This is a genomic window from Staphylococcus sp. HMSC34G04 (assembly GCF_001838765.1).
Taxonomy (GTDB): domain Bacteria; phylum Bacillota; class Bacilli; order Staphylococcales; family Staphylococcaceae; genus Staphylococcus; species Staphylococcus epidermidis.
In genome coordinates this window covers 2,173-59,843 of the sequence record NZ_KV838762.1, presented here as the reverse complement: position 1 = coordinate 59,843, position 57,671 = coordinate 2,173, and the positions used below count along the sequence as shown (strand labels likewise).

Here is a 57,671-nt window from a genome sequence, read left to right as displayed (position 1 = left end):
GGACATGGTGCCATCGCTGCAATCGTGAAGGCTGCATTTTCACGTGCAAATGCATTGAAGTACATGTGTTTAATATAATGATCACCACTTGGTGGCCATACTTTTTCTTTTACTATTTCTTCATATGGTTCATTAATGAAATCAGCTAGAACCTCATGCGCTTCAACTTCTCCTTCTAACATAAATTCAATTTGTTCTACTAGAAATTTAACATCATCCATGGAACTCATTTTGGGTATGAGCATTGCATAAATATTTGTAAACTCTTTTAAATAAGAAGCGTCTGCTCTTAAGTATTGTCTTACAGCTTGATTAGATAACTTACCTGCTAGTAAATCTTGAATAAAACCATCATTGTAAATGTCATCAATAATAGGTTTTGATGCTTCCCTCAACTCTTTTGAAAATGTCATAATTAGCCTCCTCAAAAAATAAAACTACTTCCCAACGAGGAAAGTAGTTAGACCAAGACATCTTAATGACGAATAGTTAATAACTACTTTCCTACGTTGGTATTAACCAAATCAGGTTATAAGGGTCTGAATACATTCATCTCAGCCTTTTGGCTCCCCTAGTAGTAAATAATATATGATTCATTATCAACCATAGCAAACGATTACATGTAAATCAAATAAGTCGTATAATAAAAAACCATCTTCTCAAATTCGAGAAGATGGTACATACTTCATATTTTAATTAAGCAGTTACCCAATGACCTGGGCCACCAGTATTATATAATTTTACTGCTGCTTTGTCTTGTACGCTTTCTGGAGCTTTTGCAGGTGATACACCTTTATATTGACTTGGAGCAACAGAATCCCAAGTTGATTGTAAGAATTGATATTTACCTGCTGCACCTGAAGATGGGTTTATTGCATGAATATCGCCACCTGATTCACGTTGAGCAATTTGTTGTAAATGTGAATTTACATTTACTGATGAACCACTTGAAGCTTTACTTGAAGAAGTTTGACTTGCAGATGTTGATTTTGTTTGTGGTTGCGCTGTTTGCTCATTTTGTGGTGCTGATACTTGTACAGGTTGTTGTTGTGTTGCTACTTGAGATTGGCTTGGTTGAACAGGTTGCGTAGCATTGTTTGTTGATTCATAACTCCAACTCCAAGTAGAACCATCAGATTCAAAATGATAAGAATTGCCATTGTAATCAAAATTAATGTTATAAGCACCTTCTTGAACAGGGCTTTCATTTAGTGATTGATCATTAGTTAACGCTTTTTGAGCTAATTCTGCTTTATCAACATTTGTAGTCTCACTTGCATGTGCGTCATGTCCTGCGTTGCCTGCTACAACGCCTAGTCCTATAGCTAATGATGATGCAACTAATGTTTTTTTCATTATTAAAAATCCTCCTAAAAGTGATTTGTTTTCTTAATTTGTTTACGTAACTTACTGTAACATCTATAAAAATCGTGCAGGTTACACTGAAATAAAAATAAACGCCAGTTTTTTACACTGCAATTACATTAAATAGTATACTAATTCTAATGAATAGCCGTAATGATTCCTATCATGATAGTTTTTTCGAGTCACATTATCACAATATCGTTGTAATATAAATGAAATTTATCAGATAATTATCAAAATTATAGGCCTTTGATATGTATTTAAAGCGACCTTTAATTAATGTTTTATGATTAACAAAGGCCGCTCGAGTATAATTGAAAGAAAGGATAAATTAATTTATTAAATATAGGATGGAGTTTTAAAGGAAAAGTTAGTTGTTTAAATATGAATTATTTCTAAATCATCAGGTTGATAAGTGTTGTTTTCAAATTGATTATCAGAGGGAGTTTCATTGTTTTTATTTTTTGGGGACATGAATTTAATTGTTTCAACGTATAATTCTGTAACAAAATGTGTTTGGCATTCTTTTTCATATTTTCTTGAACGCATTTGCCCAGTTATACCTACTAAAGTACCTTGACTAGTGTACTTTTCAATATTAGTGGCAGTTTTACCGAAAGCTTTACAAAGCAAATAATCTGAAGAAATTTCGTTATTATCATCTTTGTAGTTTCTTTCTGTAGCAACGCAAAATGTTGCTATTTTGTTATCCTCCTTTTCATATATTTGAGCATCTTTCGTCATTCTACCAACAATGACTATTTTATTTAACATGTGTCACCTCCTTCTTATGCTCTAATCATAACTGAGCTTAGTTCACTGGTCAAAACCACAATTTTATTGAAATTGTTAGTAAATGATGATGAGATTTTGATATATTTAAAGAAAATATTGAAGTATTATATCTAAATCTGACATAAATTTATATTTTTGTATGAATAAAAAAATTTGGAGAAGTGATATTATGAAAACTTTTAAGGCAGTAAGATTTCAAATTGTGAATGAACATGGTGCTATATCCGAATACGCCATTGAAGATGGTGTGATTATAAATAAAGAGGGAAGTGGCACTGGGTGGTTACTAGAAATAGTTATTTCAAATGAACACTATGAAACATTTAATCAATATAAGGAAAACAAACAACTTTTAGATATTAGAGTAGTTATTACAAGACCTGCTAACGATCCAGCGTTATTTAATGCAACAGTTAAAAGCGTTAAAAATTTTAAATATTCAATGTCAGTCGTTTTAGAATGTCACATCTACACTTTGAGACAAGAATACGCTGAGAGTTTATTAGAAGAATTAGTTGATGAAGGACTTACTGGTGAAAAGTTAAAAAAAACATTTAATCGTATGATGCAATCAAAACCTAAGTTGAAAGATGAGAAAATCGAAAGATAAACACATAGGGTAATTATAAAACATTTAATTTTCATATATTTAAATCATATACAAATTTAAATGTTGAACATAAATAAAGCCTAGAACATGAATTAACCATTGTTCCAGGCTCTATACGAACACTAATTACTATATTAAAAAGCACTACTATTGATACTTATATTTTCAGACGAGACCTGACTTAGAGCATTTCAACCAGAAATTCAATAGACATGAAAAGTTAGGTCAATAATCTGTGCAACTTTCTTTAAATATGTTTTTACTATTTTATTATCACAATACGAATTATTTTACCTTAAGAGTTTAATTATCTAAGGTTAAGCATCTTGAATAGCAAAAGTAAGTTCACAGCTACAAGCAAGTTGGCCATCAACAGTCGCTTTAGCCGAACCTTTACCTATAGGGCCTTTTATTTTAGTTATTTCAACTTCCAACATTAATGTATCTCCAGGTACGACTTGTTTTTTGAAGCGACACTTATCAATGCCTGCAAATAATGCTATTTTTCCTTTATTTTCTTCGCTATTTAACATAGCTACTGCACCAGTTTGCGCTAAAGCCTCCGTTATGAGAACACCAGGCATCACAGCGTAATTAGGGAAATGTCCCTGGAAAAATGGTTCATTACCCGATACTTGCTTTAGTCCTACACATCTTTTACCTTCATCATATTCTACAATTTTATCTATTAGTAAAAAAGGTTGTCTGTGTGGGATAATTTGTTTAATTTGATTATAATCAAAAATCGTTTCCATTTTTAAAACCTCCGTGCTTAAGCTGTAATAATATTATTGATTAACTCGTTCTATGTTTGCACCTAGACTTTTTAGTTTTCCATGCAAATTGACGTATCCTCTATCAAGATGCTTTAACTCAGTCACTTGCGTAGTTCCCTCGGCAACTAAACCAGCTAAGATTAAGGCTGCAGCAGCTCTTAAATCCGTGGCTTTAACTTGAGCACCTTGTAAATGGCTTTTTCCTTCAATTTTAGCACTTCTTCCTTCAACACTTATATTCGCATTCATTCTTCTAAATTCTGCAACATGCATAAATCTATTTTCAAAAACTGTCTCAGTAATCACTTTGTGTCCATTTGCTGTTAATAATAAAGCCATCATTTGAGATTGCATATCAGTTGGGAAACCTGGGTGAGGTAAAGTTTTTACATCTACTGGATTTAAATCTCCATTTGCTGTAACTCTTATACCTTCTTCATTATATTCAAGATCTATCCCCATCTCTTCAAGCTTATATATTAAACTAGCCATATGTTCTTTAATTGCACCACGTACAAATATGTCACCACGAGTTATTGCACCTGCGATAAGTAGCGTTCCAGCTTCAATTCTATCTGGTATAATTGCATGTTCAACACCGTAAAGTTTTTCAACACCATGTATCGTAATGGTATCAGTACCAGCACCTGTGATTTTACCGCCCATTTCATTAATATAATTAGCTAAATCAACAATTTCAGGTTCTTTAGCGACATTCTCAATGATAGATTTTCCTGATGCCAAGGACGCTGCCATAATAATATTTTGAGTTGCACCTACACTCGGAAAATCTAAATGGATATGTGCTCCCTTTAATCCATCTTTAGCATTTGCATAAATATTTCCATTTTCTAAATGAATGTCTGCACCTAAAGCTTCAAATCCTTTAATGTGCTGCTCAATAGGACGTGTTCCAATCGCACATCCTCCTGGCAAAGCAACAATAGCATGCCCTAATCGAGCGAGTAATGGTCCCATAACCAAGATGCTTGCTCGCATTTTACTCACATATTCATAAGGGGCTTCTTCATTTAAAGTTTTAGTTGCATCAACTTTAACTGCATTTTTATCTTTATCATACTCTACATTTGCATTGAGTGTAGATAATACATTATTGATTGTTTCAACATCACTTAACTCTGGGACATTAACTAGTTTACTTTGTCCTTCTGAAGCAAGTAATGACGCTGTAAGTACAGGTAATACAGCATTTTTAGCTCCTTCAACATTTACTTCACCTGTTAAACGATTTCCACCATTTATTACTATTTTATCCATCTTTAATCCTCCACTTAAAACTCTAATCAGTTATTCATTTCCCAACATTATAATTAAATATTCGTCATATGATCACATTTAACCTATAAATTAAATAACAATTACAAAGTTATTTTATCAAGTATTTCACTTGAGTTGAATATTGCAATAAATCAACTATAAAGTTACTGACTGCCGTACCCAGTAAAATAGAAATAAAAATCATACAAACTTGAACTTGTAATGGGTAGCCCTTTTTAAAAAGTTGATCTAATTTTATGGAATTTAAAGCCCAATAAGCTACGCAAATACAAACAACATGTAAGATTAAATGTACAATTGCGAACTGACCAAGATAATCCATATTAAGCTCCTTCGTAAGATTACTGTATAACATTGTACACGAAAAGAGGCAATAAAGATACTTATAAAAATGGATATTAGTTTTTAATATTTTAGAATTTAAAAAAAGGTTCGATAGTCATTAAAATATACTATCGAACCTTTTTTAATTATTGTAATTCTGCAACACGTAAACGATTATTTGCTCGTTCAAGTGCTCTTTTAGCTCTATTTATGTCTGTATTATCATCATCATCTTCTAAATGTGATTCTGCTCTCGACTTAGCTAATTTAGCTCTTTCAACATCGATTTCACTAGCAGGTTCGGCCGTTTGGACGATAATTGATAATTGATGTTGTCTTGCTTCAATAAAGCCATCACTTACTGCAATAAATTCATTTCCGTTGTGAAAATTAACTTTCACATGACCTGTTTTTAATGCAGCAACAGTTGGAATGTGACCATACATAATCCCCATTTCTCCAGCTGTTGTTTGTAAGACAGCCATCTCAACGTCTTCACGTTCATAGACAGAACCATTAGGAGTGACAATATTTAGTCTAAGTGTATTCATTATCCATACCTCCTAATTATTAGACTTCAACACCCATATCTTTTGCTTTCTCAATTACGTCTTCCATGCTACCTACTAAACGGAATGCGTCTTCAGGGATATGGTCATACTTACCATCTAAAATATCTCTGAAGTCTGCAACTGTTGTTTTAACAGGTACATATGAACCTTTTTGTCCAGTGAATTGTTCTGCAACGTGGAAGTTTTGTGATAAGAAGAATTGAATTCTACGTGCTCGTTCCACAGTTTGCTTATCTTCATCAGATAATTCATCCATACCAAGAATCGCAATGATATCTTGTAACTCTCTATATTTTTGTAAAGTAGATTGAACTTCACGTGCCACATCATAATGCTCTTGACCTACTACTGAAGGTTCCAAAGCTCTAGATGTAGAAGCAAGCGGGTCTACAGCTGGATAAATACCCATTTCTGTTAATTTACGCTCTAAGTTTGTTGTTGAATCTAAGTGCGCGAACGTTGTTGCTGGCGCAGGGTCAGTATAGTCATCGGCTGGTACGAAAACAGCTTGAATTGATGTAACTGAACCTTTATTTGTTGAACTTATACGTTCTTGTAATTGACCCATTTCTGTAGCAAGTGTAGGTTGATAACCAACAGCTGATGGCATACGACCTAATAACGCAGAAACTTCTGAACCAGCTTGAGTGAATCTGAAAATGTTATCAATGAATAATAACACATCTTGACCTTCTTCATCTCGGAAATATTCAGCCATTGTTAATCCGGATAATGCTACACGCATACGTGCACCAGGTGGCTCGTTCATTTGACCAAAGACCATTGCAGTTTTCTTGATAACACCACTGTCGCTCATTTCATAGTAAAGATCATTACCTTCACGTGTACGTTCACCAACACCAGCGAATACTGAAATACCACCGTGTTCTTGAGCGATGTTATTAATAAGTTCTTGGATTAGTACGGTTTTACCTACACCGGCACCACCAAATAATCCAATTTTACCACCTTTTATGTAAGGTGCTAATAAGTCTACTACTTTAATACCAGTTTCTAAGATTTCTACTTTTGTTGATAATTCGTCGAATCCTGGAGCTTGTCTATGGATAGGGTCACGTCGTACTGAATCATCAATTTTTTCATCTAAGTCAATAGTTTCTCCTAGTACGTTAAACACTCTTCCTAGAGTTACGTCACCGACAGGTACACTAATGTCTCTACCTGTATCTTTAACTTCCATTCCTCTTTGAACGCCGTCAGTTGAGTCCATTGCAATTGTACGAACTACATCGTCACCTAATTGAAGTGCAACTTCTAACGTTAATTGAAGCGTTCCATCTTCTTTAGGAACTTCGATGTGTAATGCATTATTTATCTCAGGTACTTCGTTATGTTCAAAACGAACATCTATTACTGGACCCATAACTTGAGTTACACGGCCAATTCCCATGTTGATTTCCTCCTTTTATTATTACTCAAGAGCTGATGATCCACCCACAATTTCAGTAATTTGTTGAGTAATCGCAGCTTGTCTCGCTCTATTGTATTCTAATGATAAATCATCGATTAGTTCTGTCGCATTATCTGAAGCATTTCTCATTGCTGTCATACGTGAAGCGTGTTCACTAGCTTTTGCATCTAAGATTGTACCGTAGATTAAGCTTTCAACGTATTGTGGCAAAATAACGCTTAAAATAGATTCTTTATCTGGTTCAAATTCGTATGAAGACATTTGACCATGTCCTTGACCTGAATCTTCTTGAGATAATGGTAAAACTTGTTTAGTTGCAGGTTTATTTTCTAAGACACTAACATAATGACTGTAATAAATAGTCAATTCATCTATGTTTTCCTCGCTAAATAAATCAATAGCATGTTTAGCTATAGATTGAATAGACTTAAATGAAGGTTGATCTGGAACTTCAACTAAAGAACTTTCAATTTCATATCCTCTATGATTGAAGAAATCTACACCTTGCTGACCTAAAACGATTAGGCTATATTCACTACTGTCGTTGTGTTTAGATCTGATATCGTTTACTAATGTTTTTAAAACATTTGTACTATAGGCACCGGCTAAGCCTTTATCACTAGTAATTACTAAGTAACCACTTCTTTTAATATCTCTAGATTTAAGCATTGGATGATTAGAGGTACTATTTGAACCAGCTACAGCTGTAATAGCATCTTGCATCTTTTCCATATAAGGTCTAAATGATTTAGTATTTTTCTCAGCTCTACGTAATTTTGAACTAGAAACCATGTTCATCGCCTTAGTGATTTGCTTCATCTTACTTGTCGATTTAATACGACTGTCTATCTCTTTAAGAGAGGCCATTATCTCACCACCTTTGGAGTATTAATCTTAATTTAACGATTTATAAGATTTAGAATGTACTCTCTATATTACGATTAAATTAGATTTTATTCTTCTGATTTATTAAAGCCTTTTTTAAATTCTGTGATAGCAGAATCAAATTTATCAGCATCTGGTAAAGCACCAGTTTCTCTAATTTCATTTAATAACTCAGTTGCATTTGAATCAGCCCAGTGGTTAAATTCCTCTTCAAAACGAGTGATATCTTGTACAGGAATATCATCTAAGTAACCTTTAGTTAATGCAAAAATGATAAGTACTTGATGTTCTACAGGCAGTGGGTTGTTTTGACCTTGTTTTAAGACTTCAACAGTACGTTCACCACGCGCCAACTTTTTAGCTGTGAATTCATCTAAATCAGAACCAAATTGCGCAAATGATTCTAACTCACGATATGAAGCCAAGTCTAAACGTAATGTTCCTGCAACTTTTTTCATCGCTTTAATTTGAGCTGAACCACCAACACGAGATACTGATTGTCCAGCATTAATCGCTGGTCTAACACCTGAGAAGAATAAATCAGATTGCAAGAATATTTGTCCGTCAGTAATTGAGATAACATTTGTTGGAACGTAAGCTGAGATATCGCCAGCTTGAGTTTCAATGATTGGTAAAGCAGTAATTGAACCGCCTCCAAGATCATCGTTAAGTTTTGCAGCTCTTTCTAATAATCTACTGTGTAGGTAGAAGACGTCCCCAGGATATGCTTCACGACCTGGTGGTCTACGTAGTAATAATGATAACTCACGGTATGCTGCCGCTTGCTTAGTTAAATCATCGTAAACGATAAGAACATGTTTTCCATTAAACATGAACTCTTCACCCATAGTTACACCAGAATATGGCGCAATATAAAGTAATGGTGCTGGATCAGCTGCGGATGCAGATACAACGATTGTGTAGTCTAAAGCACCTGCTTGTCTTAATTTTTCAACATTTGCACGAACAGTTGAATCTTTTTGACCTATTGCAACATAAATACAAATTGTATCTTGATCTTTTTGGTTTAAGATAGAATCAATTGCAACTGTTGTTTTACCAGTTTGACGGTCACCAATGATTAATTCACGTTGACCTCGACCAATAGGTACTAAAGCATCAATTGCTTTGATACCTGTTTGTAATGGTTCATCTACAGATTTACGATCCATTACGCCAGTTGCTTTTTTCTCCACAGGACGGGTTTTAGTCGCATTGATTGGACCTTGCCCGTCAATAGGTTGTCCAAGAGGATTAACAACTCTTCCTATCATTTCCTCTCCGACTGGTACTTCCATAATTCGGCCAGTACGTTTAACTTCGTCACCTTCACTAATTTCTTCATATGGTCCTAAAATAACCACACCCACATTAGATTCTTCAAGGTTTTGTGCTAAACCAAGAACACCGTTATGGAATTCTACTAGCTCACCAGCCATAACGTCGTTAAGTCCGTGAATTAATGCGATACCGTCACCAATTTGGAGTACTGTACCAACATCTGTAACGGACATTTCTGACTCATAATTTTCAATTTGTGAGCGAAGCAATGCACTGATTTCTTCAGCTTTTATGGCCATCTATGTCACTCCTCTTTAAATATTAGTTAGCTCTTTCAAATTTTCTTTGTAATTGAACAAGGTCATTTCTAACACTACCATCCATAACTGTAGTTCCAACCTTAACTCTAAATCCACCAATTAGATCTTGATTGATTTTAGTGTTAACAATTACATTTGACAATTCAGTTTGCTTTTTTATAAGTTCTACAATTCTTGATATTTCATCTTCGCTTAACTCGTAAGTCGATTCAATAATAGCAAAATCTTGTTTGTAGTGTTTGTTAAATAAATTTTGAAATGATTTAAAAACATTCTCTACAATTGAAATATGTCGGTTATCTGCTAATACTTTTAAAGTATTTACCACATATGGATTTGCTTCGTTGTAAACTCTTTCTACAAATTCTTTACGTTGATTTGCAGTTAAACTTGGATTACTATCAATTGCTTTAAGTTGTTTTATGAAATCAAACGATGAATGGCTAATTGTTTCTAAATCTTCATAGACAACATCTAGTTGATTTGTATCTAGAGCGACATCAAATAATGCTTTGGCATATTTTTTTGCTACCTTTGCCATTATTTATCCCCTGCCTCTTTTAAATACTTTTCAACTAATTCTTTTTGATCTTGCTCTGAAATTTCTTTTCTAAGAACTTTAGATGCAATAAGTACTGATAGTTCAGAAACTTGATTATTAATATCAGAAATTGCACGTTCTTTTTGACTATTAATTTCACTTTGAGCAGTTTCAATCATACCATTAGCTTTTTCGTTAGCTTCATGAATAATTTCTTCATGTTGCTTACGTGCTTGAATCTTAGCATCATCTAAGATTTTTTGAACTTCATCTTGAGTTTCTTTAAGTGTCTTTCTATTTTCTTCTTCAAGTTTTTGAGCATTTATCTTAGCTTGTTCTGCGTCGTCAATATCTTTATTGATATCACGTTCACGTTTATCCATTACTTCTTTTAATGGACCCCAAGCAAATTTCTTCAAAAGTATGATGAGGATTACAAATGTTGCGAGTGTTACAATTGTTGTCCCCCATTCAACTCCTGCACCGAGAATAAATGTATTAGCTGTTGCAGTCACGGGCTCATGACACTCCTTTCGTCAAAATAATCACTAAGCTATAAAAAACAAAACGAACGGCGATAGTCTCTCGTTAGACTTCGCCTTATAAAATGTCTTATCCAGCAAATGTCATGAATGCAATTACAACACCGATGATTGGTAATGCCTCAACTAAACCAACACCAATGAACATGATACCCATTAATTGACCACGTGCTTCTGGTTGACGTGCTACACCTTCAACTGTTCTAGATACGATAAGACCGTTACCAATACCTGCACCTAATGCTGATAAACCAATTGCGATTGCCGCTGCGATTAAATTCATAATAAAATTTCCTCCTAATATTTATATAGTTACTAAATTATATTAATGTCCGTCTGCCACTTTATGTGACATGTAAACCATTGAAAGCATTACAAAGATATATGCTTGAATCGTTCCCACGAATATAGAGAACGCTTGCCAAACTATTAATCCAGGAATACTAATTATCCAACCCCATGCAGGTTGTTCAAAGAACAATGATGCAAGTAAACCGAGTAATAATTCACCTGCAAAAATATTACCGTACAAACGTAGACCTAAAGTTAATGTAGAAGTGAATTCTTCGAATACATTAATAATAGCCAATGGCCAGAAAGGTTTAAAATATCCAGCTGCATAAGCTTTTGTTCCACGCATTTTAATACCGTAATAGTGCGTTAACAAAATCATAGTTGTAGATAACGTTAGAGTTACCGTAGCGTCTGCTGTTGGTGATTTCCACCATAGCGTATGGTCATGAGTGACAATTGCGAACGGTAAACCAAGCATGTTGGCTACAAAAATGAAAAGAATTAATGTCACTGCTAAGAAGTGGAAATTCCCACCTTTTTTCCAGGCCATATTACTTTCAATAATACCTCTAACAAAATCAAATACCCATTCAATGAAGTTTTGTTTTCCAGTTGGTCGTTTCTTTAAGTTTCGAGTGCAAACTATAGCTAAAATAAAAACTAAAATTGCTGTAATCACTACCATTAAAACACTGGCCAGATTAAAAACAATATCGAAACCAAAGACGTTCCAACTAACGAGTGGGGATTTGTGATCCATAAACTCACCTCTTTCTATTAAATTTTTACTCCCTTTGTAGTAGAGGGCGCAATATGATTACAATATAAGAAATCATTAACCCAATTAAAACTCCGATAATATTAATGTGTTCTTTAAAGAATAACCATAATACACATGCAATAATTGCCACTAAATACCTCCAAGTACTACCAGTAGACATTTGTGTCGATTCTTTATGCATGGATTTAGCTAAATAAATCTCAAAGATGTATGTATTTACTAAAGAACCACATGTACCTATCATAAGACCCAAAAAAAATGGGCGGGGTGAAATTGAGTACAATATTCCAACTATTACCAATAAATAAAGATAATATTGCAAATATTGTTTGAAAATGATGTTGAAACGACGCATTTTATAGCCTCCGAGTGTCCTATACCAATCATGTAAACCGTTCCACTCATACAATCTAAATGATAATATAGCCGGTTGTATGGTGTCAATTCTATTCAAATTCTTGTTAAATTTTCACTGGTTTTTGTCACAAAAAATTCACATTTGTCATTTTATAAATCTTTTGTATATTCAAAATGATTGGGTCTGTCATTTGTCAAATTAAAATAATATTTTATATGTTGCACAATTCTCTCACTAGCTTGTCCATCGCCATATGGATTAACAGCTTGACTCATTTTTTGATAAAGGTCTGGTTTTTCTAATAATTTTTTAGTTTCATTATAGACATCTTCTTCATTCGTACCAATGACTCTCAAAGTTCCAGCATCTACACCCTCCGGTCTTTCAGTACTATCTCTCAATACTAAAACAGGTTTATGTAATGATGGTGCCTCCTCTTGTATTCCACCAGAGTCAGTCATAATGAGATATGCTTGTTTAGCAAAATTATGAAAATCAACCACATCAAGTGGTTCTATCAATTCAATCCTAGGATGATTTCCTAAATATTTTTGCGCTATATCTCTTACTTTGGGATTCATATGCATAGGATAGACCAACGCTAAATCATGATATTCATCAATCAACTTTCTAATCGCTTTAAACACGTTTATCATAGGTTTACCTATGTTTTCACGTCTATGTGCTGTGAGTAAAATAAAGTTTTTATTTTTATGTTTTTGTATAATAGATGATGAATATTGGTAATCGATTGTATATTTCATTGCGTCAATAGCTGTATTACCAGTGATAGCTATATGTTTGGCTAATTTACCCTCTTTTACTAAATTCTGTGCAGCATTATAGGTTGGGGCAAAGTGCAAATCTGCCATTACCCCAACCATTTGTCTATTTATTTCTTCTGGATAAGGTGAATATTTATTATAACTCCTTAATCCAGCTTCAACATGTCCTATAGGTGTTTGACTATAAAATGCAGCTAATGCTCCAGAAAAGGTTGTCACTGTATCACCATGAACAAGTACCATATCAGGCACTTCCTTTTGTATGATATCTTCTAACTTTTTCATTGCTTCAGATGTTACTTCAGACAGTGTTTGACCAGCTTTCATAATATTCAAATCATAATCTGCACTTATATTAAAAGTATTCAACACTGAATCAAGCATCTCCCTATGTTGGGCGGTGACTACAACAACGGGTTCCAGGTTAGAATCTTTTTCTAACGTTTTAATCAACGGAGCCATTTTTATAGCTTCAGGCCTAGTTCCAAATATGGTCATAACTTTTTTCTTCAAAAATATCTATCTCCGAATCTATTATTTAGTACCGAATAATCTATCCCCTGCATCACCTAAACCAGGTGTAATATACGCTTTGTCATTTAATTTTTCATCTAATGCTGCAATGTATATATCTACATCTGGGTGTGCTTCTTGCATTTTTTCAACGCCTTCAGGGGCAGCTATTAAACACATAAAACGTATACTTTTAGCTCCTCGTTTTTTTAATGAAGAAATTGCTTCAATAGCTGAAGCACCAGTAGCAAGCATAGGATCAACCACAATAATTTGACGTTCATCGATATCTTGAGGCATTTTCGCAAAGTACTCTACCGCTTCAAGAGTCTCTGGATCTCTATAAAGTCCTATATGTCCTACCCTAGCAGCAGGAACAAGACTTAACACACCATCTGTCATGCCTAAACCAGCTCTTAAAATAGGTACAATTGCTAACTTTTTACCTGCCAAACGTTTAGCTGTCATTTTAGTCACAGGCGTTTGTATTTCAACATCTTGTAGTTCTAAGTCTCTAGTTACTTCATAGGCCATTAACATACCGACTTCATCTACAAGTTCTCTAAACTCTTTTGTTCCAGTGTGAGCGTCTCTAATATAACTTAGTTTGTGTTGTATTAATGGGTGATCAAAAACATGTACTTTACTCATAATCATTTTCCTCCAATGTGTATATCTATTAATTATATAATGGATATTTAGATGTGAGTGCGTGAACCCTCTCTTTAGCTTCATTTAGTTTAGTATCATTATCATAGTTATTTAATGCTAAACTAATAATTTTTGCTACTTCCACAAATGCAGATTCATCAAAACCACGAGTTGTAGCTGCAGGTGTTCCTAGTCTAACACCACTTGTTACAAACGGTTTTTCTTTATCAAATGGAATAGTATTCTTATTACATGTAATTCCTACTTTATCAAGTGTCTCTTCAGCTAATTTACCAGTCATATTGATAGAACCTTTAACATCAACTGCAACTAAATGATTGTCTGTTCCGCCAGATACAACTCTGAACCCTTCTTCAATTAATGTTTGAGCTAAAGCTTGTGCATTTTTAATGACTTGATTTTGATAATCTTTAAAATCGTCGTTCAAAGCTTCTCCAAATGCAACAGCTTTTGCAGCGATGACATGTTCTAGTGGACCACCTTGAATACCTGGGAAGATTGTTTTATCTATATCTTTTTTATATTCTTCTTTACATAAAATCATACCACCACGTGGACCACGTAAAGTTTTATGAGTTGTAGTAGTCACAAAATCAGCATATTCTACAGGATTAGGATGTAAACCAGCAGCTACTAAACCAGCAATATGTGCCATATCTACCATCAATTTAGCTCCTACTTCGTCTGCAATTTCTTTAAATTTTTTAAAGTCAATAGTTCTTGAATATGCTGAAGCACCAGCTACAATTAATTTAGGTTGATGCTCAATTGCTAAACGTCTCACTTCATCATAGTTAATTAATTCATTTTCTTGGTCCACACCATATTCAACAAAATGATAAAATTTACCACTAAAATTGACAGGTGCCCCATGAGTTAAATGCCCACCATGACTCAAATTCATACCTAACACAGTATCGCCCATTTCTAAAGCAACCAAATACACAGCCATATTAGCTTGAGAACCTGAATGGGGTTGGACATTAACATGTTCTGCTCCAAATAAAGCTTTTGCTCTATCAATGGCAATGGCCTCAGTTACATCTACGTGCTCACACCCGCCATAATAACGACGTCCAGGATAACCCTCAGCATATTTATTCGTTAATACTGAACCTTGAGCTTCCATAACTGCTTGTGATACGAAATTTTCTGATGCAATAAGTTCAATATTACTATTTTGTCGTTGAAAATCCTTTTGAATAGCATCGTAAACAACTTTATCCTTCTTCTCGATATAAGACATTTGAATCCCCTTCTTCCACAATATTTATTGATATTTAGCTCGTTCGCCACCAATTTTCTTAGGTCTAGATGTCGCTATGGTAACGATAGCTTCTCCAATTTGTTTAACACTTGTTCTTACAGGAACACACACATGTTTAATATGCATTCCAATTAAGGTCTGACCTATATCTATACCTTTTGAAACAGTAATATGCTCAACAACAATAGGATCTTCCATTTGTTGATAAGCGTAAGTGGATAAACTACCACCTGCATGAACGTCTGGAATGACAGTAACTTCTTCCATAGTCAATGGGTTGAAATTTGCTCTATCTATCGTTACTGCCCGGTTAATATGTTCACATCCTTGAAAAGCAAATGTCACGCCTGTATCAATCTCTAGTTGTTTCAAATTTTCATAAATTTCTTTAGCTACGTCCATCGATCCAACAGAACCAATACGTTTACCTATAACTTCAGAAGTTGAACAACCAATGATACACATTTCGCCTGGGTTAAAGAATGACATATCTTTCAATTCATCAAGCAGTTGTTGTAAATCACGCATTTGAACCCACCCCTTTGTAAAAAATAAAAAGGAACATAGCAAACTTGCTATACTCCTTAATTATAACTTATTTAAAGCTTAACATATACTAATTATATATATTTTACTTTACTCGTGTTTAAATTTTATTTTGTCGACTAAATCATAAATTTTGATATAAGTTTGTTCATAAACATCGAATGAGCCACCAAATGGGTCATCAATTTCCTGTGTGTCACCTACATACTCATTTAATGTAAAGACATTAGATTGTCGTCCATACATAGAAAATATCAAGTCTTTATGATCTTGCGTCATGGTAAGTATAATATCAGCATCAAGATCATCTATACGAAAAGTTTGTGCTAGCGATGGTTCAGGTAAACCGTACTTATGAATTAATTCTAACGATTCCTTAGATATGGCCTGTCCCTCAACTGCGAATAGTCCTCTTGAAGCTATGCTATCGTTTGGTAAAAGGGACTTGGCTATACTTTCAGCCAGTGGGCTTCGACAAGTGTTGCCACTACATACAAAAATTATTTTCATAGCTTTTCACCTTTAACTAGTTTATAACTTGCTGCTTTTAACATTCGATTCATGATAGCTTCAGTATGATGATTATCTTCAAATCCATAAATATATGCCTCTTCTATTTCTTCATTCTGGTCAAGTTCATGTAAAATTTCATATAAATTATGGCCTGCTGATTTAAAATCTTCCTTATTTTCACATAATGATATAAAAATGCTATTTTCGGGAATCAAACTTCTTTGACTCTGTGGAAATACAAATGCTACTTTTGACCATTTATCATCATTAGCTATTTTTTTATTTAAATCTTTAACAATTGTTAATGGGGTTTCTGGAGAATAATGTTTATATTTCATCCCAGGTGCGATAGGCTTTTCATTTTCCTCATATATTTGACGATTTATCGAATGCGGTAGTTTAGTTTCTATCATATCTTGTGTAATTGAACCTGGTCGCGCGATACGAAACGGAAACTGTGTGCAATCAATCACAGTACTTTCAAGCCCCTCTTCACATTGATCACCATTAACTATACCGTTGACTTTGCCATTTAAATCTCTATTCACATGTTCAAAGGTTGTTGGTGACGGACGACCACTAATATTAGCACTAGGAGCTGCTATGGGTTCATCTACAATTTGAAGTAATGCTCTCCCTATTTTATGACTAGGCATTCTAACAGCGATAGATTCTAATCCACCAGTCACTTTACTGCAAAGATAACCCTGTTTAAGTGGTAATATAAAAGAAATAGGTCCCGGCCAAAATTCATCCATTAATACTTTAACCTTATCATCGATATGCTCTACAAAATCATCGAGTTGTTCAATACTGTGAATATGGACGATTAACGGATTATCTGACGGACGTCCTTTTGCAACATAGATATTTTCGACTGCTTCTTCGTTTCTAGCATTCGCCCCAAGACCATATACTGTTTCAGTAGGTATCGCTACTAAACCTCCATCTAGGAAAGTTTGTTTTATCTCATCAATATGTGGATATTGACTAACATTATTTTTATACATTCTTAAATCCCATATTTGTGTGTGCATGTTTTCACCTCTTCTGTGATTGTATGCTGTAAAGAAATAAGGGCAGAATTTAATTCATTTTCAAAAAGTTGAATTAAAATTCCACCCGTGCTATGTTGCTGATCGAAAGTCATGTTTTTCATAAACAAAACAACTATAAAAACAATATCGTATAAATTGTTTAACTACCAAATAATAGATAAAATTCGCTGATTTCCATTGATATCTTTGAAAATCTCTACTTCTTTTTCAGGATATAAATCTTGAACCATTCTTTTTAAGATATCTCCTTGTTGATAACCAATTTCAAAAACAACATGTCCACCTTGTTTCATTACAAATGGTAAATCTTCTAATATTGACTCATAAATAGCAAATCCGTTTTTCTCAGCGAATAGAGCATGATGCGGCTCATAATTTAGTACTGTTGACTCCATATCTATTATTTCGCTATGACCTATGTATGGTGGATTAGATATTAACCCATCCAATTTTATATCTTTTTCAATTAGCGGTTTTAAAGCATTTCCACGCAAAAACTGAATATTTTGGTGATAGTGACTTGCATTTTGCTTAGCTACACTTAAAGCATCTTCATACAAATCTGTTGCAATAACATTTAATTCAGGTTGCAGTAACTTAAGCGTAATTGCTATAGCACCACTTCCAGTTCCAATATCTGCTATGGTATCAGTCTTTTTACACAATTCTAAAAAATGCAGCATAACTTCCTCAGTTTCAGGCCTTGGTATAAGACAGTGTTGATTCACTTTAAATTGATAACCATAAAATGACTGAAATCCAACAATGTATTGGATAGGTTCTCCAGTGACCATCCTATCCAACGCTTTATCCAATTTGTTAATCGATGTCAAAGACATTTGTTCATCTTTATGAATTAAATAATCTGTTTTTGACCAACCAAAAACATCTAAAAACAACCATTCGGCACGAGTTGATTCAAACCCTTCATTTATAGCAATTGTCTTGGCTTCTGCAAACTTTTCTTTATAATTCACCATTGTTTAATTCTTTCAGTTTCTCAGTTTGTTCTGAAAGTGTGAGTGCCTCCACAATCTCGTCTAAATGTCCTTCCATAATTTGATTTAACTTTTGAAGCGTTAAACCAATCCGATGATCTGTCACACGACTTTGAGGATAATTATAAGTTCTTATTCTTTCAGAGCGATCGCCTGTACCAACAGCTGATTTTCTTTGAGAAGCATATTTTTGTTGTTCTTCTTGCAATTTCATATCATATAATCGAGCTTTTAAAACTTTCATTGCTTTTTCTCGGTTTTGAATTTGAGACTTTTCAGAAGAAGTTGCTATAACACCCGTCGGCAAGTGTGTAATACGTACTGCAGAGTCAGTCGTATTAACGTGCTGACCACCAGCACCACTAGAACGATAAGTATCAATTTTTAAATCTTCATTACGTATCTCAATTTCGACATCTTCAGCTTCAGGTAATACAGCAACAGTTGCAGTGGAAGTGTGAATTCGCCCTCCTGATTCTGTTTCAGGCACACGTTGGACTCTATGTGCACCATTTTCAAATTTTAATTTACTGTAAGCACCTGTACCAGATACTGAGAAACTCACTTCTTTATATCCACCATGATCACTTTCTGAAGCTTCTACTATTTCTGTTTTAAATCCGTTTGCCTCGGCGTATTTTGAATACATTCTCATTAAGTCCCCAGCAAATATTGCAGCTTCATCTCCTCCTGCAGCTGCACGAATTTCGACAATAACATCTTTATCATCATTAGGATCTTTAGGTATAAGTAAGATTTTTAATTCTTCTTCCATATCAGGTAATTCTGTTTTTAAAGCGCTACTTTCTTCTTTTAGCATTTCAACTTCTTCTTTATCAGATGTTTCACTTAACATATCCTCAATATCTTGTAATTCTTCTTTTTTGGTCTTATAACTTCTATACACATCAACAGTCTTTTGTAAGTCAGCTTGTTCTTTTGAATATTTTCTTAATTTATCAGCGTCATTCACTACATCAGGATCACTCAGTAATTCATTTAATTGTTCATATCGTTCTTCTACTATATCTAATTGATCAAACACTACATTTCCTCCTTCTCATTTTCACTAGGCGCAACTATATGATGTGCTCTACAACGTGGCTCGTAACTTTCATTTGCACCAACCAATATGATGGGATCATCTTCTTTTGCCGGTTCACCATTTATTAACCGCTGTGTACGACTCGAGGGTGAACCACAGACAGAACATACTGCTTGCAACTTTGTAATATGTTCACTAACTGCGAGCAACTTGGGCATAGGTTTAAACGGTTCTCCTCTAAAGTCCATATCTAAACCTGCTACAATAACACGATGCCCGTTTTCGGCTAATTTTTCAACTATGTTGACAATATCATCTTCAAAAAATTGCACTTCATCAATTCCGATGACGTTTACTTCTTCTAGCTTATGATTTAAAATTTCTTGAGCTGTAGATATATTAATCGCTTCTATCTCATTACCATTATGTGAGACGACCTTTTCTTTATGGTAACGATCATCAATTGCTGGTTTGAAAACAACCACCTTTTGTTTAGCGTAGATTCCACGTCTTAAGCGACGTATAAGTTCTTCAGATTTTCCACTAAACATACTTCCTGTTATGGTTTCAATCCAACCTGAATGGTACGTTTCATACATTGATAGTTCCACCTTTTTCAAAACATAATCGCTTAATTATATCATATTTTTTATGTATATAAATGTATTTTCAAAGTAAGAATCATAATTTACAAGTGTATTATGAAATTTAATAATTAAACGAATAATCTATAAAAGATTTTACACATCTCTATAAATGTTTATACTTATCGATAGATTTTATAGATATAAAGAGCTTTGATATAGCGTTGATGATTCAACGAAACTCTATAATAAAAAACTGTCTACAATACCCAAACGGGAAAGTAGACAGTTGAAATCCAAAATTAGTTGTTGTTTGATTTGAGTCCAAACTTTTTGTTGAAACGTTCCACACGACCATCCGCTGCTGCGAATTTTTGACGTCCAGTATAGAATGGATGAGAATCTGATGATACATCTAAACGAATAACTGGGTATTCATTTCCATCTTCCCATTCCATAGTTTCTGAAGATGTTTTTGTAGAACCACTTAAAAATTTAAAGTTTGTTGTTGTATCTAAAAAGATAACTTTGTGATATTCAGGATGAATTCCTTGTTTCATTTTTTTCAGCTCCTTTGCCCTGAACCATCTGGAACAGAGTTATTTGTGAGTTTTTTACCCAATACTGTGTAATTATAATAGTAATATATGGAAAACGCAACCCTTAATCTACGAGTTTAAATAATTGGTCTTCCTGTTTTAGTACTCTCTTCAGCTGCTTTTTGCAATTGCTTAAAGAATTCCTTATTATTTTTCGAACGCTTAAGTTTTCTAATAAAACGTTCTGTAAAGTCTGTTGAATCGGTAAATAAATTTCGTAATTGCCATAATGAATCTAATTCCTCTTTAGTGATTAATAGCTCTTCTTTTCGTGTTGAACTACGACCTATGTCTATCGCTGGGAATATTCTACGTTCTGATAACTTGCGATCAAGATGTAATTCCATATTACCTGTACCCTTGAACTCTTCATAAATCATATCATCCATACGAGATCCTGTCTCAACTAAAGCAGTAGCTAAAATTGTCAAACTTCCCCCAGCTTCAATGTTACGTGCTGCACCAAAAAACGCTTTAGGTTTGTGTAATGAAGCGGGATCAAGCCCGCCTGACAATGTACGTCCACTAGGAGGTATGACTAAATTATACGCTCGAGCCAAACGTGTTATGGAGTCCATAAGTATAATTACATCTTCTCCAATTTCAACTAATCGCTTTGCACGCTCTAATAATAATTCAGCAACTTTAACATGATGTTCTGGTGGTTCATCGAAAGTCGAATGAACGACTTCTGCAGATTCAACCGATCTTTCAATATCCGTCACTTCTTCTGGACGCTCACCTACTAGTAAGATAAATAAATTCGCTTCAGGTTTATTACTCGCTATTGCATTAGCGATTTCTTTTAATAAACTTGTCTTACCAGCTTTAGGTGGTGCAACTATAAGACCACGTTGACCAAGACCTATTGGTGTGACTAAATCCATAATACGAGTGGAATAATTTGTAGATTGCGTTTCTAATAGGATTCTTTCTTCAGGATAAAGAGGTGTTAAAGCTTGGAAGTGAGGACGTTTTTTGACTTCTTCTGCATTATGATCGTTCACAAAATCAACTTGAAGTAGACCATAATATTTTTCATTATCTTTTGGTTTACGAACTTTACCCGTTACTTTATCACCACGTTTTATTTCAAAACGTCGAATTTGGCTTGCAGAAATATAAATATCCTTCTCACCTTTAGAATAGTTAACGGTTCTTAAGAAACCATATCCATCTTGTTGAATATCATCTAATATTCCTTCCATATAGTAATTACCATCTTTTTCCATTTGTGCTTCCATAATGGCAAGTACCAATTCTTTTTTATTTAATTTACTGTAATTAGTTAATTTTAAAGATTTGGCTTTTTGAGTGAGCTCTTTAGTAGTATTGTTTTTATATAATTCGTGGAAAGATTCATACTGCGGAGATGTTCGTTCTCTACCAGGCATAGACTTGCACCCATTTCATTAATTATTTATTTTACGAAGTTCAAAAATAATAAACGTATAGTTAGCTTAACCAAATAATAGATGTTTATCTTGATACTTATGTGACTGTCAATAATAAAAAGTCACATTATAGCTATATTTATACGTTTATATATTTCTCAACCTTCTAATTACTAGACTAACTATAGCAAATTTTCATTTTAATTACAAAATGATTTTAGGAATTTTAACATAAAAAACAAAACACAGAACAAAATTAGTTCCGTGTTTTGTTTAATTGCAACTTTTAATTTAATTTACTAATTATTTAAAATATCCAGCTATTGATTTTACTTCTAAGAATTCTTCGATACCATAATCGCCCCATTCACGACCTAAGCCAGATTCTTTATAACCACCGAATGGTAAGTCTGGTTTTCTACCAGCTTCATTAATTTCAATTGTACCAGCTTCAATTGAACGAGCGACATGTCTCAATGTATCTTTATCTTTACCAATAACATAGCCAGCAAGACCATATTTCGTATCATTAGCAATTTCAATAGCTTCGTCAAGATTATTATAAGTGATTACAGACATAACAGGTCCGAAAATTTCTTCTTGTGCAATCGTCATGTGATTATCTACATTAATAAATATAGTTGGACGCGCAAAATAACCTTTATCTAATCCTTCTGGTTTGCCAGGACCGCCGTAGAATAACTCTGCTCCTTCATTGATACCTTTATCAATGTAATCCTGAACTTGATCGAATTGTTTTTTACTAATAATAGGACCTACTTGAGTTCCTTCTTCTCTTGGTTGACCTACTTTAACTTTACTAAATGCTTCTTTAACTGCTGTTAAGTAGTCTTCTTTAATACTTTCAGGAATAAGTACACGTGTTCCTGCAGTACAAACTTGCCCTGTATTGTTAACAACTTTTTTCGTTGTTGCATTAGCAGCTTCTTCAACATCAACGTCATCTAATACGATATAAGGTGATTTCCCACCCAATTCAAGAGACACTTTTTTGAAGTCTTTTGCAGCTTTTTCCATAATTTTTGAACCTGTAGGACCAGAACCTGTAAATGACATCATTCTTACTTTAGGATGTTCACTTAAAGGATTTCCTACTCCAGATCCATCACCATTAACTAAGTTAAACACACCTTTAGGTACGCCTGCTTTATCAAAAATTTCTGCTAAAATAATTGCAGCAAATGGTGTTTCTTCAGATGGTTTTAGAACAACAGGACTTCCAGCAGCAAACGCAGCAGCTAATTTAAGTGAAGTTTGGTTTGTAGGGAAATTCCAAGGTGTAACAAGTCCAGCAACTCCAATGGCTTCTTTAACAACCAAATCATCGCCACGTTGTTCTTCAAATTGGAAGCTATCTAAAGCATCTCTTGCAGCTGTAAAGTGATTCAATCCCATTTGATAATGAACGTTCTCGGAAACTGATAAAGGCGCTCCTAGTTCATCGGTAATTGCTTCAATTAAATCATTTTTTCTATTTTGATATTCTTTTACAATCTTATCTAAAAGTTCTCTTCTTTCATCAACAGAACTATGTCTAAATTCTAAATATACTTTATCTGCAGCATCTACAGCTTTATTAACATCTTCTTCGTTACCGTTAGCAATTTTACCCATTACTTCTTCAGTTGCAGGATTAATAACATCAATAGTTTCGCCGCTTGCACTATCAACCCATTCACCGTTTATATATTGTTTAGTGAAATTTCTCATCTTATTATATTCACTCCTTAGAAAACTTATATACATATACTATCCTATTTTTACAGATAATAAACATAACTTGCTCACAGGTTGATTTAAATAAATACTAGTTACTAAAATGCGCTTACTATAATTGAAATATGAAATTACATTTCTCAAATTTGATTTCGAATCAAAAAGAGCCTGAGACAATAATGTCCCAGACTTTCTTAACTTATAAGTAAGTCAATCACTAAATTTAAATTGCGCTTAAATCAATCTTTATTGTACTCTATTTAAACATCCTAAATTAGATTAATTCATCAGATCATTTTACAAACATTATAAGTTTGGGATTTGTTGCAGAGAAACAACGTATTTAACTTGAATTCTGATACACTCACTATTTCATATCACTCAAATATAAATGTTGTTAATTTAAAAATTGTGTTAAGAATTAAACCGTTTCCGTCCAAATATCAGCACCAAGTGCTTTAAGATGTTCAACGATGTTAGTATATCCTCTATAAATATGTTTTACATTAAATATTGTTGTCACACCTTCAGCTATTAAACCTGCAGTAATTAAGCAAGCGCCTGCGCGTAAATCACTTGCATATACTTCAGCGCCATTAAGTGTCGAAGGTTTAATTACAGCTGTTCCCTCATCCGATTTAATATTAGCACCCATACGCTGTAATTCTTCTACATGTTTAAAACGCGCTGGATAAATAGTATCAGTCACAAATGAAGGTCCTTCTGTCATGAATAATAATGGTGTAATAGGTTGTTGTAAATCAGTTGCAAAACCTGGATAAACAAGCGTTTTTATATCTACATTTTTATACGGTGCTTGTTTACGAATGATTATTTTTTCATCTTCTATTTCAATATCTACACCTAACTCTTTTAACTTAACAGTTAAAGCTTCAACATGTTTAGGGACTATATTATGTAAAATGACCTCTTCACCCATTGCTGCGGCCATACACATATAAGAACCAGCTTCAATTCTATCTGGAATAATTTGATACTCTGAACCTTTTAGTTCCTCAACACCATTAATTTTTATTGATGTTGTACCAGCTCCTCTAATATCAGCACCCATACTCATTAAAAAGTTCGCAACATCTACAACTTCAGGTTCTTTGGCTGCATTATCAATAACAGTTTGACCTTTAGCATGAACTGCCGCAAGCATAATATTAATCGTCGCTCCAACACTTACCATATCTAAAAATATATGAGCGCCTCTAAGTTCTTTTGCTACTAATTTCATGGATGTATTGCTAGATTCGTCAATTTCTGCACCTAATGCTTTGAACCCCTTAATATGTTGGTCAATAGGTCTTGGTCCGAGTGGACATCCACCCGGCAATCCAATTACACATTTTTTAAAACGACCAAGCATTGCACCCATCATATAATAAGAAGCACGTAAAGACTCAACTTTATTATTAGGTAGAGGTGCATTCTCTATTTGTGTAGTATCCACTTCTAATTGTTTACCATTTAATCTTGCTTTAATATTTAAATCTTCTAACAAACTTACTAGAGTTTCGACATCAGAGATTTGAGGAAGGCCATCCAACTTTACTTGTCCTTGAGCTAATAAAGTTGCGGGGATAATAGCAACTGCACTATTTTTTGCTCCACTAATTTCTACTTCTCCTTTTAGTGTTTGTCCACCTCTAATTTTTATTACCTCTTGAGCCATATCACTTTTCTCCTTTGTTTCCTTCTTTTTAAAATATCACATTATTAGCATTATAAGATAATTTTACTTTATTTGTAAAATACTTATTTTTACAATAAATACAATTTATTTATAGCATCATTTTGCTTTTTATAAAGATTGCTAATTACGACTAAGAATACGTCAATGAACTAATACCACTTATCTTTTCAGTTAATCATTTATTTTGTTAATTATTCGTTTGTAAGCTATTTTATTATATGAAATCTTCCCAATATTGTAACCATAAAATGTAAATTTCTGTCATTATTATAGCATAAAAAGAGGTCACTGAACTTATGTTCAATGACCAATAACAAAGATATTTAAATTATTTAGCGCGATTGGAAGTACCGAATTCTCTAATTTTACCTTTAACTGTCTCTTTAATAGCTTCACGTGCTGGTCCTAAATATTTACGTGGATCATACACATCTTTGTCGTTGTTTAATACTTCACGAACTGCTTTAGCAGACGCAATTTGATTTTCAGTATTCACGTTAATTTTAGCAGTACCATAAGGAATAGCTTTTTGAATATCTTTAGTCGGAATACCTGTACCACCGTGTAGTACTAAAGGTAATCCAGTTGAAGCACCAATTTCTTCCATCTCTTTAAATCCTAATTTAGGTTCGCCTTTATATGGTCCATGTACAGAACCTAATGCTGGTGCTAAAGTATCAATTCCAGTTTTTTCTACTAGTTCTTGACATTCTTTAGGGTCTGCATAGATAACGCCATCAGCAACTACGTCGTCTTCTTGTCCACCAACTGTACCTAATTCAGCTTCTACAGAAACGCCTCTATCGTGAGCATACTCAACTACTTTAGAAGTGATTTCAACATTTTCTTCAAAAGGACTATGAGATGCATCAATCATTACAGATGTGAATCCAGCATCAATTGCTTCTTTACATTTTTCAAAGCTTGAACCGTGGTCTAAATGAATTGCTACTGGGATTGTGATGTTTAAGTCATGCATTAAACCTTCTACCATTTTCACAACTGTATAAAAGCCACTCATATAACGAGCTGCCCCTTCAGAAACACCTAGAATAACTGGCGCATTCTCTTCTTGAGACGCTTCTAAAATAGCTTGTGTAAATTCGAGGTTATTAAGATTGTATTGACCAACCGCATAACCGTTTTCTTTCGCATCGATTAACATTTCTTTCATTGAAACTAAAGGCATGAAAGTTCCTCCTTGAGTGCATCAGTGCACGTTTTTTTCAACGTCATTATATCAAAAATATATACTGATTGCATTCGAATATTTTATTTAATATTGATATTTTTCGAATTTAATTGTTTTTACGTTTTTGGAAGCGAATACATTTCGAAAAATGTTCACATATTGCATATCTACCTAGGATTATTTACAATATTTCAGTAAAGAGATTGGAGGTTTACAATGTCAAAAATCTTAAACACACAATTAACTGGTATTTTTAATCGGCTTGAAAAACAAGAGTTAGATATTCAAATGGCAGCTCAATGCCTCATTCAAGCAATTGGTGGAGAAGGACATGTCTATATCAAAGGGTACGATGATTTAAAATTCTATGAATCATTCATATTACAAAGCCATGAAAAATTAGCGTCTAGTTTACCACTTGAAGATTTACAAAATTTTAACGATATAGATACTACAGATAGGGTACTGTTATTTTCACCATACTACACTTCGGAAGTTGAAAGTGATGTACTCCAACTTATTGATTTAGATGTCGATTTAGTGCTTATTTGTAATAACCCTAAACGAGATGATTTTCCAAATCATTTAATTCATTATGTTAATTTATCAACACCTAGGCCCATTGTTTACACAGAAGATTATGATAAAATCATTCAACCACATCCGATGGCCTTAAATTATATTTATTATGATATTTATACTCAAATGATTGAAATGACTAGAGATCTGGATTTGTAGAATATGTGTGTAGTCGTTCAATTATTTTCTATAAAATAATTTCATCTGTGTAATTAACTGATGAAGCAAGAACGTATAATAATTATAACCAAAACATTTAATGTATAATGATAAATAAAGTACACTGATAAAGTTTAATGGACAATTAAAAAATGGTCATTTCCTTTTGCTTTTAAGGAAATGACCATTTTTATTTAGCTTTATATTGTTTGTGCATCAAAACAATTATTTTTGTTGGTAATTTAACGCCGCTTCTACAAATGATTTAAATATAGGCTGTGGACGATTAGGTCTTGATAAGAATTCAGGATGGAATTGACATGCAATAAAGAAATCATTTTTAGGTATTTCTATAATTTCTACTAAACGACCATCTGGACTTGTCCCTGAAAAGACCATACCGTTACTTTCTAATTGTTCCCTAAATTCGTTATTGAATTCATATCTATGACGATGACGTTCTTCAATATCATTTTTATTATAAATTTTCTCTGCCAATGTACCTTCTTTAATGTGGCAAGGATAAAGACCAAGTCTTAGGGTTCCACCTAAATCTTCAATATCCTTTTGTTCTGGTAATAAATCTATAATTGGATAAGGTGTACTTGGATCTAATTCTGCTGAATGCGCACCTTCATAGCCTAAAACATGACGCGCAAATTCAACAGTTGCCAATTGCATACCTAAACAAATGCCAAAGAACGGTATGTTATTCTCACGGGCATAACGAATAGCTGCAATTTTACCTTCACTTGCTCTGAATCCAAATCCACCAGGAACTAAAATACCATCAACGTCGGATAAATAAGCCTCAACATTATGATCATTAACTTCACTTGAATCAATCCATTTTACCACAACATCTTTTTTAAATGGATAACCAGCATGCTTAAGTGATTCAACAACTGATAGATAAGCATCTTGTAAGCTCACATATTTACCAACTAAACCAATTGTAATTTTACCATCTAAATGATTAACGGTATCTAATAGATGTTTCCACTCATCCAGTTGCGTTTCATACTTGGCATTTAATTGTAAACGTTGAATAACAATGTCATCCATATTTTGCTTACTAAGTTGTAACGGAATTTCATAAAGAGAATCTGCATCTCTACATTCTATAACACTTTCCTTTTTGATATCACAGAATAGCGCGATTTTGTCTTTCAAATCTTGTGTCATTTCGTATTCTGTTCGTACGACTATTAAATCAGGTTGGATACCTAGGCCTCGTAATTCTTTAACACTATGCTGTGTAGGTTTTGTTTTCATTTCTCCAGCAGCTTTAATATATGGAAGCAAAGTACAATGTACATACATTACATTTTCACGACCTAAGTCGCTTCTAATTTGACGAATGGCTTCCAAGAAAGGTAAAGACTCTATATCACCTGTTGTTCCACCAATTTCAGTAATTACAACATCCGCATTAGTACTCTCACCAGCTAATAGCAATCTTTCTTTAATTTCGTTTGTAATATGAGGAATAACTTGTACAGTACCACCCAAGTAATCACCACGACGCTCTTTTTTCAACACATGTGAATATACTTTTCCGGCAGTAACATTTGAATATTTATTTAAATTAATATCTATAAAACGTTCATAATGTCCTAAGTCTAAATCAGTCTCAGCACCATCATCTGTAACGAACACTTCACCATGTTGATAAGGACTCATTGTACCTGGGTCTACATTTAAATATGGATCGAATTTTTGTATTGTAACTTTAAGTCCTCTATCTTTAAGTAATCTTCCTAGAGAAGCGGCTGTTATCCCTTTTCCTAATGATGACACAACCCCGCCTGTTACAAAAATAAACTTTGTCATTGTCTGACCTCCTGTATAATTTAGTAAACTATTTAATGATTGATAAAATCTATTAAAAACTGTGAGTAAACTATGTATTTAACAATAATAATGAAATAAATTTGGTATATTACTCAACAATTTGATTCACTTTTACATTTCATTATGAATATTAAAAATAAAAAAATCGCTCCCTCTCACAGCAATTGTAAGGGGAGCGTATCTATTTAATACACGTGTCCTAATTAAAGGAGCCCAAATAAAATATTACCACCTTTTAAATAAAAATAAAAGTCCCACTTTAATGTTTCTGTTATAAAGCGAGACATATTTTTAAATTAAAATATAGTTACTTGATTAATCATTAAAGTCTTCGGCGTCTTCAAAGGCTTCTTCTTCACCTTCAGCAATATCTTCGTCTTCGTCTTCATCAATAACGATATCTGTATCATTCATTTCAACATCATCTTCATCATTATCTGACTCGTCTAATGTTTCTTGATCATCTGTTTGAGCAGGAATATCGTCATCTTCATCAGTGTCGTCATCACCTAATAATTTAAGGTTTTGATCTTCTTCATCTTCGTCATCTAGAATATCGAATTTTTGAATTGTTGGTGCGATTTTTTCCTCAATATCATCTACAGAGTACCAGTCACGTAGACCCCAAAGATTTTCTCCTACATTTAAAAAACGACCATCTGTGTTTAAATCGGTATAGAATTGGACTATTCGATTTTCAATATCTTCATACTCATATCCACCTAAAGATTTAAATTCATCAATAATATCATATAAATTCATCGTTGTTTGTTTATCATTTAATAAAGTATAGGCCATGTCGATAAATGATTTCTCATCAATCATTTCTTTTGTGTAATCTTGAATTTTCATATAAAAATACTTCCTTTCAAAGGATTTTCTTTAAATTAACGTCAAATAATCATTTATTAATAGTAACAAAAATAAATTATAAATGACAAGTTGTGATTTAGCAATCACTGTTAATAATTAATATATTTTTCAAAACGTGTATAATCCTCAGTTTCCTCTATTGCTACAAAATTACTATTCAAGCACAATGGTTTTAACTCATTACGTTCGCCATATAAAGTAATTGATAAAACTTCAATGTTTTCAAAATGTTTACGTATATACGTTGCTAATTGACGTAAAGCACTTTCTGCAATTCCTTCATTTCTATTTTGCTTATTAACCTCGATTGCAGAAATATTCATTTTATTATCATTTTGTTCTAGTGCAATAAACCCTACCTTTACATCATCTTTAAGCAAATTAATCACATGAATATCATCACTATATGCTGACTCCCCCTCTTTTAACCTTAAAGAAGACACATGTTTTGAATCTAAATCTAAATAATAGAGTCTTTCTTTCCCGATAGGTCCTTCTTCTTTTGTAGCTGTATGCATAAAACCTGCACGTTCATAAACGTTCCAAGCGCTTTGATTTTCAGCGTCTACTACTAAGTATAAATGTGTAAAATCAGGAAATAATGCTTGAACATACTCTGGTAAAAACATCATCATTTTTGTCCCATATCCATGGCCTTGAAACTTTTCATTAACTGACAATGAACGTACATAAACAACATTGTTTGGTGTATCATAACCTTCATGTTGATAATAACGATGCAATACGAAGAACCCTACTACTTTTCCTTCTTTATTTAAAGCTACATTGGCAACTCGATTTTCATCTTTTAATGCATCATCTAAAACAGTTTGAGGTAATGAAGAATATATTTGTTGTCGTTCACTTAATTCAAATTGGTTAAGTGCATTTCTATATTTTTCTTCATATACTTGAACTGTAATATCATCAAAATCCCTTTTTATAAACATTGCTTTACCCCTATCTATTAATTACCATTTATATTATATATGAATTAAATAATTATGACTATCGGACTCGTTATGTATAACATTTTCTCTTGCTCAACATCATTTTACCCTAATTCAACTCATTACAACCTCATTTTATTAATATGTATGTCATCACTATAATGACTACCCTATATTTATTATTAACTTTATTATTAAAATAAGTGTATCTTAATAAGAGCTTTCTATAAATATTCACTTGTTTTTCAGTTAATTTACTATACTATAATGAGTGACAATAATTGTTATGGAGTGATAGACATATGAAGATTGGAATTGATGCTGGAGGCACTTTAATTAAAATTGTACAAGAGCATGACAATCGCAGATATTACAGAACTGAATTAACAACTAACATCCAAAAAGTCATAGATTGGCTTAACAATGAAGAAATTGAAACATTAAAGCTTACAGGTGGAAATGCTGGAGTAATAGCAGATCAAATTCATCAATCACCTGAAATATTTGTAGAGTTCGATGCATCATCAAAAGGTTTAGAAATTTTATTGGATGAACAAGGTCATCAAATTGAACATTACATTTTTGCTAATGTAGGAACAGGTACTTCTTTCCACTATTTTGACGGAAAAGAGCAACAACGTGTTGGAGGTGTAGGTACCGGAGGTGGGATGATACAAGGTTTAGGCTATTTATTGTCCAATATAACAGATTATAAAGAATTAACGAATTTAGCTCAAAATGGTGATCGTGATGCCATTGATTTAAAAGTAAAACATATTTATAAAGATACTGAACCACCAATTCCTGGAGATTTAACAGCAGCAAATTTTGGAAATGTATTACATCACTTAGATAATCAGTTTACTTCAGCTAACAAACTTGCCTCTGCAATTGGTGTCGTTGGTGAAGTTATAACAACTATGGCTATTACTTTAGCACGTGAATATAAGACTAAGCACGTTGTATATATCGGTTCATCATTTAATAACAATCAATTACTACGTGAAGTTGTTGAGAATTACACTGTTCTAAGAGGATTTAAACCATACTATATTGAGAATGGTGCTTTTTCAGGCGCTTTAGGAGCACTTTACCTCTAATAGGAAGATGAGTGGAAGCAAATTGGTATTGATTGTTACTTACCTTACCATCTAACTTACTTTATACGTTGAATTTTCTCAGTGTTAGCTTCAAACATCATTTTACTATCAAATTTATAATATTCGTTTATAAAAAATCACCCCAAAAGTTAAACTAAAATCTAACTTTTGGGGTGTAAATACTATAAACACATGTTGCAGACTTTTTCTAATATAATCAATTAAAATGTTGCTTCATTTGACAATTTTTGCGCTGATACAACAGTACCTACAACACCTGATTTCAAATCAATCGCTACTGCTTTATTATCATCGCGTAACTTGTCTAACCATTCACTAAAGACTTTACCTTCAATTTCAATTAAATCACATTCTTCAAAATCTTGATCACGTACTTTACGCGCTCTACTCTTAATACTCCAAACAGGCATGATGTGAGGTTTATTATGGTCATCATCTGAAATCATAATAAAATTCTTTTCACCTTTGTTTGTCAATCCGTATACTTCGTCATATTTTGCGACATCTTTAACAAACTCTCTCATTCTTATATCATCTAATTCAGACATTAACTCATCAGTCATTTTAACTATATCTACAATGTTTCCTTCTTCACCATTATTCACATTAACTAAAACTTTGTCACCAGGATCAAAGATTTCATCCATTTCATATGTTACAAAACGGTCAATATCTGCTCTAATGATTTTGTCGTATTCGATTGAATGATGTAACAAATAAGACTCAGCAACATTTTCGTCTGTCCACATAGCAATAAATGGCAAATTCTCATGTTGTATTCTAATTAATTTTTTATTTTTTGAAGCAAAATAAATATATTCATTAATCAAAATATCTTTAAAAAATGCTTCATATTTGTATGACATACTTAACCCTCAATTCATAAGTTATTCATAGTGTTTCTTACTTTAAATCTTAAAATACTAACGATTGATAGTCAATAATGTTAAAATTCAAATCTTATTTGTAAACTGGGACATGATTGATTATTCTAACTTCTTTATCAAACACTACTTAATATCCTTAAAGAATCATACACTTATAATCCAGCTTCCAATATAAATTGTTGTTCATATCGATTAATTAATTCTTTATTTTCTCCATGCCAAATGCAGCCAAATCTAGAATTAACTTGATTCTTTCCATACCAATCTCCATCGTAATAGGAAAGTGGATAAAGTACACCTAATTCTACGTATTTTAAAATAGCATTATAGAATTTTGTATTATCTTCATTAGAAAAGTAACTGTAAAATTTATGATATCCATGAGTTAAATCTTTTGCTAAAAGTAGCATACTCGTTGATCCGTTTTGCCTAAAATTTAAATCAATCGCATAAACATCATTTTTATCATCTACTAGTAAGTCAAAACCTGCTACACCAAAAAAACCTTTGCTTACGCCTATTTCCATAATCTCTCTACCAGCGTCTATTACATTCTGAGGCACATCATTAACATTTTCATTTCCGTTGTAAAATCCATAGTCATTAGTTAACTGTTGCGCTGTTCCTAAGTATTTGATACCAATATCATCTGAATAAGCAAATTGTACACAATAGTTATTCACTGCATTAATTTTTTGTTCAATGATTAAATGTTCAGTCTCTGCTGATGCATTGTTGATGCGTGTGATAGCTTTATCTAAATCTGTATCATTATAACAAATCATAACACCATATCCTCCTGCTGTAGGTAAATCATCGCCTGGTTTTATGACAAATGGATACGACCATGTTTGAATACGAGATTCAAAATCTTTAATTGAGACAATTTCTCTTTGTGGTAGATATTTGTTATTAGTCCATTCCGGAATTCGTGCTTTATTATTAAGAGCAACAAAAACATCTTTATCAAGTGCATAATATTCTTTAGGTAGAATATCTTCATCATGAATATATTGAAAGTAGATTTTTTTACCGTGATGAAGAGCTAAATTCCTTATCAAGCTTTCATATGTTTCTTGATTATTAAATTTATAAGTATGTGGTGGAATTTCCCTACCCACTATATTAAAAAGTTGTTCTAATTTGTTTGTAACACTTGCCTCATGAACAATGACAGGAAAACGATTAGCTATAAGTAATTCTCTTCCAGTTAAGAAATTTGATTGATGTTCATCTGGTTTCAACCATGGATTCGACACATATGAAGGTCGAGATGTGTAAACAATGTCATCATTATACAAATCACTAAGTGTGAGAAACGGACCATTTACTTTATTATTCATTACTTAACATGCCCCTTTATATGCGTATGCTCTTCAATTATTTCGTCTAACAACGGTTTATTTTCGATTAATTCTAGTCCCATTAATGCTAAAATTTTTGCACCTCGAATTAGTGCCTGATCACCTTGTAAACTTGCAGCCGCTTCTCTAAAGCGGTGGGTATGTCCTACAAGATTTCGAGAACCAATTTTAATATGTGGATGGATTGTTGGTACAACATGACTTACATTACCTGTATCTGTAGATCCATAACCAAAATCATCATCAATCACTTCTTCTCCTAATTCAGTTGCATATTTTTCAAATAAATCATCAAGTTTAGGCGCTTTAATAAATTCGTTTACACCATTCTGGATAGGACCAAATTCAAAATCACACCCAGTTTGAATCGCAGCACCTCTTGCAATTTGGTTTACTTTTTCAGTTAAAACATCAAGTTCTCTCCGCGAAGTAGCTCGAGTATAAAATCTCGCATGTGTAAAATCAGGTATAATATTAGCCGCTTTACCACCGTCTAAAATAACCCCGTGAACTCGTTGTCCTTTTTTAATGTGTTGCCTTAACTGTGCTATACCATTAAAATATGAAATCATTGCATCTAAAGCGTTTAATGCTTCATCTGCATTTTCAGATGCATGCGCACTACGTCCATAGAATTTAATATCTAGAACATCTACAGCTAAAGTATTAATTGTACGATAGGTTTCATTTCCAGGATGAATCATCAATGCCACATCAATTTCATCAATGACACCTGCTTTAACATAAGAAGCTTTTGCGGAGCCATTTTCCCCACCTTCTTCAGCAGGACATCCCAAAACGACTACTTTACCACCAATTTCATCGACGACTTCTTTTAGTGCTACTGCAGCAAGTACGCTAGCAGTACCAATAATATTATGCCCGCACGCGTGACCAAGACCAGGTAAAGCATCGTATTCAGCTAGAAATCCTATAACCGGTCCAGTCATATCAGAATCATACGTTGCTATAAATCCTGTTGCATGTCCTGCAATATCCGTTTCGATTTCGAATCGATTTGCTCTTAATTGGTCAATTAACGTTCTCGATGCAAAAATTTCTTCATTGCCTAATTCAGGGCGTTCATGAATACGATGACTTATTTCAACATAATCATATTTATTATTCTCTATAAAATCTAATATCTTTTGTTTATTATGCATTGTATCTAACTCCCTTTGAAACTTTGCGTATCAATCATTCTTTTTTAATTATTACTTATTTTATCGGATTTAATATTGGTTGTCATTAATTTTTACACAATTTTCTTACAATTTAAAAGATAACAGTCTATTAGTTTAGAAAAATTGTAAATGTATATGAGTATTGTTACAATCTATTTATTGAATTAAACAAAAATTGCTATATAGCAATAAGGAGGATAAATGCATGACTAAAATGAATGTAGAAAGCTTTAATTTAGACCATACTAAGGTTGTTGCACCTTTTATTCGTCTAGCCGGTACTATGGAGGGTCTTAATGGTGATGTCATACACAAATATGACATTCGTTTCAAACAGCCTAATAAGGAACATATGGATATGCCTGGTCTACATTCCTTAGAGCATTTAATGGCAGAAAACATTAGAAATCATACTGATAAAGTAGTAGATTTAAGTCCTATGGGTTGTCAAACTGGATTCTATGTTTCATTTATTAATCATGACGACTACGATGACGTATTAAATATTATAGATCAAACATTGCATGATGTGTTAAATGCTAGCGAAGTTCCAGCTTGTAATGAGGTTCAATGTGGTTGGGCTGCAAGTCATTCTTTAGAAGGTGCTAAAACAATTGCTCAAGCATTCTTAGATAAAAGAGAGCAATGGAACGACATCTATGGAGAAGGTAAATAGTTAACCATTTAACCATACAACTAAGCATAAAACGCTTAATTAATATCATTATGGAGAAATGTCGAATAAATCTTCCCTTCGACATTTCTCTTTTTTTATAAAAAAACCTTCTAAAATGCTAACTAGTTATCATTTTAGAAGGTCTTATTTTCTGAAAAAATTATAATTTTTTAATGGCTTTAATAAGCACAAATTGCAATGGTAATCTAGAATAAAGTGCCCATTTAGGTAGTTCTTTGTCACCTAATGGCAATCCTTTACGAGCCATATAAATATTTGCTGGGAACACTGCTAACAAGAATAAATTAATACCCTTTTTCAACCATGATGCTGGCCTTTTAATAAGCAACATGATACCAAAAAAGATTTCTATGACCCCTGTTACCAATACGGCAGTTTTTTGTAAAGGTAAATAATCTGGAACAATATTTCTAAATTGTCTCTCTCTAGTAAAATGTAAAACACCAGCTGTTCCAAATGCTAGTCCTAATAAGAATCTTAAAACCTTCATTGATGCTCAACCCCCATTTCTTTTAAATAACTTTTTCCATATTTAGGTAATTCTACGTTGAAGTTATCTGCTATTGTAACACCGATAGAGCTAAATGTCGTGTCTTGTGAAAGTTCATGATAATCTTTAATTTTTGGACTAAACATTAAAAGTGGAATGTATTCACGTGTATGATCTGTACCTTTAGCAATTGGATCATTACCATGATCAGCTGTAATAATAACTAAATCATCTTCTCTTAAATGATTCATTAATTCAGGTAAACGAAGATCAAAATCTTTAATTGCTTGAGCATAGCCTTCTTTATCACGACGATGGCCATACAATGCATCAAAATCAACTAAATTAAGGAAACTGATGCCTTCAAAATCTTTTTTTACAACTTCAATCAATTGATCCATACCGTCCATATTATTTTTAGTACGTATAGCTTCTGTCACGCCTTCACCATCATAAATATCGTTAATTTTACCAATCGCGATTACATCATAACCATTATCTTTAAGGCTATTCATCACTGTTCGTCCAAATGGTTTTAACGCGTAATCATGTCGATTAGAAGTTCTAGTGAAGTTACCAGGTTCTCCAACATATGGTCGAGCAATGATTCTTCCTATTAAATATTTAGGATCTTTTGTTAGTTCACGAACTTTTTCACAAATCTCGTAAAGTTCTTCAAGTGGAATCACGTCTTCATGTGCAGCAATCTGTAAAACTGGATCAGCACTAGTATAAACTATTAAATCTCCAGTTTTCATTTGATGTTCGCCCCACTCGTCAATAATCTGAGTTCCTGAAGCAGGTCTATTTGCTACAACCTTGCGTCCAGTCATTGATTCAATCTCTTTAACAAGCTCTGCTGGGAAACCATTTGGATAAACCTTAAATGGTTGCATTATATTTAACCCCATAATTTCCCAATGTCCTGTCATTGTATCCTTGCCTACTGAAGCTTCACTTAGTTTGGTATAAAACGCACCCGGATGCGTAACTTTTGAAACAACAGGAAGCGGTGCAATATTTCCTAATCCAAGTTGTTCTAGATGTGGTAACTTTTGCTTAAATCCTTCTAAAGTATGCTTTAAAGTGTGTGATCCTTCGTCATTGAATGCCGCTGCATCAGGACCTTCGCCTATACCTACTGAGTCCATAACTATTAGATGAATTCTTTTGAACGGTGTAGTCATCATTTACATCTCCTACTCGGTTATTATTTTATGAATTAAGGTTGGAGCTTCGCCCTTACTATCAATAGTAATACTATTGTCTAGTTTGTTTAAAATATCATCGATCTTTTTGGTGTTTGTATGAATAGTTAAAATATTTTCATCCTTCTCAACATGTTCTCCTACTTTTTTATTTAACACGATACCTACACCTAAATCAATAACGTCTTCTTTTGTTTGACGACCAGCGCCTAACATCATTGAAGCAACGCCTATCTCATTAGCTATTATTTCAGTTATAAAACCATCTTTTTTAGCTTTAAATTCAACTTGATATTTCGCGCTAGGCAACTTTTCAGGAGAATCCACAATTGAGTCATCTCCTCCTTGATTCGATAGAAATGTTTTGAATTTGTTTAAAGCTTTTCCTGTTTTTATAGCATCGACTAACATCTGACGCGCTTCATCTAAAGATTCTGCTTGTTCAGCTAAGACAACCATTTGAGAACCAAGTGTTAACACAAGCTCTGTTAGATCTTTCGGTCCATTTCCTTTTAATGTTGCGATAGCTTCTTTTAATTCGAGCGCATTACCAACTGCATTTCCTAAAGGTTGACTCATATCTGAAATAATAGCCATCGTATTACGACCTACATTATTACCGATTCTAACCATCGCATGCGCAAGCGCTTCGGCATCATCTAGCGTCTTCATAAACGCACCACTGCCAGTTTTGACATCTAGAACAATTGCATCTGCACCAGCAGCAATTTTCTTACTCATTATGGACGAAGCGATGAGGGGAATAGAATTAACTGTTCCTGTTACATCCCTCAATGCATATAATTTTTTATCAGCTGGTGTGAGATTGCCTGATTGGCCTATTACTGCTACTTGATTATCATTTACAAGTTTTATAAAATCTTTTTCACTGATTTCAACATTAAATCCCTTAACTGATTCTAATTTATCTATCGTACCCCCCGTATGTCCTAGACCACGACCACTCATCTTTGCAACTGGAACACCTACTGCCGCTACTAATGGGGCAAGAACGAGTGTCGTTGTATCACCGACGCCCCCTGTAGAATGCTTGTCTACCTTTATACCATTGATATCGCTTAAGTCGATTCTCTCTCCTGAGTTAACCATTGACATTGTCAATGCGGCTCTTTCTTCATCATTCATATCTTGAAAGAATATCGCCATAGCTAAACTTGAAGCTTGGTAATCTGGAACTTCCCCACGAGTGTATCCGTTTACAAAAAATTCTATTTCTTCTCTTGTTAATGACTTACCGTCTCGTTTCTTTTCTATGATGTCAATCATTCTCATTATTCATCATTCCCTTAGACAATAAATTTAGTATTAGTAATCAGTATTTGACTCAAGTCCTTGAATAATTTGCACACCGGCACTAGCACCAATGCGTGTAGCACCCGCCTCAATCATATTGTTAAAATCTTCTAGATTTCTCACGCCACCTGACGCTTTCACTTCTAAACGATCACCAACAGTATCTTTCATTAATTTTACATCTTCAACTGTAGCACCCCCACCAGCAAAACCTGTGGATGTTTTAACAAAATGTGCACCTGCCGCTTCAGATAATTGACATGCTTTAATCTTCTCTTTCTCAGTTAATAAAACAGTCTCAATAATGACCTTAACTGTTTTACCATTAGCTGCTTGAACGACGGCTTCGATATCATTTTGCACTTCATCAAAACGACCATCCTTAAGTGCTCCAATGTTTATCACCATATCAATCTCTTGAGCGCCATTATTAATCGCATCTTTTGTTTCATAAGATTTAACTGCTGTAGTTGTTGCACCTAGTGGAAATCCAATAACAGTACACACTAAAACATCAGTTCCTTTAAGTTGTTCAGATGCATATTGTACATGTGTAGGGTTCACACATACAGACTTAAACTGATATGCTTTTGCTTCATTTATAATAGTATCAATTTGTTCCTTTGTTGAATCAGGTTTTAATAATGTATGGTCTATTAATTTTGCTTTATTCATCATTTTTCCTCCATGTTTTTAGTTTATTACTATCTCAGTATATTAAATCTTCACATAACTTTAATATATCTTTAAAAAACAAAACATATTTACCTTTAATTATATAGTACAAAAATTCGCAAAAAAGATAAACAAATGTTATCTTAAAATGGTAATATAACGGTTATGATGATATTGCGAACTGACTATTAAGGAGAAGATATATTATGACAGAAAGTACACCTCACATTAACCCAAATGGAGTTAAAATAGCTAAAACTGTATTAATGCCAGGCGATCCGTTACGTGCTCAATATATTGCTGAAAATTTTTTAGAAAATGTTGAACAATTCAATACAGTACGTAATATGTTTGGTTACACTGGAACTTATAAAGGCAAAGAAGTTTCTGTAATGGGGTCTGGGATGGGGATTCCAAGTATTGGCATTTATTCTTATGAACTTTACCATTTCTTTGATGTGGATACAATTATTCGCGTAGGTTCGTGTGGCGCTCTTCAAGAAGATGTCAATTTATATGATGTAATTATTGCACAAGCCGCTTCTACAAACTCAAATTATGTTGATCAATTTAATATACCAGGTCACTTTGCACCTATTGCTGATTTTAATCTAGTAGCTAAAGCTAAGAAAGCTGCTGATGAAATTGGTGCCGTATCACACGTAGGTAACGTTTTGTCATCTGATACATTTTATAATGCTGATTCAACTTTTAATGATTCATGGAAAAAAATGGGTATCTTAGGTATTGAAATGGAGTCTGCAGGTTTATATTTAAATGCCATCCATGCAAATAAAAAGGCTTTAGGTATTTTTACAGTGAGTGATCATATTCTAAGAGATGAAGCCACTAGTGCAGAAGAGAGACAAACATCATTTACTCAAATGATGGAAATAGCACTCGAAATAGCCGAATAGAAAATATAAAAATAGAGTGGGATGACAAACACTAAATGCGTTTGTCGTCCCACTCTTTTCTAATAGCTACACTAAAAATATTTGAGATCGTCAATTTAAAAATTAAAATGTAAGTTACTAAAAATTAATGACCTAAATAAGATTGTAGCATCCAATTATGCTTATCAACTGAAGTTTGCATGCCGATAAACATATCTTCTGAAACGTCATCACTAGCGCTTCCAGCCACTTCAATTGCTTGTTCTAATTGTTTAGAGATTTTAGAAAAATCTTTAGACAATTCTTCTACCATTTCTTCAGCTGAATAATGTTTTCCTGCTTCATTTACTATTGATTTATCTAAACACTCGGAAAGTGTTCCTATTGGATTACCACCTATTGCCAAAATTCTTTCTGCTAAATCATCAACATATTGACTAGCTTCATTGTATAATTCTTCGAATTTTGTGTGTAAAGAAAAGAAATTAGGGCCTTTAACGTACCAATGGAAATTATGCAACTTTGTATAAGCTACCGTCCAGTTTGCGACTTGTTGATTTAATTCTTTGACTACATCTTGTTGTTGACTCATATCAAACACTCCTTCGAACCTCATTTTACATTAGTTATTATATTATAATAATTCTAATTTGTAAAGTAAAATAACACTAAGAGACAAAATAAATATTACTTTAATTTCTCAAAACATCTGTCTAAATGATTTCAATTTTGAGCTTGTTCATCTTCTTTTATTATCAATTAAATCATATTTTATCAATTAGGTTAGTTTGATTTTTTCATTATCATCAAGAAAAAATGATTTTTCATAATCAGTTGGCTTGTGCCAATGTGTTTTCCACATTTTATCTCGATTATTTGCAAATAATCGATATCCTAAATCTCTTAATGGTTTAGGAATTAATCTTAATCCTATACCAAGAAATTTAGAGTGATTAGGTAGTGACGATATCAATGTTGCAACAGCCTGTGATTCAAATTCTAAATGATTCCCTTTTTGAAGAATAACACTATTCTTATTTTGAGCATCAGGATAATTTTCAAAAAATTGTTTACCTATTTGACCTTTAATTGTTGCAAACTCATATTTATGTGAAAGTCCATTTTGAATTAACCAAATTGCATAGTTATAACAATAAACACAATTTCCATCATAATAAATTATTGGCATGTGTATACACTCCTTTTTCATTGCTTAATTATTTATATTCCCATTTAGGTATAATAAATAAACCTTATTAAGTTAACATCATTCTAACTTAATAAGGTTTAAATCACTAGGAAATGTATAGTTATAATCTACTTTATAAAATGAATCAGTTATGTGTTCTTCATACGACTGATAACACGATTAGTCATGATTCACTTTGACGATACGCGTATATTTTAAAAACTGTGACGAATATTTTTGCTTAATTTTTTCTATAGAGTCATATGTAATACCAACAATATGCCAATTAGGATTAAAATGATAAAAAGAATCTTTATTTTTTGACCACTTAATCATGCTTCCATCTTTATTATATCTTGGTAATGTCACTTCATAGCCTTCAAGTACATTAATATATGTTTGGAAAATATCCACATCGATGCGATTGAAGTTATCAATGACTAAATAACTTTTATCTTTCTTAGGCATTAGGTGTGTAATGAATCCTTCACGATAATATAGCGCTCCTGACTCATTAGGTAAATATTTACCATAAAGCATATCTTCAGTAAAATCTGGATGGCCACTTGTAATCACAGGGTTTGCATTTGTTTTTTGGAGTAATTCTTCAGCAGCTTTTAAGCCTTCTCCTTTTTGCTCAACAACTAATAATACAAAAGGTTTTAAACTATCATCTTCAGCATTTTGAGTTGATAGTTCTGCTTTTTTTACTGTTTCAAAAGGATGTTTAATACCATTATTCATACTCATGTCTAAAATGGCATCGTATTGAGCTTGTGACATACTTGCTATTGACTGTTTCGCATTTTCTTGTAAGAAATACAAATTCTTCAATTTAGAATGTTTATTCAGATGACCTAATGAAATGGGCTTGATATCTTTCTCATAAAAAATTTCAATAGCTGTACTATTCGTTCGACCTGGTATAGGTGGTTTCTCATGTAAATGCTTTGATACTTCGCCAATACCGATAACCGATTGGTTTTGATATTTATTATATATAATAATGTTATCACCTACCTCTAGTTGAGTGTAAAAATGATAACCATTCCTTTTGATTCCATTAAATGTATGAGTAAATATAGTATAGTTTTTACCAGGTTCAAACGCTTCTGTTTCTGCTAATAAAAAATATCGAGGAATTTTTGATTTTCCTTTACCTAAACTAACTATTAACTCAAATTCTGACTCTCTGATTTGGTTGAAAAGTGTTTCTCTCATGTTACTCATACGAAAATCGAGTGTTTCACTTCTTTTAAGATAATCAGTTGTAAGTGGTTTAAGCGTTTCTTTAAATTTAAATTCCACTCTTATTTTATTTTGAGCACCGGATTGCACACTTATAATTTCACCTATACCTAAAAGACCAGAATCTGTTTGTACTTGATAAAAAATCACTTGATCTCCAGCTTTAGCTTTTTTAAATGCTCTATATCCTTGTGTAGGATTAAAATGTGCGCCAGATTCAAATAACGCTGTCTGTCCCACTAATGGTTCATTATGATTCCATCTATTGTAACCACAATTAAGCCAAAAATAGTTAATTTCCTCAGTCATTATAATGCTCCTTATCCTAAAATTAATTTATGTTCTATTTTCATATCATTCACTCTAAACAACCATGGGTCTCATCAGTAATCACTTAAATGTGATCATCATTATTATTAAATATTTTTATTTATTTTATCATAATATCATTCACTATTCTAAACAACACTTATCATTAAAAGTTGCTTTTAAAAATTAAAAATGCAAGTATCATCGTTAGACACTTGCATATCGTCATCTTTCATTTAGCAATAACACTCCCAAGTAACGGCATTATATTAATCATTATTCCACCAAGTTTAAGCATACCACTTATTTCCTTATCTCTTATTGTGATTGCAGCGCTAATTATTCCAAGAATCGCCACAAATCTTGGAATCATCATAGATGGATAATGCGGTAATTGTAAAAATATACCTGCTCCTGAAATAATGCCACAAACTAGAGAAATATATATAAATTGCTTCACAAAGCCTCTCTCCTTATATCACCTATACTTAAATTGGTATATTTTTTAATACTTATTAAATGTAACTAATGATTAGTTTGAAATCTCCTTCGAAAACACTATCTAAATCTTCAGAAGTTAACACAAAGTTTGAACCTGTAGATATTTCATATATATCACCATCTACAATAAGTTTACCTTGTCCATCTAAAACAGAAACAAGGCAAAATTCTCTAGGCTTCATATAATTTAGAGTACCAGAAATATCCCACTTAACCATAGTAAAAAAATCACTCGATACAATATGTGTACAATTGTGATTTTCTATCACTTCATTTTGAGGAGTGATATTAGGTAGTTCATTTGAATAATTAATAACATCTAATGCCTTATCTATATTTAATTCACGTTCCTCACTATTGTCTGTTTTTCTATGATAATCATAAATTCTATATGAAATATCTGATGATTGCATGACTTCATACGCCATAATGCCTGCACCTATGGAATGTATCGTTCCAGCTGGTATAAAGTAAAAATCTCCTGGTTGCACTTGTATTGTTCTCAAATGTTTTTCAAATGTACCTTGCTTCAATTGCTCTTCAAATTCATCACGAGATTTCGCATACGTACCTATAGTAATCTTTGCACCTTCATCAGCTTCAATGATGTACCAACATTCAGATTTTCCATATTGACCTTCTTCGTGTTCATATGCATAAGAATCGTCTGGATGTACATGAATAGACAATGGCGCAGCAGCATCTACAATTTTAGCCATTAACGGAAAATCTTTACTTGGAAAATCTCCAAACATTTCTCTATGATTGTTCCATACTTGATCCAATGTTTGACCAGCAAATATACCATTTTCAATCACACTTTTGCCATGTGGATGTGCTGAAATTCCCCAACATTCACCTATATGATTATTAGGTAGTTGATACCCAAATTGGCGAAGATTATCACTGCCCCATACTTTATCGAGAAAAATGGGTTTTAAAAATAACGGCATGTTCACACCTCCATTATTAAAAGCCTAAACTTTAATCATTATCTATGCTTGAATATCACACAATGTTAAATAATAAAAATACTTTTGATACAACATAGCTCTTCTTTTAAGATATGTATTTGAAGCTAGCTCTCTTTCTCACTCGTTTTGAGTGTAGCATATATGATTATTTCACAAACTACTATATGAATATACTATCATTTTATACACTTTGTATCCTGTGTCCATTTGACGTAGGATTCTTACATATTATATCAACTGCATAATAAATTGAATAGCATCATTTTTACTATTCTAATAAAGCGCTTTATTCATTACTATACCATTATTTTCTGTAAATGACGCCTTAAAATAACAAAGCGTTAAATTGGCTTCAATAGAATCCAGCATTTCTCTTTTTTCAAGTTCATTTAAAAGCAGAACAATGAGTGTAATTATACTCATTGAAATATTTAACGTTTAATATAAAAAGGGAACAAGATAAGACTTTTTGATTTTCTTATCTTGCCCCCCTCAAATACTGATTAGAAATTGAAGTATTTAAAAGCAAACTACAACAATTCTATCGATAATAGAGAATGAATTTTGCATCAAATTGTTTTAAAAATGACAAATAATTTTTAATACGTACTTAATTTTAAATGTTAAGATTCATAGTTTTTCAATGCATCTTTAACATCATGATTGCCACTTAAAATTTGGAATTCTTGATTATTAAAACCATCAGAAGTTACTACTTCTTTTAAAACTGTAGCAACATCTTCACGTGGAATTGATCCTGGTTTGTCGAAATATAAATCAGCTTCTATTTTTCCAGTTCCAGCATCATCTGTAAGTGAACCTGGATGTACAATTGTATAATTAAGATTTGATGTTCTTAAGTAATCATCAGCATAATGCTTTGCAATTGTATACGGTTTTAAATCTCCACTCGCATCAAATGCTTCACGTCTAGAATCGTACGTTGATACCATAACGTAATGTTTGATACCCGCTTCTTTACTAGCTTTAATTGTTTTTACAGCACCATCTAAATCAACAATGATTGTTTTATCCGCTCCAGTGCTTCCTCCAGATCCAACCGAAAAGATGACTTTATCATAATCTGTAAAGATATTTTTTAAATCATCAATACTATTTTTTTCTACATCTATTAAAGTAGCTTTAATTCCTTTATTTTCTAATTCTTTAACTTGATCTTCCTTACGCACACCAGCTGTAAAATCAACGTGTTCTTCATTTAATTGACTTACTAGTTTAGAACCTACGCCACCATTTGCTCCAATAACTAAAATACTCATTTCAAACGTCCTCCTTCAAAAAATTGTATTTTGTATTTACCACTTCAAGAGAATACTAAACGTTAGTGTATCATTGACATACTTCAATATTCTCATTATATTAATATATGAACAAATATTCATATGTTGGAGTGTGAATTTACAATGAGTGGATATCATATTAACGATGAAAGCAATCAGGATACATTGATTAAAGTCACTCATATTTTCAAAGCTTTAAGTGATTTTAATCGTGTCAGAATTATGGAGTTTCTTGAAAACGGTGAAGCAAGTGTTGGACATATTTCACATTCTTTAAATATGACTCAGTCAAATGTATCACATCAATTGAAACTACTTAAAAGCACTTATCTTGTTAAATCTAAAAGACAAGGGCAATCAATGATTTATTCTATAGATGATAGACACGTTTCAACTTTACTTAAACAAGCTATTCACCACGCCAAACATCCTAGTGAAGGTGGAATTTCTAATGACAAATCATAATCATCAACATCATCATTCTCATGCACACGGACACGTTCATACAGATAATAAGAAAGTACTCATGTTTTCTTTTATTATTATTAGTCTCTTCATGCTTGTAGAAATTATAGGTGGGTTCTTGGCAAATAGTCTAGCATTATTGTCTGATGGTTTTCACATGCTAAGTGATGCCATATCCTTAGGAGTAGCTCTTATAGCTTTTATATATGCTGAAAAGCATGCTACCAAAAGTAAAACATATGGTTACAAACGTTTTGAGATTCTAGCAGCACTTTTCAACGGAGTTACCCTATTTATCATTAGTATTATTATAATAATCGAAGCGATACGAAGATTTTTAGAACCTCCTGAGGTTCAATCGAAGGAAATGTTCATCATTAGTGTGATTGGTCTTATGGTAAATATCATTGTAGCGATACTCATGTTTAAAGGAGGAGATACCTCTCACAACCTTAATATGCGAGGCGCATTTTTACATGTACTTGGAGACTTGTTCGGCTCTGTTGGTGCAATCGTTGCTTCTCTCTTAATTTGGGGTTTTAATTTTACATTAGCGGATCCTTTAGCCAGTATTTTAGTTTCGTTAATTATTTTAAAAAGTGCTTACGGCATTTCTAAATCATCCCTTAACATATTGATGGAAGGAACGCCTAACAATATAGATTTAAATGCTGTAATTAAAGCAATTAGTAAAGATGAAAGAATTCAAAATGTACATGATTGTCATGTATGGACCATTTCAAATGATATGAATGCATTAAGTTGTCATGCAGTTGTACCAGAATATTTATCAGTTCAAACGTGTGAAACAATGCTAAAGTCAATCGAAAGTGACCTATTGCAATTAAATATTCAGCATATGACAATACAACTTGAAACACCAGAACACAAACACGACGAATCAACATTATGCTCAGGTATACATGAGCACTCTCATTAGAGCGTTTATTTCTAACGATCCTTTTTGATTATAAATAAAGATGTAGATTGAAGGTTCTATTGCATTCAAAGACTCAACCTAAAAATCATATCTTAATTTAAAAGAGAGTTGATGTGAGTAGAACTCCATTTCAATCATCCTATATATATTTAGAGCGTGGGACATCAGTTTATGTTCCCACGCTCTAAAAATTTTCAATAGTTGTTATAAATTTCAGATGAATCTATCTCAATATTTACTTTTTCACATATAAACATCTTACTTTAAATGAAATTCTTAAATATAAATTCTCTAGCTGGTACTTGCTTTTCTTCAAAACCTGCTAAAAATTCTTCATTATTGTACGCTAATTTCACTCTTTCTACTGAAATTCCTTTTTCATTAACGGTAATAATACCATATACGGTGTTAGAACCGTTGTTCAAACCTACTGATCCAGGATTAAAATATACTGTAGATTTATCATCAAACATATGCAATCTATGGTTATGTCCAAATAAAATTAAATCGGCTTCTTTATCTTTAAATAATTTAGAAATAGCTTGTTCGTCATCTTTTGTAATAGGCGCAAAAGGTTGTTCATCAATGGGAGCTGACATTTTATCATTTTCAATTTCATAATGAATAAATAAAATCTTTTTCCCTTTTACGGTCATTTCAATATATCTTGGCAATTGATTAATTTCATCGTAATAGGACTCATCTAAATGTCCTTCAATCCATTGATGATGCTCATAAAACTTCCCTTTTAAATCTTCAGGATAAGGTGTTCCATTGACGAGTGACATAATAGCTTCATCATGATTACCTGCGATCATTTCCATATCATCTCGGTCAAATATAGTATCCAGTACTTTATTTGTCTCATGTCCAATCCCTATGTTATCACCTAGGTTATAAATTTTTTCAATATCATCTCTACTATCAATATCATCTAAAACAGTTTGAAGCGCATCAAAGTTTCCATGAATATCAGTGATAACAGCAAATTTCATGATATTATCTCCCTTCAATGTTATCTTATTAGCATATTCTAACATTTTGTGCTCTATTATGTTAGATATTAATTTAAAATTTATTAGAATTTTGATATTGTATTTATATGAAAAAAAAGGAGTGCTTAAAATTTGTTTAATTATTATAAATCCGGATTTCAAAAAGCAAAACCACATAATCTAAAGTTAATACTAATCTCATTACTAACTTTTGTCATTTGCTATATTACTTCTAATATTGCATTCTCATTAGTTATATTAAGAGCCCAAAGGTTACCCATGTTAGCTCAACTCGGTGAACCTACTACAAAACCTATTGTATCTATTATTTTTATTTTACTCATTTTAGCTTTATTATTTATTTTTGTAGGTTACCCATTGATAACTGGTACAGTATATGCAATTCAAAAAGCTATTAATAAAGAGAAAGTTCTCTTTAGTGATTTATTTTTTGCTTTTAAAAAAGGCAAATATGCTAAATCAGTAATCTTAGCTTTAATAACTTTAGTTCTGTTTATTATAATCGTACTTATTCTAATGCTATTAAATAAATTATATAATTTAGCTCTTAGCCCATTATTTATTGGCTTACAACAATCAATAAGTGGCTACGAAAATCCAATGGGAATTTTAATCACAATACAAATTGTGTTGTTACTCATAACAGGTTTCATTTCATCAATTTTCTATTGGTTTGTAATTATATTCATTATTAATTATACTACTGCTTATACAGAAGATTCATCTCGTAAAGTAATGAGTAATCTAAAAGAAGGATTTAAAGGTATTAAAAACGGTAAGAACACTTGGTTTAAATTTTTCATTGGCGTATTACTTATTGGTTTACTTGCAAGTATTATTAACAGACCGCTATTATTCGGTGTACAATACTTAACAAGCAGTATGTCTCAAATGGTGGCTCAAACTATTGTTATAATAGCTAGAATCGTATCTATAGTATTACGTCTATGTCTTTATTACATTTTGATTTTTGGAATTATTAATTATTTCGTTAAACGTGGTGACCAACCAGTCAAAAGCAAAAGACGTCATAAAAATAAAGATGTTAACAAAGATACTGTAAACGACAAAGTAGATACTACATTGAATACTTCCGATTCAAAAGATACAGAAATAGATAAAATGAAAGATCAACAAACACATGTACAACAAGAAAAAACTGATATCCAAAAAAATAACATAGATGATTCCATCAAAGAAAAAGTAAATGAAAATAAAGAAAATATTACAGAACAATCTAAAAATCTATTTGATAAGAAATAGTTGATTGTCTTTAGATTACCTTATTAATTTAAATTTAAAGTATTTTGCCCAACATGAAATTTTAATAATCTTTCATGTTGGGCTTTTTATATTGTAAATATATTTTTGTGAAAATCCTCTTTAATATTTTATTAATGCTCAAGCATATAATTTAAATAATCATAATGAACCAGTTGATAGGCATATAATTTAAATCAAAAATGGACACTTTCATGATTAAATATGAAAGTGTCCATTTGCCTATTTTATAAATTCAAAATTTTTACTGATATAAACTATCGTAACCGACCGTTTAATAACAAGATACTGACTTGAAGACTAGTTATCTAATAAATGAGTTTTTAAGTAATGTGCTGCACCATCTTCTTCGTTCGTGTATTCGGTAATATCATCTGTAAGATTTTTAATTTCTTGTCTTGCATTTTTCATTGCAACAGTGTGGTGGCCAAAATTAAACATAGCTCTATCATTATCACTATCACCAATAACTAAAGTTTCTTCTTGCTGAATACCATAGTGATCAATCATTTCCTTGATACCTGTACCTTTATCAGTATGATATGGCATCGTTTCAGCATTATAACGCGAAGAATTAGATACGGTAATACCTAAATTTGTTTGATTTTCAACAAGATGATTGCGAAAATCAGTTATTTTATCTAATTTGGGACTGAATAAATATATTTTAGAAAAGTGTGCATCAGGTAAGGTATCTTGCCAATCTATTTTTCCTTTAATTGCTTCTCTTCTCGATGACCACTCACTTTGACTTACAGCGTCAGGTGGCTCTATAGTGGAAATCATTTCTTTCATCCAATCTTCATCTTCTTTAAGAGATATGCGATCACTTTCAAAAGGAAAAACTTCATAATAAATATGTTGTTTTTTAGCCAATTCCACAATTTTCTGTACTTGTTTTAAAGTTAAACTATGTCTAAACAAATTATCTCCATGAATTTCACCTGAAGTTCCATTCGAACTGATAATACCATCTACAGTGAATCCATTTGGAACAAGTTGACTGATTTCTGAATAAGATCTCCCAGTAGCAAGGAAAACTTTATAATTTTGTTCTCTCAATTGATTAATCACTTGTTTAGTATATTCCGAGGCTTTATTATTTTCATGTAATATCGTTCCATCCATATCTAAAAAAATTGCTTTTATATTTTTCATATTATCCTCCATTCAAGACTCTAACTTATACACTTAAATTGTGTCACTTATCATACTAAAGTGCAACGGCTTTGATTACACTTTGAACATACTATATTGTCGTCTTCTTTTATTTACAATGACATCTCTCCCAAAAAATTTGTTATCCGATAAGGGTCTCATAATATCTTTAATATTACCCTTGTTAAATATGTAAATGTCTTTAAGTAAAACTTTTTCACAAATAACGGCATTTCTTCTATTATATGTATATGCGTTACATGTATGACAGAAAGTTGTGAATCATTTAAAATATGCTTACCTAATGTTTTAAATAGTTGCCTCTTTATATAAAATCCAATCCAGTTGTAGGTTCATCCAATATTAATAATTTAGGGTACCTCATTAAAGTCCTTAACCAACGGCATTAAACGCTTAGTTAAAATTAATTGAAGCATAATTCTAAAATTAATTCAAAAAATAAAGAGTAGCCACTTAGGCTACTCTAAATTATAAACATTTTACTCTACTGTAACCGATTTGGCTAGGTTACGAGGTTTATCCACATCCAAATCTCGTTGTAATGCAGCATAATATGAGATTAATTGCATTGTCACTACAGATACTAATGGAGTTAATAATTCATGTACTTGTGGAATCACGTATGTGTCTCCTTCTTTATTCAAACCTTCCATTGAAATCATACAAGGATATGCACCACGTGCTACTACTTCTTTCATATTTCCACGAATTGATAGATTAACGTTTTCTTGGGTAGCTAAACCTATGACAGGTGTGCCATCTTCAATCAAAGCGATTGTTCCGTGCTTTAATTCCCCACCTGCAAATCCTTCAGCTTGAATATAAGAAATTTCTTTTAATTTTAATGCACCTTCTAAACTAACATTATAATCAATTGTTCTTCCAATGAAGAATGCATTACGAGTAGTTTTTAAGAAATCCGTTGCAATTTGCTCCATCTTAGGTGCATCGTCAACAATTGTTTCTATAGCAGTAGTAACCTTAGCAAGTTCTCTTAATAAATCAACATCGGTTTCACGACCATGATATTTAGCAACAATTTGAGATAAGATAGATAAAACAGCAATTTGCGCTGTATATGCTTTTGTAGATGCGACTGCAATCTCAGGTCCAGCATGTAAAAGTAATGTATGATCCGCTTCACGTGATAATGTTGAGCCAGCAACATTAGTAATTGTTAATGATTTGTGACCTAATTTATTTGTTTCAACTAAAACAGCACGACTATCAGCTGTTTCACCAGATTGTGAAATATAAATAAATAGTGGTTTTTCAGAAAGAAGTGGCATATTATATACAAATTCAGAAGCTACATGAACCTCAGTAGGTACACCTGCCCATTTTTCAATAAATTCTTTACCAACCAATCCAGCATGATAACTAGTACCAGCTGCAACGATGTAAATACGATCAGCATCTGCTACATCATTAATAATCTCTGCATCGATTTTTAAATTACCTTTTTCATCTTGATATTCTTGAATTATACGACGCATCACTGCAGGCTGTTCATGAATTTCTTTTAACATGTAATGATCATATACGCCTTTTTCTGCATCAGCAGCATCTATTTCTGCTGTATACGTATCACGTTGTTGAATGTGCCCCTCAAGATCTTTAATTTCTACTGTGTCTCGCTTAACGATAACTATTTCATGGTCATGTATCTCTTTGTATTGATTTGTAGTTTGTAACATTGCTAGAGCATCAGAAGCAATAACATTGAAACCTTCACCTACACCTACTAAAAGTGGAGACTTGTTTTTAGCCACATAAATAGTATCTTTATCATTATCATCTAATAGTCCTAAAGCATATGACCCATTTAATAATTTAACTACTTTTGTAAATGCATCTTCTGTAGCTAATCCTTGCTTAGAAAAATAATCTACTAATTGTACGATAACTTCCGTATCAGTTTCTGATGAAAAAGTGACATCAGATAAATATTCAGCTTTTAATTCTTCGTAATTTTCAATTACACCATTATGAACTAATGTAAAACGTCCAGATGTTGACTGATGTGGGTGTGAATTTTCATAATTTGGAACACCATGTGTCGCCCAACGTGTATGACCAATTCCTAACGTACCATCCTCATCACTATTATCTGCAACTTTACGTAATTCAGCAATTCTTCCCTTTTCTTTAAAAAGTTTTGTACCATCATCATTAACTACAGCAATACCTGCTGAGTCATAACCACGATATTCTAATTTTTCTAACCCTTTTAATAGTAATTCTTTGGCATTATCGTAGCCAATATAACCTACAATTCCACACATATAATATCCTCCAACAAATGGGATAACACGGCTATTATGATTAATTATCACTGGTTAAATTTGATAATCCCCTATCATAATTATTATTAACGATTACATCATGAAATAAGCGTGCTATTATATGAATTTTATACACACTATCCGTAGTTTCCCAAAATAATTTATTTAGTTTGGCGATCTTATTAACTTTGTCCACTAAGTCACCTTAATGATTTACTTAATAAGCTAACGAATGTGCCACATCCGGGATAGCATCCGCCGATCTGATTCGATCACTATCCTCCTCGTCTACAAAAGCCAAATAATTATCTATAAAAGCTCTACTATTTTAACTTTTAATACTTGATAACTATTTAAGCATTTTGCACAGGCGCTTTAATTATTAATAACCTAGACTTTCCTCCTTTCCATTAATATTTATTGTACACTGATAACGAATTAATTTGCAAACGATTTAACAGTATTTTTTATAAATAGTAATAGTTCTGAATAGATACATCAGCGAATTATTCTTAAAATAAAAAAATATATTTTTCAAATCTTTTTAAAAGATAAAATTCTGTTTTAAAAAAACAGATTTATGATAGTAACATCATAAATCTGTTATATATGAATTTAAACATGAAAATATTATTTATCTAAACCCATTTTTTCTTCAACAACGTCAGCGATACTTTGAGCATATCTTTCAGCATCCGCGTCAGTTGCAGCCTCAACCATTACACGTACTAAAGGTTCAGTTCCAGAAGGTCGAACAAGAATTCTTCCTTCACCGTTCATCTCGGTTTCAACTTTCGTCATTATCTCTTGAACATGAATATTCTCTTCAACACGATATTTGTCAGTCACTCTCACATTAATTAGAGATTGTGGATACTTTTTCATTTGAGAAGCTAACTCGCTTAGAGTTTTACCACTCATTTTAATAACAGAGGCCAATTGAACACCCGTTAATAATCCATCACCAGTAGTATTGTAATCCATTAATACGATATGACCCGATTGTTCACCACCAAGATTATAATTTCCTCTTCTCATTTCCTCGACAACATAGCGATCTCCCACTTTAGTTTTGTTTGACTGAATACCTTCTTTTTCTAGAGCTTTGTAGAAACCAAGGTTACTCATAACTGTCGAAACTATCATATTTCCATTGAGTTCTTGGTTTTTATACATTTCTTGACCAATAATGAACATAATTTGATCTCCATCTACAATTTGTCCATTTTCATCTACCGCAATAATGCGATCTCCATCTCCATCAAAAGCTAAACCAAAGTCACTTCCAGTTTCTAACACCGTTTCAGCTAATTTTTCTGGATGAGTAGAGCCACATTGTTCATTAATATTATAACCATCTGGATTACATCCTATTGTCTCAGTATCCGCTTCTAAATCGCCAAACAAGAATGGGGCTAAAGAAGAAGTTGACCCGTTTGCACCATCTAATACTATTTTAAGACCCTCAAAATTTACATCGACTGTGGATTTAAGATAACTTAGATACTTTTGTGCACCTTCAAAATAATCTGAATAATGTACAATATCCTCTCCTACAGGACGTGGTAAATCAGGATTGGTTTGATCTAATAATTGCTCAATTTCATTTTCTTGATCATCTGACAATTTAAAGCCATCTGAACCAAAAAATTTAATTCCATTATCAGCAACCGGATTATGTGACGCAGAAATCATAACACCTAATGCTGCTTCCATTTCTTTAGTCAAATAAGCCACACCTGGTGTTGAGATAACACCTAAACGCATCACTTCTGCGCCAATTGAAATTAAACCAGCGATTAATGCAGATTCTAGCATTTCTCCTGATACTCTTGTATCTCTTCCTACTAAAACTCGAGGATGCTTTTCACCTTTGTTATGTGCGAGTACATATCCTCCGTATCTACCTAGTTTAAAAGCCAATTCAGGTGTGAGTTCTTGGTTAGCGACACCACGAACACCATCAGTACCAAAATATTTTCCCATTTTTAAACGCTCCTTTTGTATCTATCAATTTTTAACATTTATATACGCTTTTGTTTCCTTTGGATTCACTTTAGTCACATCTTTAGGTAAGTTAAATGATACTGTTTTTTCTGTAGATTCTGAAATGCCATCAATATCTACTTCAGCAGTAATTTCATTAATATTTTGTAATTCATCTCTATTACCAAAGATTTCTACTTCTTTATCTTCTAGTTTAACACTATCTAATTCTTTATTTTCATTAAGCTTACCCGTTGTTTTTGTACGTACCTTAACCATTTTACTGAATGGTTCAACTGTTACTTTTAAATTAACCTCATTTGGATTAATTGATACATTTAATTTATTTAATTGTTTATCAAATGCACTAACATCTGCAACATCATTGGTATCTTTGTTCACTTTACTAGAATTTTTAAAGGTTGCTTTTAAATAAGCTATATTTTTTAACTGTTGCTCTCCACCAGTCACTTTTACAGTTTCTGGTGAAATACTTTGTTTACTTATTTTATATTTTGGGTCTAAACTATTACTACTAATGTCTGGTTGTACATGCATAACTCGTGTTATTTTATTTTCAAGGTTAATGTGTGCTACTTCAGGTTTAATTTGATAGTTGATACCACTATCTATGCCTTTAACTTGATATTTTTTTTGATATTTCCCTGCTTTTTTTCCAGAAAGATCAACGACTACTTTCAAATCTTCAGGGTTTTCAATTTTGATTAATTTTGATTGTGGTCCTGTTAAATTAACATCGACGTTTTCAGGAATTTTAGTTACATGTAGGTCTTTATTATTATAAATAACATCAACGGGCACATCTTGAATGGTTTTGGATGATTTTTGTGATAAATCATCCGTATTAAATATATTTCCGAATACATTATTTACTGATAAAAAGAAAAATACTGCTAATATGAGAGCGACAAATCTTAATCCCCATTTACTTTCAAGCATTTATGAATTCACACCTTTCTTTTGAAAGTGTGCACCAAACCAATGTTCAGCAAGCAATTCTTCAAAAACATCTTTTGAAATATCTCTTCTTAATTTTCCATCAAAAGTGACTGATATATCACCAGTTTCTTCAGATACAACAACAGTAAAAGCATCAGAAACTTCTGAAATTCCAACTGCCGCTCTATGTCTAGTTCCTAAACTTTTTGATATTTTAACACTATCTGATAATGGTAAATAACTTGCAGCAACGGCAATCTTACTTCCTTGAATTATCATTGCACCATCGTGTAATGGTGTATTAGGGATAAATACATTAGTTAGTAACTCTTGAGATATATCAGAATTCATCGGTATTCCAGTTTCTATATAGTCCTGCAAACCTGTCTCTTTTTCAAAAACAATAAGCGCACCAATGCGACGCTTAGCCATATATTGAACAGCTTTAGATACAGATTGAATCAACTTTTCTTCATCGCGACTATAAGTATTCGTATACCGTTTTAAAAAATTTCCTCTACCTAATTGTTCCAAGGCTCTTCTTATTTCAGGTTGAAATATCACAATGAGAGCTAAAACACCCCATTGAATTACAATATCAAACAATTTAGATGTTGCTGTTAAGTTAAGAATTTTACTGATTTGCTGGCCGATAACAATGACAACTATCCCTTTTAATAATTGAATTGCTTTAGTACCTTTAAAAACTGTAATGAGAAGATACAACACATACCAAACAATCAGTAAATCCAGTAGACTAGTAATAATTTTTATAGTACTCAGATTTTGAAAAAAATTGGAAAAATCCATAACATCTCCTCCGGGTAATACTTTTCCATATTGATTATTATACCAATCATTATTAACACTGTCATACGACAAAATAACATTTTATAAAAATTCTTAAATAAGAAATAAAAGTAAAAAATTCTAACAAATAAAAAAAGACACCTTCAATTGAAGATGTCTAGAAAGTGAGCCATAGAGGATTCGAACCTCTGACCCT

General features: G+C 32.6%; 60 protein-coding genes and 1 riboswitch (1 of these 61 running past the window's edge). Of the genes, 8 read left to right on the top strand and 52 right to left on the bottom strand.

Going from position 1 to position 57,671, the window contains the following annotated elements; all coding sequences use genetic code 11:
• The 3 genes from tenA to HMPREF3241_RS10870 form a co-directional block, all read right to left on the bottom strand.
• Positions 1–413, bottom strand: the 5' portion of a protein-coding gene (gene tenA / locus HMPREF3241_RS10880; RefSeq protein WP_002447775.1) for a thiaminase II. It extends 277 nt beyond the left edge of the window; 413 of the gene's 690 nt are visible here — the first part of the coding sequence; it begins with the start codon at positions 411–413; its stop codon lies off the left edge, out of view.
• Positions 414–484: 71 nt separating this feature from the next.
• Positions 485–583, bottom strand: a riboswitch (TPP riboswitch).
• Positions 584–696: 113 nt separating this feature from the next.
• Complete coding sequence (locus HMPREF3241_RS10875) at positions 697–1,356, bottom strand: transglycosylase family protein (protein ID WP_002447776.1); 660 nt, start codon at positions 1,354–1,356, stop codon at positions 697–699.
• A 387-nt stretch (positions 1,357–1,743) separates the two neighbouring features.
• Complete coding sequence (locus HMPREF3241_RS10870) at positions 1,744–2,139, bottom strand: single-stranded DNA-binding protein (RefSeq protein WP_070853667.1); 396 nt, start codon at positions 2,137–2,139, stop codon at positions 1,744–1,746.
• A 190-nt stretch (positions 2,140–2,329) separates the two neighbouring features.
• Between HMPREF3241_RS10870 and HMPREF3241_RS10865 the strand changes: the two genes are divergently transcribed.
• Positions 2,330–2,770: a YwpF-like family protein gene (locus HMPREF3241_RS10865; protein WP_002458706.1), complete on the top strand. Its 441-nt coding sequence runs from the start codon at positions 2,330–2,332 to the stop codon at positions 2,768–2,770.
• Between the two features lie 317 nt (positions 2,771–3,087).
• Here HMPREF3241_RS10865 and fabZ read toward each other — a convergent pair whose 3' ends face one another.
• From fabZ to fdaB, 27 genes are all read right to left on the bottom strand, one after another.
• On the bottom strand, positions 3,088–3,525 hold the full coding sequence (gene fabZ / locus HMPREF3241_RS10860; RefSeq protein ID WP_002447779.1) for a 3-hydroxyacyl-ACP dehydratase FabZ: 438 nt from the start codon (positions 3,523–3,525) through the stop codon (positions 3,088–3,090).
• Positions 3,526–3,558: 33 nt separating this feature from the next.
• Positions 3,559–4,824 carry a UDP-N-acetylglucosamine 1-carboxyvinyltransferase gene (gene murA, locus HMPREF3241_RS10855; protein ID WP_002447780.1) on the bottom strand — a complete coding sequence of 422 codons (1,266 nt, stop codon included), beginning with the start codon at positions 4,822–4,824 and terminating at the stop codon, positions 3,559–3,561.
• Between the two features lie 109 nt (positions 4,825–4,933).
• Positions 4,934–5,167, bottom strand: coding sequence for a DUF1146 family protein (locus tag HMPREF3241_RS10850; protein WP_002495678.1), 234 nt, complete (start codon positions 5,165–5,167; stop codon positions 4,934–4,936).
• Positions 5,168–5,315: 148 nt separating this feature from the next.
• Complete coding sequence (locus HMPREF3241_RS10845; RefSeq protein ID WP_002447782.1) at positions 5,316–5,720, bottom strand: F0F1 ATP synthase subunit epsilon; 405 nt, start codon at positions 5,718–5,720, stop codon at positions 5,316–5,318.
• Positions 5,721–5,739: 19 nt separating this feature from the next.
• Positions 5,740–7,152 (bottom strand): F0F1 ATP synthase subunit beta, encoded by a 1,413-nt coding sequence (gene atpD / locus HMPREF3241_RS10840; protein WP_002447783.1) that lies wholly within the window; start codon positions 7,150–7,152, stop codon positions 5,740–5,742.
• A gap of 21 nt (positions 7,153–7,173) precedes the next feature.
• Positions 7,174–8,040 carry an ATP synthase F1 subunit gamma gene (gene atpG / locus HMPREF3241_RS10835; protein ID WP_002496986.1) on the bottom strand — a complete coding sequence of 289 codons (867 nt, stop codon included), beginning with the start codon at positions 8,038–8,040 and terminating at the stop codon, positions 7,174–7,176.
• An 86-nt stretch (positions 8,041–8,126) separates the two neighbouring features.
• Entirely contained in the window at positions 8,127–9,638 is a 1,512-nt protein-coding gene (gene atpA / locus HMPREF3241_RS10830; RefSeq protein ID WP_002475463.1) for a F0F1 ATP synthase subunit alpha, read from the bottom strand.
• A gap of 22 nt (positions 9,639–9,660) precedes the next feature.
• Positions 9,661–10,200 carry a F0F1 ATP synthase subunit delta gene (locus tag HMPREF3241_RS10825; protein ID WP_070853666.1) on the bottom strand — a complete coding sequence of 180 codons (540 nt, stop codon included), beginning with the start codon at positions 10,198–10,200 and terminating at the stop codon, positions 9,661–9,663.
• The gene (locus HMPREF3241_RS10820; RefSeq protein ID WP_002447787.1) at positions 10,200–10,715 is read right to left on the bottom strand and encodes a F0F1 ATP synthase subunit B; all 516 of its coding nucleotides are present in this window, start codon (positions 10,713–10,715) and stop codon (positions 10,200–10,202) included. The genes HMPREF3241_RS10825 and HMPREF3241_RS10820 overlap by 1 nt, the downstream gene beginning before the upstream one ends.
• 97 nt (positions 10,716–10,812) lie before the next feature.
• Positions 10,813–11,025 carry a F0F1 ATP synthase subunit C gene (atpE, locus tag HMPREF3241_RS10815; RefSeq protein ID WP_001048816.1) on the bottom strand — a complete coding sequence of 71 codons (213 nt, stop codon included), beginning with the start codon at positions 11,023–11,025 and terminating at the stop codon, positions 10,813–10,815.
• Positions 11,026–11,067: 42 nt separating this feature from the next.
• Positions 11,068–11,796, bottom strand: coding sequence for a F0F1 ATP synthase subunit A (atpB, locus tag HMPREF3241_RS10810; protein WP_001829936.1), 729 nt, complete (start codon positions 11,794–11,796; stop codon positions 11,068–11,070).
• 25 nt (positions 11,797–11,821) lie between these two features.
• The gene (locus HMPREF3241_RS10805; protein WP_002491197.1) at positions 11,822–12,172 is read right to left on the bottom strand and encodes an ATP synthase subunit I; all 351 of its coding nucleotides are present in this window, start codon (positions 12,170–12,172) and stop codon (positions 11,822–11,824) included.
• Between the two features lie 152 nt (positions 12,173–12,324).
• Positions 12,325–13,458: a non-hydrolyzing UDP-N-acetylglucosamine 2-epimerase gene (wecB, locus tag HMPREF3241_RS10800; protein ID WP_032602800.1), complete on the bottom strand. Its 1,134-nt coding sequence runs from the start codon at positions 13,456–13,458 to the stop codon at positions 12,325–12,327.
• Positions 13,459–13,494: 36 nt separating this feature from the next.
• Positions 13,495–14,124 carry a uracil phosphoribosyltransferase gene (gene upp, locus HMPREF3241_RS10795; protein ID WP_002458713.1) on the bottom strand — a complete coding sequence of 210 codons (630 nt, stop codon included), beginning with the start codon at positions 14,122–14,124 and terminating at the stop codon, positions 13,495–13,497.
• A 28-nt stretch (positions 14,125–14,152) separates the two neighbouring features.
• Positions 14,153–15,391 carry a serine hydroxymethyltransferase gene (gene glyA, locus HMPREF3241_RS10790; protein WP_070853665.1) on the bottom strand — a complete coding sequence of 413 codons (1,239 nt, stop codon included), beginning with the start codon at positions 15,389–15,391 and terminating at the stop codon, positions 14,153–14,155.
• 24 nt (positions 15,392–15,415) lie between these two features.
• Entirely contained in the window at positions 15,416–15,940 is a 525-nt protein-coding gene (locus tag HMPREF3241_RS10785; protein ID WP_002447792.1) for a TIGR01440 family protein, read from the bottom strand.
• A gap of 108 nt (positions 15,941–16,048) precedes the next feature.
• A complete protein-coding gene (locus tag HMPREF3241_RS10780; RefSeq protein WP_002447793.1) occupies positions 16,049–16,468 on the bottom strand; it encodes a low molecular weight protein arginine phosphatase in 420 nt (139 codons plus the stop codon).
• Positions 16,465–17,508: an L-threonylcarbamoyladenylate synthase gene (locus HMPREF3241_RS10775; RefSeq protein ID WP_002447794.1), complete on the bottom strand. Its 1,044-nt coding sequence runs from the start codon at positions 17,506–17,508 to the stop codon at positions 16,465–16,467. The genes HMPREF3241_RS10780 and HMPREF3241_RS10775 overlap by 4 nt, the downstream gene beginning before the upstream one ends.
• Positions 17,484–17,630 (bottom strand): hypothetical protein, encoded by a 147-nt coding sequence (locus HMPREF3241_RS12575; protein WP_002447795.1) that lies wholly within the window; start codon positions 17,628–17,630, stop codon positions 17,484–17,486. Before HMPREF3241_RS12575 ends, HMPREF3241_RS10775 begins: the two co-directional genes overlap by 25 nt.
• Before the next feature lie 42 nt (positions 17,631–17,672).
• A complete protein-coding gene (prmC, locus tag HMPREF3241_RS10770; RefSeq protein WP_002496988.1) occupies positions 17,673–18,509 on the bottom strand; it encodes a peptide chain release factor N(5)-glutamine methyltransferase in 837 nt (278 codons plus the stop codon).
• The gene (gene prfA, locus HMPREF3241_RS10765) at positions 18,496–19,572 is read right to left on the bottom strand and encodes a peptide chain release factor 1 (protein ID WP_002447797.1); all 1,077 of its coding nucleotides are present in this window, start codon (positions 19,570–19,572) and stop codon (positions 18,496–18,498) included. Before prfA ends, prmC begins: the two co-directional genes overlap by 14 nt.
• On the bottom strand, positions 19,572–20,171 hold the full coding sequence (locus tag HMPREF3241_RS10760; protein WP_002447798.1) for a thymidine kinase: 600 nt from the start codon (positions 20,169–20,171) through the stop codon (positions 19,572–19,574). The genes prfA and HMPREF3241_RS10760 overlap by 1 nt, the downstream gene beginning before the upstream one ends.
• Before the next feature lie 287 nt (positions 20,172–20,458).
• Positions 20,459–20,716 carry a type B 50S ribosomal protein L31 gene (locus tag HMPREF3241_RS10755; RefSeq protein ID WP_001829959.1) on the bottom strand — a complete coding sequence of 86 codons (258 nt, stop codon included), beginning with the start codon at positions 20,714–20,716 and terminating at the stop codon, positions 20,459–20,461.
• Positions 20,717–20,832: 116 nt separating this feature from the next.
• Positions 20,833–22,149, bottom strand: a complete 1,317-nt coding sequence (gene rho, locus HMPREF3241_RS10750; protein WP_002458717.1) for a transcription termination factor Rho — start codon at positions 22,147–22,149, stop codon at positions 20,833–20,835.
• 303 nt (positions 22,150–22,452) lie between these two features.
• Entirely contained in the window at positions 22,453–23,880 is a 1,428-nt protein-coding gene (locus tag HMPREF3241_RS10745; protein ID WP_002475465.1) for an aldehyde dehydrogenase family protein, read from the bottom strand.
• A 427-nt stretch (positions 23,881–24,307) separates the two neighbouring features.
• A complete protein-coding gene (locus tag HMPREF3241_RS10740) occupies positions 24,308–25,567 on the bottom strand; it encodes a UDP-N-acetylglucosamine 1-carboxyvinyltransferase (RefSeq protein WP_002490695.1) in 1,260 nt (419 codons plus the stop codon).
• 349 nt (positions 25,568–25,916) lie between these two features.
• A complete protein-coding gene (gene fdaB, locus HMPREF3241_RS10735; RefSeq protein ID WP_001829938.1) occupies positions 25,917–26,777 on the bottom strand; it encodes a class IIb fructose-bisphosphate aldolase FdaB in 861 nt (286 codons plus the stop codon).
• Positions 26,778–26,996: 219 nt separating this feature from the next.
• On the opposite strand from fdaB, the gene HMPREF3241_RS10730 reads away from it, so the two are divergent.
• Entirely contained in the window at positions 26,997–27,518 is a 522-nt protein-coding gene (locus tag HMPREF3241_RS10730; protein ID WP_001829945.1) for a DUF2529 domain-containing protein, read from the top strand.
• Between the two features lie 225 nt (positions 27,519–27,743).
• On the opposite strand, the gene HMPREF3241_RS10725 is transcribed toward HMPREF3241_RS10730, so the two are convergent.
• The 3 genes from HMPREF3241_RS10725 to HMPREF3241_RS10715 form a co-directional block, all read right to left on the bottom strand.
• Positions 27,744–29,351: a CTP synthase gene (locus tag HMPREF3241_RS10725; protein ID WP_002458721.1), complete on the bottom strand. Its 1,608-nt coding sequence runs from the start codon at positions 29,349–29,351 to the stop codon at positions 27,744–27,746.
• Positions 29,352–29,687: 336 nt separating this feature from the next.
• Positions 29,688–30,224, bottom strand: a complete 537-nt coding sequence (rpoE, locus tag HMPREF3241_RS10720) for a DNA-directed RNA polymerase subunit delta (RefSeq protein WP_049396748.1) — start codon at positions 30,222–30,224, stop codon at positions 29,688–29,690.
• 110 nt (positions 30,225–30,334) lie between these two features.
• Positions 30,335–31,195, bottom strand: coding sequence for a GNAT family N-acetyltransferase (locus tag HMPREF3241_RS10715; RefSeq protein ID WP_070853664.1), 861 nt, complete (start codon positions 31,193–31,195; stop codon positions 30,335–30,337).
• A gap of 302 nt (positions 31,196–31,497) precedes the next feature.
• Here HMPREF3241_RS10715 and coaW point away from each other — a divergent pair, with 302 nt between their 5' ends.
• Positions 31,498–32,295: a type II pantothenate kinase gene (coaW, locus tag HMPREF3241_RS10710; RefSeq protein ID WP_002458722.1), complete on the top strand. Its 798-nt coding sequence runs from the start codon at positions 31,498–31,500 to the stop codon at positions 32,293–32,295.
• Between the two features lie 221 nt (positions 32,296–32,516).
• Here coaW and HMPREF3241_RS10705 read toward each other — a convergent pair whose 3' ends face one another.
• The 3 genes from HMPREF3241_RS10705 to HMPREF3241_RS10695 all read right to left on the bottom strand — a co-directional run bounded on the left by HMPREF3241_RS10705 (position 32,517) and on the right by HMPREF3241_RS10695 (position 35,730).
• Positions 32,517–33,182: a DUF2750 domain-containing protein gene (locus tag HMPREF3241_RS10705; protein WP_002447806.1), complete on the bottom strand. Its 666-nt coding sequence runs from the start codon at positions 33,180–33,182 to the stop codon at positions 32,517–32,519.
• A 173-nt stretch (positions 33,183–33,355) separates the two neighbouring features.
• On the bottom strand, positions 33,356–34,546 hold the full coding sequence (locus tag HMPREF3241_RS10700) for an L-aspartate--L-methionine ligase LdmS (protein ID WP_070853663.1): 1,191 nt from the start codon (positions 34,544–34,546) through the stop codon (positions 33,356–33,358).
• Positions 34,546–35,730, bottom strand: coding sequence for a M20 family metallopeptidase (locus HMPREF3241_RS10695; RefSeq protein ID WP_001829962.1), 1,185 nt, complete (start codon positions 35,728–35,730; stop codon positions 34,546–34,548). The genes HMPREF3241_RS10700 and HMPREF3241_RS10695 overlap by 1 nt, the downstream gene beginning before the upstream one ends.
• A gap of 226 nt (positions 35,731–35,956) precedes the next feature.
• On the opposite strand from HMPREF3241_RS10695, the gene HMPREF3241_RS10690 reads away from it, so the two are divergent.
• Entirely contained in the window at positions 35,957–36,427 is a 471-nt protein-coding gene (locus tag HMPREF3241_RS10690; protein ID WP_001829929.1) for an S-ribosylhomocysteine lyase, read from the top strand.
• A 160-nt stretch (positions 36,428–36,587) separates the two neighbouring features.
• On the opposite strand, the gene HMPREF3241_RS10685 is transcribed toward HMPREF3241_RS10690, so the two are convergent.
• Genes HMPREF3241_RS10685 through deoC form a run of 4 tightly spaced genes read right to left on the bottom strand, consistent with a single transcriptional unit; the run spans position 36,588 to position 40,135 of the window.
• Entirely contained in the window at positions 36,588–36,938 is a 351-nt protein-coding gene (locus HMPREF3241_RS10685; RefSeq protein ID WP_001829969.1) for a DoxX family protein, read from the bottom strand.
• A complete protein-coding gene (gene deoB / locus HMPREF3241_RS10680) occupies positions 36,935–38,125 on the bottom strand; it encodes a phosphopentomutase (protein ID WP_002458724.1) in 1,191 nt (396 codons plus the stop codon). The genes HMPREF3241_RS10685 and deoB overlap by 4 nt, the downstream gene beginning before the upstream one ends.
• A gap of 12 nt (positions 38,126–38,137) precedes the next feature.
• Positions 38,138–39,439: a pyrimidine-nucleoside phosphorylase gene (locus tag HMPREF3241_RS10675; protein ID WP_002447809.1), complete on the bottom strand. Its 1,302-nt coding sequence runs from the start codon at positions 39,437–39,439 to the stop codon at positions 38,138–38,140.
• A gap of 33 nt (positions 39,440–39,472) precedes the next feature.
• Positions 39,473–40,135 (bottom strand): deoxyribose-phosphate aldolase, encoded by a 663-nt coding sequence (deoC, locus tag HMPREF3241_RS10670; RefSeq protein WP_002458726.1) that lies wholly within the window; start codon positions 40,133–40,135, stop codon positions 39,473–39,475.
• Between the two features lie 206 nt (positions 40,136–40,341).
• Here deoC and deoD point away from each other — a divergent pair, with 206 nt between their 5' ends.
• Positions 40,342–41,052: a purine-nucleoside phosphorylase gene (gene deoD, locus HMPREF3241_RS10665; RefSeq protein WP_002447810.1), complete on the top strand. Its 711-nt coding sequence runs from the start codon at positions 40,342–40,344 to the stop codon at positions 41,050–41,052.
• A gap of 124 nt (positions 41,053–41,176) precedes the next feature.
• Here the strand turns inward: deoD and HMPREF3241_RS10660 are convergent, their stop codons facing one another.
• From HMPREF3241_RS10660 to HMPREF3241_RS10635, 6 genes are all read right to left on the bottom strand, one after another.
• Positions 41,177–41,623 carry a Dps family protein gene (locus HMPREF3241_RS10660; RefSeq protein WP_001829900.1) on the bottom strand — a complete coding sequence of 149 codons (447 nt, stop codon included), beginning with the start codon at positions 41,621–41,623 and terminating at the stop codon, positions 41,177–41,179.
• Between the two features lie 186 nt (positions 41,624–41,809).
• Positions 41,810–42,220 (bottom strand): thiol-disulfide oxidoreductase DCC family protein, encoded by a 411-nt coding sequence (locus HMPREF3241_RS10655; RefSeq protein WP_001829885.1) that lies wholly within the window; start codon positions 42,218–42,220, stop codon positions 41,810–41,812.
• Positions 42,221–42,400: 180 nt separating this feature from the next.
• Positions 42,401–43,777: an EVE domain-containing protein gene (locus HMPREF3241_RS10650; protein ID WP_002447813.1), complete on the bottom strand. Its 1,377-nt coding sequence runs from the start codon at positions 43,775–43,777 to the stop codon at positions 42,401–42,403.
• Positions 43,778–44,009: 232 nt separating this feature from the next.
• The gene (locus HMPREF3241_RS10645) at positions 44,010–44,237 is read right to left on the bottom strand and encodes a hypothetical protein (RefSeq protein WP_001829956.1); all 228 of its coding nucleotides are present in this window, start codon (positions 44,235–44,237) and stop codon (positions 44,010–44,012) included.
• Positions 44,238–44,292: 55 nt separating this feature from the next.
• Positions 44,293–45,231 (bottom strand): type I phosphomannose isomerase catalytic subunit, encoded by a 939-nt coding sequence (locus HMPREF3241_RS10640; RefSeq protein ID WP_002447815.1) that lies wholly within the window; start codon positions 45,229–45,231, stop codon positions 44,293–44,295.
• A gap of 644 nt (positions 45,232–45,875) precedes the next feature.
• Positions 45,876–46,532, bottom strand: a complete 657-nt coding sequence (locus HMPREF3241_RS10635; protein ID WP_002447817.1) for an SDR family oxidoreductase — start codon at positions 46,530–46,532, stop codon at positions 45,876–45,878.
• Between the two features lie 144 nt (positions 46,533–46,676).
• Between HMPREF3241_RS10635 and czrA the strand changes: the two genes are divergently transcribed.
• Together czrA and czrB are read left to right on the top strand one after the other, a co-directional pair.
• Positions 46,677–47,018 (top strand): Zn(II)-responsive metalloregulatory transcriptional repressor CzrA, encoded by a 342-nt coding sequence (czrA, locus tag HMPREF3241_RS10630; protein ID WP_002499956.1) that lies wholly within the window; start codon positions 46,677–46,679, stop codon positions 47,016–47,018.
• Positions 47,005–47,958: a CDF family zinc efflux transporter CzrB gene (gene czrB, locus HMPREF3241_RS10625; protein ID WP_002447819.1), complete on the top strand. Its 954-nt coding sequence runs from the start codon at positions 47,005–47,007 to the stop codon at positions 47,956–47,958. The genes czrA and czrB overlap by 14 nt, the downstream gene beginning before the upstream one ends.
• 263 nt (positions 47,959–48,221) lie before the next feature.
• Here czrB and HMPREF3241_RS10620 read toward each other — a convergent pair whose 3' ends face one another.
• Positions 48,222–48,953 carry a metallophosphoesterase family protein gene (locus HMPREF3241_RS10620; RefSeq protein WP_002490707.1) on the bottom strand — a complete coding sequence of 244 codons (732 nt, stop codon included), beginning with the start codon at positions 48,951–48,953 and terminating at the stop codon, positions 48,222–48,224.
• Positions 48,954–49,085: 132 nt separating this feature from the next.
• On the opposite strand from HMPREF3241_RS10620, the gene HMPREF3241_RS10615 reads away from it, so the two are divergent.
• The gene (locus HMPREF3241_RS10615; protein WP_070853662.1) at positions 49,086–50,237 is read left to right on the top strand and encodes a lytic transglycosylase; all 1,152 of its coding nucleotides are present in this window, start codon (positions 49,086–49,088) and stop codon (positions 50,235–50,237) included.
• Between the two features lie 318 nt (positions 50,238–50,555).
• Here the strand turns inward: HMPREF3241_RS10615 and HMPREF3241_RS10610 are convergent, their stop codons facing one another.
• The 5 genes from HMPREF3241_RS10610 to cdaA all read right to left on the bottom strand — a co-directional run bounded on the left by HMPREF3241_RS10610 (position 50,556) and on the right by cdaA (position 57,475).
• A complete protein-coding gene (locus tag HMPREF3241_RS10610) occupies positions 50,556–51,413 on the bottom strand; it encodes an HAD family hydrolase (RefSeq protein WP_002487056.1) in 858 nt (285 codons plus the stop codon).
• Positions 51,414–51,913: 500 nt separating this feature from the next.
• Positions 51,914–53,719 (bottom strand): glutamine--fructose-6-phosphate transaminase (isomerizing), encoded by a 1,806-nt coding sequence (glmS, locus tag HMPREF3241_RS10605; RefSeq protein ID WP_002475615.1) that lies wholly within the window; start codon positions 53,717–53,719, stop codon positions 51,914–51,916.
• A 630-nt stretch (positions 53,720–54,349) separates the two neighbouring features.
• Positions 54,350–55,705, bottom strand: a complete 1,356-nt coding sequence (gene glmM, locus HMPREF3241_RS10600) for a phosphoglucosamine mutase (protein WP_002447825.1) — start codon at positions 55,703–55,705, stop codon at positions 54,350–54,352.
• Positions 55,706–55,729: 24 nt separating this feature from the next.
• A complete protein-coding gene (locus HMPREF3241_RS10595; protein WP_002447826.1) occupies positions 55,730–56,665 on the bottom strand; it encodes a CdaR family protein in 936 nt (311 codons plus the stop codon).
• On the bottom strand, positions 56,666–57,475 hold the full coding sequence (gene cdaA, locus HMPREF3241_RS10590) for a diadenylate cyclase CdaA (RefSeq protein WP_002475624.1): 810 nt from the start codon (positions 57,473–57,475) through the stop codon (positions 56,666–56,668). It lies immediately after the preceding gene.
• Between the last annotated feature and the right edge of the window lie 196 nt (positions 57,476–57,671).

Bases quoted from the DNA above. Each gene is read 5' to 3' on its own strand.
- atpE (WP_001048816.1), bottom strand. From the start codon at position 11,025: ATGAATTTAATCGCAGCGGCAATCGCAATTGGTTTATCAGCATTAGGT.
- HMPREF3241_RS10700 (WP_070853663.1), bottom strand. From the start codon at position 34,546: ATGAATAATAAAGTAAATGGTCCGTTTCTCACACTTAGTGATTTGTAT.
- HMPREF3241_RS10845 (WP_002447782.1), bottom strand. From the start codon at position 5,720: ATGAATACACTTAGACTAAATATTGTCACTCCTAATGGTTCTGTCTAT.
- HMPREF3241_RS10640 (WP_002447815.1), bottom strand. From the start codon at position 45,231: ATGCCGTTATTTTTAAAACCCATTTTTCTCGATAAAGTATGGGGCAGT.
- HMPREF3241_RS10870 (WP_070853667.1), bottom strand. From the start codon at position 2,139: ATGTTAAATAAAATAGTCATTGTTGGTAGAATGACGAAAGATGCTCAA.
- atpB (WP_001829936.1), bottom strand. From the start codon at position 11,796: ATGGATCACAAATCCCCACTCGTTAGTTGGAACGTCTTTGGTTTCGAT.
- HMPREF3241_RS12575 (WP_002447795.1), bottom strand. From the start codon at position 17,630: ATGAAAAACATGACTTTCGATCAGCAACATAGCACGGGTGGAATTTTA.
- prmC (WP_002496988.1), bottom strand. From the start codon at position 18,509: ATGGTGAATTATAAAGAAAAGTTTGCAGAAGCCAAGACAATTGCTATA.
- HMPREF3241_RS10745 (WP_002475465.1), bottom strand. From the start codon at position 23,880: ATGAGAAATTTCACTAAACAATATATAAACGGTGAATGGGTTGATAGT.
- HMPREF3241_RS10740 (WP_002490695.1), bottom strand. From the start codon at position 25,567: ATGGCTCAAGAGGTAATAAAAATTAGAGGTGGACAAACACTAAAAGGA.
- czrB (WP_002447819.1), top strand. From the start codon at position 47,005: ATGACAAATCATAATCATCAACATCATCATTCTCATGCACACGGACAC.
- HMPREF3241_RS10650 (WP_002447813.1), bottom strand. From the start codon at position 43,777: ATGACTGAGGAAATTAACTATTTTTGGCTTAATTGTGGTTACAATAGA.
- HMPREF3241_RS10730 (WP_001829945.1), top strand. From the start codon at position 26,997: ATGTCAAAAATCTTAAACACACAATTAACTGGTATTTTTAATCGGCTT.
- cdaA (WP_002475624.1), bottom strand. From the start codon at position 57,475: ATGGATTTTTCCAATTTTTTTCAAAATCTGAGTACTATAAAAATTATT.
- upp (WP_002458713.1), bottom strand. From the start codon at position 14,124: ATGAGTAAAGTACATGTTTTTGATCACCCATTAATACAACACAAACTA.
- HMPREF3241_RS10875 (WP_002447776.1), bottom strand. From the start codon at position 1,356: ATGAAAAAAACATTAGTTGCATCATCATTAGCTATAGGACTAGGCGTT.
- glmS (WP_002475615.1), bottom strand. From the start codon at position 53,719: ATGTGTGGAATTGTAGGTTATATTGGCTACGATAATGCCAAAGAATTA.
- atpD (WP_002447783.1), bottom strand. From the start codon at position 7,152: ATGGGAATTGGCCGTGTAACTCAAGTTATGGGTCCAGTAATAGATGTT.
- HMPREF3241_RS10635 (WP_002447817.1), bottom strand. From the start codon at position 46,532: ATGAGTATTTTAGTTATTGGAGCAAATGGTGGCGTAGGTTCTAAACTA.
- HMPREF3241_RS10725 (WP_002458721.1), bottom strand. From the start codon at position 29,351: ATGACAAAGTTTATTTTTGTAACAGGCGGGGTTGTGTCATCATTAGGA.
- deoC (WP_002458726.1), bottom strand. From the start codon at position 40,135: ATGAATAAAGCAAAATTAATAGACCATACATTATTAAAACCTGATTCA.
- HMPREF3241_RS10695 (WP_001829962.1), bottom strand. From the start codon at position 35,730: ATGCATAATAAACAAAAGATATTAGATTTTATAGAGAATAATAAATAT.
- HMPREF3241_RS10865 (WP_002458706.1), top strand. From the start codon at position 2,330: ATGAAAACTTTTAAGGCAGTAAGATTTCAAATTGTGAATGAACATGGT.
- HMPREF3241_RS10660 (WP_001829900.1), bottom strand. From the start codon at position 41,623: ATGAGTCAACAACAAGATGTAGTCAAAGAATTAAATCAACAAGTCGCA.
- murA (WP_002447780.1), bottom strand. From the start codon at position 4,824: ATGGATAAAATAGTAATAAATGGTGGAAATCGTTTAACAGGTGAAGTA.
- wecB (WP_032602800.1), bottom strand. From the start codon at position 13,458: ATGACCATATTTGGAACTAGGCCTGAAGCTATAAAAATGGCTCCGTTG.
- HMPREF3241_RS10655 (WP_001829885.1), bottom strand. From the start codon at position 42,220: ATGCCAATAATTTATTATGATGGAAATTGTGTTTATTGTTATAACTAT.
- atpG (WP_002496986.1), bottom strand. From the start codon at position 8,040: ATGGCCTCTCTTAAAGAGATAGACAGTCGTATTAAATCGACAAGTAAG.
- HMPREF3241_RS10595 (WP_002447826.1), bottom strand. From the start codon at position 56,665: ATGCTTGAAAGTAAATGGGGATTAAGATTTGTCGCTCTCATATTAGCA.
- HMPREF3241_RS10705 (WP_002447806.1), bottom strand. From the start codon at position 33,182: ATGTCATACAAATATGAAGCATTTTTTAAAGATATTTTGATTAATGAA.
- coaW (WP_002458722.1), top strand. From the start codon at position 31,498: ATGAAGATTGGAATTGATGCTGGAGGCACTTTAATTAAAATTGTACAA.
- fabZ (WP_002447779.1), bottom strand. From the start codon at position 3,525: ATGGAAACGATTTTTGATTATAATCAAATTAAACAAATTATCCCACAC.
- HMPREF3241_RS10760 (WP_002447798.1), bottom strand. From the start codon at position 20,171: ATGTATGAAACGTACCATTCAGGTTGGATTGAAACCATAACAGGAAGT.
- HMPREF3241_RS10610 (WP_002487056.1), bottom strand. From the start codon at position 51,413: ATGAAAAATATAAAAGCAATTTTTTTAGATATGGATGGAACGATATTA.
- HMPREF3241_RS10775 (WP_002447794.1), bottom strand. From the start codon at position 17,508: ATGCACACACAAATATGGGATTTAAGAATGTATAAAAATAATGTTAGT.
- glmM (WP_002447825.1), bottom strand. From the start codon at position 55,705: ATGGGAAAATATTTTGGTACTGATGGTGTTCGTGGTGTCGCTAACCAA.
- rpoE (WP_049396748.1), bottom strand. From the start codon at position 30,224: ATGAAAATTCAAGATTACACAAAAGAAATGATTGATGAGAAATCATTT.
- fdaB (WP_001829938.1), bottom strand. From the start codon at position 26,777: ATGCCTTTAGTTTCAATGAAAGAAATGTTAATCGATGCGAAAGAAAAC.
- HMPREF3241_RS10850 (WP_002495678.1), bottom strand. From the start codon at position 5,167: ATGGATTATCTTGGTCAGTTCGCAATTGTACATTTAATCTTACATGTT.
- rho (WP_002458717.1), bottom strand. From the start codon at position 22,149: ATGCCTGGTAGAGAACGAACATCTCCGCAGTATGAATCTTTCCACGAA.
- HMPREF3241_RS10785 (WP_002447792.1), bottom strand. From the start codon at position 15,940: ATGCGTGATTTACAACAACTGCTTGATGAATTGAAAGATATGTCATTC.
- HMPREF3241_RS10780 (WP_002447793.1), bottom strand. From the start codon at position 16,468: ATGAAAATAATTTTTGTATGTAGTGGCAACACTTGTCGAAGCCCACTG.
- deoD (WP_002447810.1), top strand. From the start codon at position 40,342: ATGACAGAAAGTACACCTCACATTAACCCAAATGGAGTTAAAATAGCT.
- HMPREF3241_RS10685 (WP_001829969.1), bottom strand. From the start codon at position 36,938: ATGAAGGTTTTAAGATTCTTATTAGGACTAGCATTTGGAACAGCTGGT.
- glyA (WP_070853665.1), bottom strand. From the start codon at position 15,391: ATGTCTTATATCGAGAAGAAGGATAAAGTTGTTTACGATGCTATTCAA.
- czrA (WP_002499956.1), top strand. From the start codon at position 46,677: ATGAGTGGATATCATATTAACGATGAAAGCAATCAGGATACATTGATT.
- HMPREF3241_RS10620 (WP_002490707.1), bottom strand. From the start codon at position 48,953: ATGAAATTTGCTGTTATCACTGATATTCATGGAAACTTTGATGCGCTT.
- HMPREF3241_RS10715 (WP_070853664.1), bottom strand. From the start codon at position 31,195: ATGTTTATAAAAAGGGATTTTGATGATATTACAGTTCAAGTATATGAA.
- HMPREF3241_RS10675 (WP_002447809.1), bottom strand. From the start codon at position 39,439: ATGAGAATGATTGACATCATAGAAAAGAAACGAGACGGTAAGTCATTA.
- HMPREF3241_RS10755 (WP_001829959.1), bottom strand. From the start codon at position 20,716: ATGAAACAAGGAATTCATCCTGAATATCACAAAGTTATCTTTTTAGAT.
- HMPREF3241_RS10690 (WP_001829929.1), top strand. From the start codon at position 35,957: ATGACTAAAATGAATGTAGAAAGCTTTAATTTAGACCATACTAAGGTT.
- HMPREF3241_RS10805 (WP_002491197.1), bottom strand. From the start codon at position 12,172: ATGCGTCGTTTCAACATCATTTTCAAACAATATTTGCAATATTATCTT.
- HMPREF3241_RS10825 (WP_070853666.1), bottom strand. From the start codon at position 10,200: ATGGCAAAGGTAGCAAAAAAATATGCCAAAGCATTATTTGATGTCGCT.
- atpA (WP_002475463.1), bottom strand. From the start codon at position 9,638: ATGGCCATAAAAGCTGAAGAAATCAGTGCATTGCTTCGCTCACAAATT.
- deoB (WP_002458724.1), bottom strand. From the start codon at position 38,125: ATGACTACACCGTTCAAAAGAATTCATCTAATAGTTATGGACTCAGTA.